Genomic DNA, 46,243 nt, shown 5'->3' with positions numbered 1-46,243 from the left:
CGACAGGCTGGCCGCATTTGCAATCGTCACCGCCGCATCGCCCAGGGTCGCGCCAGATTGCAGATCCAGCGCCACCGTGCCCGCGTCAATCGACAGGGTCGCGCCCGCGCCGCTTGTCACATTCCCCGACGCCAGCGTCAGAACACCGGAGCTTGCCGCGAGCGACAAATCGCCGTCCAGCGCCAGATCACCGGTCAGCTGTGTCGTGCCGTCGCTGCTGATCTGCGCACTCACCCCCGTCGCAACCGAGAGGTCATTACTCAGCACCGCAACATCCGCGAGGCTCAGCACAGGTGCCGCATTCGCCACGCCTGCATCCGCCACAAAGGCAATGCCGCCAGACGACAGCGTGGTCGTTTGCGTCAGCCCAAGCGTGCCATGGGCGATCTCCAACCTACCGCCAAAGCCGCTGAGGTCGCCGCTCAGGATCAAGGCGTCGCCAGAGGTTTCCGTGCGCAGCACCGACACCGCGTTGCCGGTCAGCGCGCCGGAATAGGCAAAGCCCTCACCCGCCACGCCAGAGCCGACAGCCAGCGTATGGTCCGCAAGCGCAACTGTTCCGCCGCCCGCGAGCGTCGCAATCGTCTCGTCGCCCGCAAGGGTGAAGGTCCCGTCCACATCAAGCGCCGTCGCATCCGTCAACGCCCCGCCCGCAGTCGACAGGCTGGCATTGCCACCAATTGCAATCTCCGTACTGGCCAGGCTTGCCCCCGCTTGCAGGTCAAGCACCCCGGTCCCGGTCAGGTGCGTGGCGCCGGTATAGCTCAGCTGATTGGCACCAGTCAGGCTGCCGTCTGCGATCACCAGCGCGCCATCACCTGAAATATCCCCAGTGAAGGAGGTTGTTGTCCCGGTCAGCGTCAGACTTGCATCAGACGCGTCCAGCGCGACAGTTCCGGCACCGCTCAATTGACCCGCAGACAGGCCCTGCCCGGTCAGGGACAATGTGCTGTTGGCCGCAAGGGAAACCGTTTCGGAAACCGTAGAATTGTCCGACGCGAGGGTAAGCGCTCCGGCATTTAGCGCCAGATTTGAGAGGGTTACATCCCCATTCAGCAGCTGGTCGCCCCCGGCAACGGCCAGAGTGCCTGCCGGCCCGTTGATGGTTCCGTCAAAACCGGCAAGTGGCGTGGTCGCCCCCGCAAGCAGCGTCAGTGTGGTGTCACCATCCAACACAACGGCGCCGGTCCCGCTCAGGGTGTCGAGAGAGACATCCTCGTCAAGGTGCAGCGTGCCGTTGTCGCGAATCGTCGCGCCAAAAGTCGGGTCGCTGGTTGCGGCAAATGTCGCGGTGACACTGCCAATGCCGCCGGTTTCGCCGATGTCGATGGCCCCACCAAAATCGCCCTCCACCAAGAGAGCCCCCGAGACAACCCGCAGCGCGCCCACACCGACATTGCCCAAAAGCGCGACATCGGCACCATTGATCGCCAGGGTGCCATTTGCACCTTCGATGGCGCCGCTTACGGTCTGCAGACCAAGCGCCGCAACCGTCGTTCCCTGGGCAACGGTCAGGGTTTGCCCATCCGCGATGGTGAGAAGGGTTGACGCGTCAGCCAAGGCGAGCCCCCCCACGGTCTCGCTTGCACTGACCAGAACACCGGCGCCCGTCTCGACCGCCAACTGCCCGGTATCGGACAGCGCATCCCCGCCCGTCACCTCCAACGTGCCGCTCAGGACGCTTGTGTCCGCGCTGCGACTGTCGGTCCCAGAGAGCGTCAGCGTGTTTCCTGCGCCTGCATCAATTTCCAGGTCGCCGGTGCCAGTCAGATCCGCAGTGATTTCAGATCCGTCTATCTCATTGGTGACACGAAGAGTGGAGGCAAGATCGAAGGTAAGATCGCCATCATCATTCTCACCGTCAAAATCGCTCGCGACAGACCCGGTCAGAGTCAACTCCGCAGGGAGACCGGGGTCAGTACTCTCGAAACGAAGTGTCGCCCCGCCGTTTGGCGTGGAGAACACGAAAGCGTTACTCTCACTGTTGATGCTGAGAGAGTTAACAACATAAGTGTCGCCCTCAAGCGAGGACGCAAACTGCCCAGGCGACAGCGCGTCATCGAAGATCAGATCATAAGGCGTATCGCCGGGCGCCGTATTCCCCACAGGCAACGACACGTCCAAGTCGTTGATATCAAGCCAGTTTTGGCTGCTCCAATCAGAACTTCCGACAGCACCACCCTGCCATGAGAACGTATCCGCAGTGCCGGAGTGCGGCAAAGACGCAAAGATCAGTGCCAGCGCGGTGCTTCGCAACGAAAGGCCAATGCTCGGCATGCGACGCGCCGGCTCACGCAAGAAAAATACAAGCTCGCGATAAATCAAAACAGTCTCCGGCAAAAATCAGAATAAAAGAAACACCGAAATTTCGGTCAGTCCTAAGGGCGGCATCAACACGCGGCAAAATCAGAAACACATTCCGAATTAAAGATGCATAAGCACCAATACCGCTAGCAGTCTAAATTTCGAGTGCAACCTAGAGGCGTGACGTTGGAGAGGCAAGCTTACTTTAACAAATGCTGAACGCTGCGATAGCACCGAGCGCCGCCCTCTAGCCGTCGCAGGATCGACATCAAGAAGTCAGGCCGCTCTACCACGTGGGTTCTGGCGGTAGGGTTCCAGACTTTCACACTGGCTTGGCCGATCTTACACCTCGTCACCCGACACGCATGATCCGGCGGACGCTGTGATCGCCTTCAAGCTCACCCAGCTTCCAAATGACGTGATTTTGTCTGCCGCCTGATCTTACGTGCCTTTCGGGCATCCTATCGCGATCCCGAAGCAAACATGGATGATGAGAAAAAAGGCTGTGCCATGGTGCCGATCTGTTCGCGGGCCTATGAGGCATCCATGAAGAGCGAGACAGGTGCCCCGATGGCGGGCAGACCACCGGCGCACCGAGCCATTCTGATCGGCCTTAGTGCTTGTTGCAGCGGCCACGAGGCCGCTGCAACAAGGCGAGGTCGTGAATAACGTTAAATCTCTCAGTTCGACAGACACTCCACAAAGCGTGCGCCGGTGTCCGCCAGAAGGTCTGTGTAAAAGGACGCCCCCGCTTCAATCTTTGTTCCAAGCGGGTCGATGACCACAGACGCGACCTCTGCGCCTTCGGTAACAGTGCGCACCAAACCTGGGTTGAATTGAGGCTCGGAGAAAACGCAGGAGACGTCCGCCGCAAGAATTGCATCGCGGATTTCTGCGACACGCGCAACACTGGGGTCCGAAGCATCACCAAGAGAAATCGCGCCCAGAGACTTCAGTCCAAAGCTGGTTTCAAAATACTGATATGCGTCGTGAAATACCACGAACTGCCCATCTGTTTGCTCCAGCTCCGCACCCAGGCTCTGGACCAACTCATCAATTTCGGCCTGACCCGCAAGCGCATTGCTCTGATAGATCTCGGCATTGGCCGGATCGATCTTTGCCAGCTCTTCGGCGATCAACGCAAGCCACTGCTTGCCATTCTGGGGCGAAAGCCAGGCATGCGGGTCCAGGCCTTCGTGACTGTGCCCACTATGATCATGGCCGTGATCGTGATCATCGTGGTCGTGGCCATGATCCTCGTGAGCATGTTCATCTTCGTCGTGATGCGCGTCGGCGTGATCGTGGTCATGGCCATCCTCGTGATCGTGGTCGTGATCACCCTCATGATCATGTCCGTGGTCGTGGTCGTGGTCGTGGTCGTGGTCGCTTTGAGCGAACACGACGCCCTCGCGAAAGTCCAGCCGGGTTGTGCCCGGTGCGTCGAGCAACGAAACGATCGTTGCCTCTGCCGCCAATTCGCTGAGGGAATCAGCAAGCCAGGGCTCCAGCTCATCACCAATCCAGAACACTGCATCAGACGAAGACAACGCGCGCGCATCCGACGGGCGCAGACTGTACCCATGCGGCGAGGCACCCGGCGGCACCAAAACGTCGGGTTCTCCAACACCCGCCATGACACGCGCCACCAGCCCCTGCACCGGAGCGATGTCAGTCACAACACGCGGCGCGTCGGCAAAGGTTGGCAATGCAGAAACGCCCAGCAGGACGGCGGGCAAGAGGGATCGAGTGAACATGTGAGCTCCAGAATGGGTTGTTATATCATAACGTTCATTTGGCTTGATAAACGTCATGTTGTAACATATCAATCCAAAATCACGCCAACCCCGAGGAGCTCTCATGGACAGTATTGGCTTTGCCTCTCACGACCATACCCGCTGCATTTCGGGAGGGTTGGAAACGGTTGAGACCTTCTGCAAGGCCAACCGCCTGCAGTTCACGCCGGTCCGCCGCCGGGTTCTGGAGATTTTGCTGCAGCAACATCGCGCACTCGGCGCATATGAAATCCTCGATTATCTTCGACGCGAAGGCCTTGGCTCACAGCCCCCAGTCGCCTATCGCGCATTGGATTTTCTGGTGAAACATGGGTTCGTCCACAAGATCGAGCGCCTCAATGCGTTCATTGCATGTATGCATCCCGGCGAAACCCATACCCCGGTTTTCATGATCTGTCGGGAATGCGACAGCGTCGCCGAAGCACACCGCGAACCGATGCAGGGGCAGTTGGGCGATGCAGCGCGGGCCGCCGGGTTCCTGATCGAACGCACCGTGGTCGAAGCGGAAGGGCTATGTCCCAAATGCCAAGGCTGAGCGATATGCGACTGGTCACTCTGAAGAACGCGACAATCCGACATAGCGGCACACCAGCGCTCGACAATATCGCCTTTCACATCGACAAGGGTGAGATCGTCACCATTCTGGGGCCCAATGGATCGGGCAAATCGACCTTGCTGCGCGCCATCATTGGCGCCCTTCCCCTGAGCGACGGCACCCTAGAGCGGGCCGAGGGCCTTCGAATTGGCTACGTGCCGCAAAAGTTGCATATCGACCCCACCTTGCCGTTGACGGTAAAACGCTTTCTCAACCTGCCCGTGCGGATCAGCGATAGCGCCGCAAAGGCCGCCCTCACAGACGCCGGCGTTCCGGGGCTGATCAATCGCCAGATGACCGGGCTTTCGGGAGGTCAGATGCAACGCGTTCTGCTCGCGCGCGCATTGCTATCCAAACCAGACCTGCTCATCCTGGACGAGGCAACGCAGGGGTTGGACCAACCCGGCTCCGCTGCCTTCTACCAAAAGATCGAAACCGTACGCACAGAACTCGGGTGCGCGATATTGATGGTCAGCCACGAATTGCATGTGGTCATGGCGGCCTCGGATCGGGTGATCTGTCTGAATGGGCATATCTGCTGTGAAGGGGAGCCCGCACAGGTCGCCAGCGCGCCCGAATACCAAGCGCTGTTCGGGACCGGAACCCATGGCACTTTGGCACTTTATCGACACGAGCATGACCATAGCCATGATTGCGCGCATGATCATGCTGAACCGGAACACAGGCACTGATATTCATGACTATTCTGGATGACTTCATGGTGCGTGCCGCGCTGGCCGGCATTGGTGTTGCACTTGCGGCCGCGCCTCTGGGCTGCTTCGTCGTCTGGCGGCGCATGGCCTATTTCGGCGACGCGACCGCGCATGCCTCCATTCTCGGCGTCGCCCTCGCCCTGAGCTTTGATGTCTCGATCTTCGGAGGCGTTCTGGTCACGGCCCTCCTGATGGCCGGAACGATCTCAGTTCTCAGCGGACGCGGCTATGCCATGGATACGTTGCTGGGTGTTCTCGCCCACAGCGCGCTGGCCTTTGGCCTGGTGGCCGTGTCTTTCTTGCAGGGCGTCCGCGTGGACCTGATGGGCTATCTGTTTGGAGACATCCTCGCCGTGTCGCGGGGGGATCTTGCCGTTGTGTGGTCGGGCGCCGTTTTGGTGCTGGTTTTGCTGTGGTGGCGTTGGTCATCGCTGCTGACTGCAACACTGAACCCCGAACTTGCACGCGCGTCAGGCATTTCACCGCAGCGGGAACAGCTGGTACTGACTCTTGCCCTTGCCATCGTCGTTGCCGTCGCCATCAAAGTTGTGGGCGTGCTGTTGATTGCGGCGATGTTGCTTATACCAGCGGCAACCGCGCGCGCCTTTTCGACAACCCCAGAGCGCATGGCTTTCCTCGCCACGCTGATCGGATGCGCGTCAGTGATCGCAGGTATGTATCTTTCGTTCAACATGGACACCCCAACCGGTCCGACCATCGTCAGCACGGGCACGGGTTTTTTCATTGGTGCAAGCCTCCTCGCGCTCCTCGCCAAGGTGTGGCGTAGCTGACAGGCGTAGGAGGCCTCAGGCGTTCTTCTGTTTGGGCGACGTATCAGTCGCGACCAGATCCTCGTCCGCCCATTTATGCAACGCCTCCAGCAACGCATGCTTACGGATGGGTTTGCTCAGGAAGTCATCCATACCAACCTCCAGGCAAGCCGTCTCATGGCTCTGCAGTGCATTTGCCGTCAAGGCAACAATCGGTACTCTTTTCAACTGATTATCAGCTTCGTGGCGCCGGATTTCCAGGGTCGCCTCAAGGCCATCCTTTACCGGCATCATCATGTCCATAAGAACAAGATCGGGCCCGGTTTCACGATATAGGTCTACCGCTTCTTGGCCATTCACAGCGATGATGATTTCAACATTCTCAGCTCTCAGCATCCGACTGACAACCACTTGATTGATACGGTTGTCCTCAGCCATCAGAAGCTTCAGCCTCCGCCGGAAGGCAACAGCATCATCCTTGCGCGGCGCGTGGGTGCTGTCGGCCTCCTCCGCACCGAGCGCTCCGCTTACAACGGTCCGCAACTGATCCGCGCGTACAGGTTTCAGCACCTGCCAGCATGACCCGATATCCGCCAACATGGCTTGCGACAATGCCGGGTCGACCGAGGAAATGACGATAATCGGCACCTGACTGAAGTGAGGCAGGTCCCGAATGCGCAGGGCAAGCTCATACCCATCGCTGTCGGGCATATTGAAATCGAGGAAGATAAGATCGCAGGCCTCCGCCGCATCGCGCATGTCGTCGAGACGTAGCATCGTCTCCATAGCAGAGGCCGCTTCGGTCACCCGCATCCCCCAGGACCGGAGCCGTTCCCCCAGAATTCTGCGGTTCAATTCAAGGTCATCAACAACAAGGGCCTGCAGTCCGGACACCGGCTGTTCCGATAGGAATGCAACCGGCGCGTCGTCGCTGGTTGGCAGGCGAATATCGATGGCGAACACCGAGCCCCGGCCCTCGCTCGACGTGACATGGATACGCCCCTGCATGAGTTGTAGCAGGCGCGTGGAAATCGCAAGGCCGAGACCCGTACCCTCGAAATTCCGCGTGGCGGCACCGTCAGCTTGCTCAAAGGCATGAAAAATCCGGTCAAGCTTTTCCGCAGGAATGCCAATTCCGGTGTCCACGACAGAAATACGCAGGTCCATGTCCTGCTCCCGCATCGTGCCCGTCACATCTATATGCACGGTTCCTTGGGATGTGAACTTTACAGCATTGCCAACCACATTTGTGATGATCTGACGAATGCGCCCTGCATCTCCTTCATAGAACTCAGCAAGATCGGGATCAAACCGCAGGGTAAGTTGAACCCATTTTTCCGCAGCTTTCGGCGCAAGCAACGTCACGACGTCTTCAATCACCGTTCGCAAGTTGAAGGTGGCTGTGTTCAGTTCCAGCTTGCCCGCCTCAATTTTAGAAAAATTGAGGATATCATTGATGATCGTCAGAAGCGCGTTGCCCGACTTCACGATCGTATCGGTATACATCTCCTGATCCGGCGTCAGATCCGTCTCTCGCAGGACCTCGGCCATGCCGATCACGCCATTCATCGGGGTCCGGATCTCATGGCTCATATTAGCAAGGAATTCTGACTTGGCCCGGCTGGCAATCTCGGCCTCTTCACGCGCCACTTCAAGCGCCTCTTCCCGTTCATCGCGTTCGGCAAAACTGTCTTCCAAGACCGCGACAGAGACATTCAACGCCTGAAACTCCCGGCTTGCGTACCACGGCAATAGCACATGCCCCGTCTTCGCCCCTGCAACCGCATTCGACATCCGCGCATGCACCACATGCAAAGGATTAAGCGCAAGCCGGTACACCAAATAGAGCATCAGCATGGACATCGTGACAACCGCCAGAACGGTCCAGGTAATCGTCTGGCGCACCTTGTCCAACACGATTTCCTGCCCCTCTTCGGTCGACCACTGAACAATCATGGTGCCAAATACGAAGCCCTCGAACTCCACCGGGCGCCGATACATCACGTAGTCTTCTGCGCGGTCCACGACGCCATTCGAGGCCTCTGCAATGGTCTCCCCTTCGCCATTCTCGATCCGGATCGACATGATCTTGGGGTAGCGCGTGATCGCTTCGACCAGCCCGGTTTCCAACACCGGCACATCCTCGACGATGATCGCTTCGAGCATCAAACCACTCAGCAAAGACACGGTCAGATTGGCTTGATCGCCCAATTGCTCGCTGACGCGCTGCACCTCATAGCGACGGGCCACCCCGCCCACCGCCACCACAACAAGCAGCGCGGCGAGAGCCATGGACACGACGATCTGGGACAGAATTCCGGTCCGTTGCAGAAGTTTTCGAAGGGCTGCCTTCAAAAGTCACGACTCCGCTTCATGGCGCGCCGCACAAAATCGTAGTCCGCATCGAAGCCCGCCAAAAATCCGTTCTTCGCCACACGCTTTACAATTTCCTCGTTGTCCGCCGAAAGCATGACACGCTGCATTGCCTCAAACACCCGCGGGTCCAGGTCAGACCGCGCGAGCCAAGGCTTGGTCACATTATCAAAAGACGCGAGCGCGCGAATGGGGACACCCTTGGCCACCAGCTCCTTGAAAGTGCTTTCCTTAAGAGCACCGGCACTGAACTTCCCGGCACCCACAGCTTCGCCGACCAAGTCATGACGGCCCAAATAGGCGTAGCCGTGCAGATCATTGGCCGAAATACCCGCGTCCAGCAGATAGGACTGAGACAGGTATCGACCAATCGTCGACAGCTCATCCCCGAACGCAAAAGACAGTCCAACCAAATCTTCGACGTTCTCGATTGCGCTATCCTTGTGGACCGCGATGACACCCTTGAAGCGTTTTTCGCCCTTCTTTGACTCCATTGCGATGATCGAGATGCCAGAGTTACGATCCATCGCGTGGACATAAGAGGCGGGCCCGAACCGGGCAAAGTCCACGCGGCCGCTCGCCAGATCATCAATGCTGGCCTCGTAGTCCTTCGATATCCGAAGATTGATCGTCACCTCTTCGTCGAGCAAAGCCTCCATCCGCGTTTCCAGAAACGTCAGGAAGGGGCGGTATTTCCGCACCGTCGCAGAGGGTTTGTCCGCCGCATAGGTTCCGAACACCAGCTCAATTCCCGCGCGAGCAGGCACAGTGGTCACGATCCCGGTCACCAAGGCAACCATGATGACCAGCAGCAGCTTTACCAAACCGCAACGGGCAGACGCACCGGTCGGGAACGGTCTGCCGATTGTGTCTACGGAAGGCATGCAATTCTCCTTTTTCAGCGCATTGAATCTCATCTCAAGCTCAATACGCCCGCTTCCCACCAACTCTATGACAAAGTTACGCCGAAAACTTATTGAAAATTAACCGTTAATTGCCCTCAGCGCGCAAAAATTAACCATCTGGAAAGGAATGCGACGTTTCTATGACGCATCTCAAAACCGCTAGAGGGTTCCCGTTCCGTTCAGAAGGATTACTCGTGACTACACCAAACTCGCAACCTTGTATCGCCCGGTCGCTTAAAATTTGTTTTTGTTTATCTGTAATCACGGTGATTTATATCATCAGCGCCCGTGCCGCCCACGCGATCCCCTCCCCCGAGCTTGTCTTGGGGTCCGTCTCTTCGCTGTCGCAAATTCTTGCCGTGGTTGTGGCCACAGTCTCGGGTTTCGGGGCGATCATCGCCTCTCGACTTGGTTTGAAATCGCGAAACGGCAACCGCAGATATCCCGCCAAAACGATCACGGCGCTCGTCCTGGTGGCCGCCGGGCTTGGATTTGCCAATCACTGGCAATGGCAACAGCACAAATCCGACGAGCTGCAGCGCTTGCAGGCGACACTTGTCCGCCCCGCGCAATTTGATGGCACGGAGATCAAGGACGCAACCCTCAAAGAAACCAGCTACACCGCGCAGGAAACCCATCCGCAGGGTATCACCACAACAGATGCGGCCAGGCTTCTGGGCCAAGGGCGCGTAAAATTCTACGACATCCGCGAAACGGCGGAAAATGCCATGGGCACCCTGCCCGGGGCAACGCATGTGCGCTTTCCAGATTTCCGCCAATCGCCACCAGTCACGCCCGGAGATCAGGTGGTTTTGTTTTGCCACAATGGCAACCGAAGCTCAGAGACATGCGCTGAACTCGCCAAGCTGGGCATAGATTGCCGCTTCATTTCCGGTGGCATCGAAAAGTGGATCGTCGAGGGGCGCCCCTTCTCCGACAGTCGTGTCCAAAGCCTGTCGGATCTGCGTGCAATTCCGGAATACCCGAACAAATCGCGGCTGCTCAGCACGGCTGACTTCACATCGCTCATCAACGCTGATGCGCTTCAGATCGTGGACACGCGCTATCCCGGTGACTTCGAAACGGGTCACTTGCCGGGGGCGATCAATATCCCCCTCCGCGCGCTGACAACCGAGGATCTGGAACACCGCATTGCCCAATTGCGCGACGTGCCGACGGTTGCGGCATGCTATGATCGACGCAGCTGCTTCATGAGCCAGGTTCTGGGGCTAGAGCTCACCCAGGCCGGGATCCCCTTTGAAGGTCGCTATACCGTGCCGTGGGAGTATTTCGTCGCCCCTGCCCCCAAACCCCATGTGGAAAACTGGCTGTCCGAACAGCAAACCGGCCTCTGGGATCGGGCGGTTCAGGCCCTTAGCGATGCGCTTCTGTGGGGGCATAACAGGGCGCATATCCTTGTGAGCCTTTTTGTGCTGGCACTGGTTTCGCGGGTTCTGGTCCTTCCCATCGCGCTCAAATCCGAACGGGATCAAATCACGCTTCGCGCCCATAAGCCCGCGCTAGAAGACCTCAAATCGAGGCTTGCCCATGACCCCATGCGCAAGGCACGCGCCATTCGGGCGTTTTATGCAGACCTCGGCCTGACGCCTATGCGCAATATGGCGGCCCTGCTGTTCCTGCCGGTGATGATGCTGGGGCTGCAAGCGGCGGAACATGCATCCGGTGGCATCAAAGAAGGCTTCCTCTGGATCAGCGACCTTGGTGCGCCAGACCCGACATGGATCGCACCAGTGCTGACCTGTCTTCTGGCTGGTATCTACCTGCTGCTTGCGATCGCAAAATCCCGCCGCAGCGGCATCCTGTGGGTGGGCCTTGGTGTTCCGGCGCTGTTTGTCCTGACCATGGGGCTGTCGGCGGCTGGCAACCTGTATCTCTGCATCAGCCTGCTCGGCCTCTTGGCGCAGTATCTTTATGTGTCAGGCACATGGGCGCGCAGTAAAAACACGTTAGGAGCACTGTCCCGCCTGCCCGCTGGTGTTGTCAAACTGTCCAACACGCCAAAGCTCAGCACCGCCGGGAACAAGGCCTACCGCCTTTCGCAACTGGCGCAAGCCGGGTTTCCGGTCCCCAAGGCCGCTGTGCTGACAACCACGTTCCTAACCCGTTTTCAGAACGCCAATGCGCGTGAACGCGACGGGTTGGCACGCCGCGTCTGGACGTACATCGAACCATCGCCCTGTGCCGTTCGCTCTTCGGCGAGCAATGAGGACGGCGCGGATCAGAGTTTTGCCGGGGTGTTCGACTCCGTTCTGGATGTCAGGCAGGACACACTGCGCGATGCGATCGACACGGTGCTTGCGTCCTTCACCTCCGAGCGCGCGGGCAGCTATCAGGCCACAACTGCGGGTCATGCCAATATTCTGGTGCAGGAAATGATCAACGCCACATATGCCGGTGTCCTGTTCACACAGGACCCGCAGGCCCCCGGCATGATGCTGTTGGAGTGGGTTGAAGGATGTGGTGAAGATCTGGTGTCGGGGCGCAAGACACCCGGAACGGCCCGGTTTGGCCGCATCAGCGGATATGCTGCACCGGAGGTTCAGGAGCCGTCATTTGATGTGCAGGCGCTGCTCAAGATGGGCCAATCCATCGAGGCGCTCTTTGAACAGCCACAGGACGTCGAATGGGCCTGGGCCGATGGCGAATTCTACATTCTGCAATCGCGCGACATCACAACCGTTTCCGTCGGCAGCCCGTCAGATCAAGCCGGCGCAGAAGAATGGCGGCATCTGTTTGCCACTCAACCGACTACAGATCCGGAGGCCATAATCCTGGAACAGGATGAGATGAGCGAGGTATTGCCGCGTCCCACTCCCTTGTCGTTCTCGCTGATGGGGCGGCTCTGGGCTCCCGGCGGCAGCCTTGACCTTGCGTCCCGCGCGCTTGGGCTACCGTACCAGCTTCCAGAAGGCGAAAACGCGCATCTCGTGCGGCTCTTTGGCAAGACCTATGTCGACACGCGGCTGAAGAAAAAACTGGTGATGGATCTGGGCGGAAATCGTGCAACTCGCCTGCGCAAGCAGCTTCGCCCCACCCTGGACGGGTTTGAGCGACAGGTCCTGCCGGCCTTGCGCGACCGGGTCGAAAATTGGCAGGCCATCCGCTTCGATGCGCTCTCGCAGCCAAAATTGCTCGCCGCGATTACAGAGCTGCAGACCTATTTCGTCACCGACATCTACGTCGAGGCGGAAAAGATCAACCTGCTGGCGGCCTTCGCCATGCAGGAAGCCACCGCAGCGGCCCAGGGCGACCCGGCGTTGCGCAGCCACCTGATGCAGGCAGATCTGACCTATTCACCGGCCAGCCTGCTGGCCCAATGCACCGGCACCGAAGACGAGGCGCAAGCCCGCGCCTTGGACCTGATGGGGCATCGCGCGATGTTCGACTACGAATTGTCCACCCCCCGCTATCTTGAGGCACCGGGGTTGCTGTTCTCACTACTCGACGCGTCTGCGGCGCCCCTCACGCCAGAGCAGCTGCCCGACAATGTGCCAACAGAGCTCAAGCAGACCATTGAGATGGCCATTGCCTTTCAGGATCTGAAGGAACGGGCCAAGCATGAATCGCTTCGGGTGCTCGCTGAACTGCGGCGCGCATTGCTCGCACTGGGCGCAAAGAGCAAGCTGGGGGCATTGGTCTTCCACCTCACCCTTGATGAAGTGCTGCAGGGGGACTGGGACAGCCCTGAGGCGCTGCACGACACCGCCCAAGCCCGTAAGACCCACGACAAGCTGTGTCACGATCAGGCGCCGACGGCCGTTCAGCTAAGCCTGCTGGATTGCGAACAGCTGAGCGCCGGAGCACCACAAATCCTCGAGGACGGCGCATTGGGCGGGACCTGTGTGGCGGGGTCAGGCACCGTGACCGGACAGGTGTTCCGAGTCACCGACGAGACCGCCTATGGCGACGCCGCGTTTGAAGGGTTTACACCCGGTGACATCCTGGTCTGTCACATGCTCAACCCCGCGTGGCTGCCACAGGTTCAACAAGCCGGTGCGGTGGTGAGCGTCGTCGGAGGCTGGCTCAGTCACATGGCCATCGTGGCGCGAGAGAAAAACATTCTCATGCTAGTGGGCGCGCAGGGCGTGGACGGGCTGTCACAGGGACAGACGATCACGGTCACGGATGCGGGCGTCATCTCGACCAAGGAAGATCAGGCGCGCGAACGGAGCGCCTGACCGCAGCTTCAGGCAGACCATATGTTTTGGCTTTCCCATTTTCAGAACATATGGTCTGGTTGCCCCATGACAGCGCCCATTGATCCACGGCAGGCCAACCGCTTGCTCGACACCCTCAAATCCCGCATCGAAACGCTGCCGGCAAAGCTGAAGACGGCTGCCAAATACGTCATCGACGCGCCGGGGGACTTCGGTCTTGACCCGATCCGTGTCACCGCCGCCAAGGCGGGCGTCAGCCCCAACACGTTGACGCGCCTTGCAGAAGCCTTCGGCTATTCCGGCTTTGAGAGTTTTCGCGCCCCCTTCCGCGCCGCGCTTGTAACCGCACGGGAGGCCGACCTTGGTGCGGATTGGCTCGATCAATTGGCAGCAGGGTCACAAACCGGAGTGCTGCAGGCAAAAGCCGCACGCAACGCGCTCAATATCACGGCGCGCTCACTCCGGCTCATGACGGCAGAGCGCGTGGAAGCCATCATCGCCGCCATGACATCCGCCCGGCACTGCTATGTCACGGCAAGCCGTTCCAGCCATGCGCTGGCGTATTACTTTCACTATGTCGGGCGCATGGCACTGCCATCACTGGAGCTCGTGCCCAGACACATGGGCGATGCGGCCGACGACCTGTTGGACATCGGACCAGAGGATTGCCTGTTCGTCATCACCTTCGCACCCTACTCGACCAGCACGATACGCGCCCTGCGGATGGCGCGGGACGCCGGGGCAACCATCGTCCTGCTGTCCGACAGCGACACGATCGCGCCTGGCGTACACGCCGATCATCAAGTGCTGTTCTCTACGCAGTCACCGCACAGTTTTGGCTGCCTGTCCGGCGCCATGGTGACGTTGGAGTGCCTGCTGTCGCATCTCATCGACGCGGGTGGCACCGCCGCCCAAGCCCGGATCGAACGCTATGAAGCGATGCGTCAGGACAGTGGCGCCTACTGGAGCGGTCGGCAGCTGCCACGCACCTCCAGCCGAACGTAAATAGGCCGCCCACTGAGGGGCGGCCTATCGCATGTCATACCTTCAAGAGATCAGCGACGCTTCGGCCACGCCTTGGGATCAAGGTCGAGGTCGGCAAAATCCTCGATATGCAGGATCGGACGCTCCACCCCGGCTTTCAGCTGCTTGCGGAAATCCTGCAGGACGCGAAGCGCGATCGGGAACAGCATCATCAGCGCAAGCAGGTTGACCAGCGCCAGAACACCCATCATCGGATCAGAGAAGAAGAACACTGATGTGGCATTTGGTGCCACCGCGCCGACAAATACGATCGCAACCACCACGAGTTTTAGCACAATCGTTGCAACCGGCGCCTTCGTCAGGACCGTGATGGCGTTTTCACCCAGATAATAGTTGTAGATCACCGACGAGAAGGCGAACAGCAGGATCGCCAACGTCATGAAATACTGCGTCCATTCGCCCAGGTGAGACACCATAGCCGTCTGGGTGAGCTCAATCCCGTCAATCCCCGTCGCCCCGGGCACATAGACATCGCTGAGCAGGATCACAAACGCTGTACAGCTACAGATCAGGATGGTGTCGATGAACACCGAGAACGCCTGAGTGATGCCCTGGCTGATGGGGTGATTGACTTCTGCGGTCGCCGCCACGTTGGGTGCAGACCCCAAACCCGCCTCATTCGAGAACAGCCCACGCCGCAAACCCTGTGCGATCGCGGCACCCATGCCACCGCTGACGGCCTCTTCGAAGCCGAACGCGTTGGACACGATGGTCGTCAGGACGCTGGGCACTTCACTCAAGTTGGTCAAAATCACGATCAGCGCCATCAGGATGTAGCCCACCGCCATGACAGGGACCACAACCTCAGAGGCCTTGGCAATGCGCCGAATGCCGCCAAAAACAATGAAGCCGGTCACGATCGCCAGGAAAACACCGGACCACATACGATCAATCCCGAGAGAGGCTTCGGCTGCACCGGCAACCGTGTTGCCCTGGAACGCATTAAAGCCAAGCGCGAAGGCCGCGATCAGAGAGATTGCGTAAAGTACTGCCAGCCAACGATAGTTTTCACCCAGACCGTGCAAGATGGCCCGTGCCGGTCCACCGCGATACTGACCCGTCAGAGGGTCCGCGCGCTTGAACAGCTGTGCGAGAGAGCATTCGACGAGGCTGGTGGCCATGCCGATAAGCGCAATGGCCCACATCCAGAACACGGCACCCGGCCCACCCAGAGTGATCGCAACCGCAACACCGGCGATATTGCCGCCGCCAACACGCCCGCCGACCGACACCAGAAGCGCCTCGCGGGCCGAGATTTTACCGGACTCGGTGCGACCACGGCCCAGAACGCGGAACATTCTTCCAAAAAACTGAAACTGCACAAAGCCGGTGGCGATCGTGATAAATGATCCGAATATCACCAAAATTGGGACCAGGGACCATCCCCAGGTCAGATCTCCGATCACACCGAAGACCTCTTGAAGCGCTTGCATGGCGTCTCTCTCCACTCACATTGAAAACCGCAGGTCGAATACGTGCGTGATCTTAGGGATGCAACGGCCCAATTGCTACGGCAGACATTGAATCGCCTGTGTCAGAGCGCCCACTCTCCGCAAATTCGGGTTTCCAGAAGTGTCCGACGCTCTGCCGGGTCGTCGCTCACGGCCAGAACATGGAGGAGCTTGGCGTAGGCGGCCTCGACCGTCATGTCGCGCCCATCGACCGCGCCTGTTTCCACCAGCAATGACCCTGCGGAGTAGGTGCCGAGCGATATGCCGCCTTCTGCGCATTGGCTGACCGCAATCACGGCGATCCCATTGTCTTGTGCCCTGCGCAGCGCCTCGCGCAGGCCGCGTCCTTCGGGAACCGTTCCAGACCCGTAGCATCGCAACACGATACCGTCCGCGTGATCTGCCGCAAGATCCACTAGCTCTGCATTCATACCGGGTGCGACAGCCGCGATCAGAGCCGTCGCATCGCCATAGCTTTGAACGGAGATCTCTGCCCCCGCGCGCTGTGGCGCGGCGTCCGTGTAGGAGGCGTTGAACGCATCAAACGCCACCGAATGCGACTTTCGCACCCGTGCCCCATGCAGCAACTTGCCGGCAAACTGCACCCAAACCCCGGCTGGCGTGGTCTCTGCGGCGGCAAAAGCATCCCGTAGATTTGCCCCGCCATCGCTGCCGGTCTCGCTGAGGGGCAACATCGCCCCGGTCAGGATCACGGGCTTGCGCAGCCCATGCAGGCCAAAACACAGCGCCGCCGCAGTAAAGGCCAGCGTATCCGTGCCATGGGTCACGACAAATCCGTCGCAATCCGCATGGTTTCCAGCGATTTGCGACATGATCCAGTTCCAATCCGCAGGCGCGGCGTTGGCACTGTCGATCAGCGGCGATGCGGTCACCACGCGAAAATCGGAGCGAATGTCACCGACAGCCCGCAACCGATCCAGCTCCGCCTCGACCACACCGTCTTGCGGTGCAAATCCAGTCGCCGTGGCGACCATTCCGATCGTTCCACCTGTGTGGATCACGCAAATTGTCATTCAAGCCTCTCCCGCTCCGGCGACACCGTCAGACCTGCATTTTCTGCAGGAGACGACACAGCACATGCCCCGCGCGAGACATGTCCGCACGGATCAGGAGGCTATAAGCCCCCTGCTCCGTTGCCGCAATCATTACAGGTTGCTGTGTGTCTGCCAGATCGCAGGCCGGGCGTTACTCTGCCGCAGCGGAACGTGTGCGGGCGAACTCCGAAATACGATCAACCGCTTGCGTCATTTCTGCGTCATCAATGGTCAGGGCCAGACGCACCCAGTCGCGCATACAGTCGCCGAAGGATGAACCGGGCATGACCGCAACGCCGCCCTGTTCCAACAGAGCCCAGGCAAAGGTATCGCAATCCATGCCAAGCGGGCTGACATCCACAAGCGCGAACATGCCCGCCTCCGGGCGGTGAACACGCAGGGCAGTCTCCGCTTCGAGCCTGTCTGCAAGGTAGTGCGCCCGTCTGGCAAAGCGCGCGCGCATCCCCTGTGCCACGGGCGAGCCCTGCCGCACGGCCTGTTCCGTCATATCCGCGATGAACGGTTGGTTGCCGAAGAGCATGGTCTCCGACACCGGCAGCAGCGCCTCCATGAAGGCTTTCGGCCCAATTGCCCAACCGCTGCGCATACCCGGTGCCGCATGAGATTTCGAGATCGACGACACCGCAATGCTGCGGTCCGCTATCTCTGGCAGCGACAGAGGCGACAAGAACGCGTGACCCTCAAAGACCAGATCTTCATAGACCTCATCCGAAATGATCCAGATGTCATGCTTCAGCGCCAGTTCCGCAATCGCCTTCACATCCTGTGGCTGCAGGATGGCACCGGTGGGATTATGCGGCGTGTTGAGCAGGATCGCGCGGGTCTTGTCGGTAATCCGCGCGGCAATATCCTCCGCCTGAATGCGAAATCCATGCTCGGGCCGCAGCGGTACGGGCACCATCGTCGCACCAGTGGCGCGGATGACCCCCTCGTAGGTTGCGTAAAGCGGATCACCGACGAGCACCTCGTCACCCGCTTCGGCTACTCCTTGCATCACCGCGTAGAGCGCCGTTTGAGTGCCCGGAAAACACAGGACGTGATCACCATCGAACGCACGCCCGCGTCTCGCGGTGTAGTGTTCGGCCAAGGCGCGACGCAAACCGCTTTCACCGCGACCGTCGGAATACTGCGTACGCCCGGCCTCCAGCGCGCGGGTTGCGGCCTCGGCCATCACGCCCGGCAAGGGCACATCCGGTTCTCCGATCGTCATCTCGATGATCTGTTCGCCGCGCTCCAGCCGTTCGCGGGCCGCTAGATGCAGATCCCATTTGGCGCCACCAAGGCCCGCCAGACGTTGGGTGATGGATGTGGTCCTCATGTGAACAACCTTTTCGTAATCCAGATTTCGCAGACCGGAGCACCGCTGCATGAAACCTTATTATACAACTGTGCGACAAAAGGAAAGCGGCCAGACGCCTTGCGCTCACTGCCCGGCGACCAAGAGCGCGCACAGTGAAAAGACTCAATTGCTGGCAACTCCGCGCCGATGCCTTCGACCTGCTCGCGCACCCCGGCTTGCACCGCTTGCAGCTTCGACGTAACTGCTGCGCATGACTTCAAAGATCCTTGTTCTGACCACGCGCGATGATGGCAGCGGGCGGTTTTCACTGACGCATAAGGCGGATGGCACAACGGGCATCAGCCGGATGTCGTGCGATCTGTCAGCGGCGGATATGCGGCAATTGGTGCTGTTCTGCGAAGGGTGCGATCTTCGGCGGACCTACGGCGATCCCATCGCCGTTGAACTGCAGCTCGACGGGTTGCTGCTTACCGAAAATCCAGCCAAAGGCGAAATTCACGTCCTGCGCCAAATCGGCTATAGCGAGAAAGCCGCGCAGGTCGAGCGCGTGATCTTTTGCGCCGAAATGGCCGGCGTTGTGGAAACCGCCCTCAATCACGCGGAGCAGTCCAAACACGGTCCTCTCTTGAAATCCATGCTGGCTGAAACGCAGCTCCCGGCCTCGTTGGTTCAGGGCCTGACGGATGATGAAAGCGCGCAGGTCCTGCATCGCCTGCAAGAGATGGCGCTTCTGATCCTGAGCGATCTTTCGTTGGAAAAAGGCGGCCGCTTTGCAAAGCTATTGCGCGGTAAAAAATCGCGACCAGAGGCGGAGGCCTACGCCCGTGATCTGGTGCACAGCCTCGCCGAAAGCCTCGTGGTGCCTAAGACATCCGAGCTTGGCTCTCAGACGGGCGCGCCGTGAAACCCGGCCACTTTGCCTCTCAGATGGCAGACCCGAAGCGTCGCAAAATGACAAAGGGCCCCGACATGATCGGAGCCCTCTTTCATAACTACAGGCCTGCGCCCGTCAGAGGATCTTCTTGCGCAGATACGACGACACCACCTCGCCAAAAACAACCAACGCCAGAATGGTCAGCAGAACCATCGACACTTCGGGCCAGTTGAAGGTGTCGATCGCCCCCTGCAGGATCATCCCGATACCGCCCGCACCAACAAGGCCGAGAACGGTGGATTCCCGCAGGTTGATATCCCAGCGCAGGATCGCCACGGCAAAGAACGCGGGCATCACCTGTGGCACGATCCCATAGAGCACCACCTTGAAGCGCGACGCGCCGCAGGCCTCCAGCGCCTCTACCGGCTTGCGATCAATCTCTTCGATCGCCTCGCCCAGCAGTTTGCCCAGAAACCCGATCGACCGGAACATGATCGCCACGATCCCCGCCACGATGCCGGGGCCAAAAATCGCCACGAACAATAGCGCCCAGATGATGGTGTTCACGGACCGGGATGACACCAGGATGAAACGTCCCACCCACAGTGCTGCCTTGTTTGGCGTGGTGTTCTGCGCGGCGATATAGGCCACCGGCAAGGACACCACCACGGCGATCATCGTCGCCAGCGTGGCAATATTGACGGTCTGCCAGATCGCCTCGAGGATCGACGGCAGGTTCGAGGGATCCGGCGGCATCATGCGGCCAAACAGGTCGCCCATCTGCGACGGCGCATCCCAGACCCAGGCCCAGATCACGTCGATGCTGCTGAGCGCCCAGCTGACAACCAACAGGGTCAGGGCCAACCCGCCATAGCGCATCAGGCGCTGACGCAAGGTGAAGCGAGACCAGTGGTCAAGAGTGTTTTGCAAAGGCTGAGTGCTCATCATGCGATCCGCTTCCTGACAAATCCGCTCACTGCCTCGGACACGAGGATCACGCCCACGATGACCATGGTGATGGCGAGTGCAAAGTCATAGTCATAGCGACCAAAGGCATTCGCCAATGTCGCACCAATCCCGCCCGCGCCGACAATTCCGACCACGGCAGAGGCGCGCAAGTTGCTGTCCAGCTGATAAATCCCAAGACCGACCAGACGAGGCATGATCTGCGGCATCACCGCGTAGGCCAGCGTCGGGATGAAACCGGCCCCCGCGGCACGCATCGCCTCGACCTGACCAAAATCGATCTCTTCAATGCGCTCGGCCAGAAGCTTCGCGACAAATCCGATGGAATAGACCACCAGGGTCAACGCCCCGGCAAACGGGCCAAAGCCAACGGCCTTCACAAAGATGATCGCCACGATCACCGGGTGAAAGCTGCGGGCAACGATGATGATGCCACGACCGAGAAAGTAGATCGGCTTTATCGAGATGTTGCTTGCAGCCATGAACGCCAGTGGCACCGACAGGGCAATGCCGCCAACGGTTGCCAGAATGGCGATCTTCAGGCTCTCCAGAAAGCCGTCAATCAGTAGGCCGGAGCGTTCAAAACTCGGCGGGAAGGCACCGCTGAAAATGCGCTGCGCCCGGGTCATGCCGTCGGCCACCCGGTCCCAGTCGATCGGCAGCGTGACCAACGTGAAGACGAAGTAGATCGCCACGGCAGCATAAAGCCCATACCGCAACAGCGGGCTGGCGATGAACGGCGGTTTGCGCCAGGTATCTCTGACCTCGCTCATGCCGCCGCCCCGACCTGCGCGCGATCCTCTGCCGGAACCCCGGCGTAGATCTCGTCCATCTCCGCCTTGCCCAGCTGTGCCGGCAGATCGTCAAAGATGATCCGCCCGTAGCGCATGCCTACGATACGGTCGCTGTATTCCTTGGCCTCGGTCACGTTGTGGATGTTGATGATGACCGGCAGTTTCAGTTCGCTTGCCAGATCGCGCAGCAGCGACATGATCTGTTCCGAGGTTTTCGGGTCAAGCGACGCGGTCGGCTCATCCGCCAGCAGGATTTCGGGGCGCTGCATCAAGGCGCGCACCACGCCGACCCGCTGACGCTCACCGCCCGACAGTTCATCGGCGCGTTTGTTGGCATAATGTGCGATGCCAACCCGCTCCATCAGCTCGTAGGCGTGGCGGATGTCATCACGGGGATAGCGCCGCGTCAGTGCCGCCCAGGTCGAGATGTAGCCAAGCCGCCCGGACTGCACATTCTCCATCACCGTCAGACGGTCGATCAGGTTGAAGCTCTGAAACACCATGCCGATACGACGGCGGGCGGCGCGCAGCTCGCGACGGTTCAATGTGGTGAACTCGGTGCCGTTCAGATCAACGGAGCCGGAGGTGGGTTCGACCAGGCGGTTGATACAGCGCAACAGCGTACTCTTGCCCGCACCGGATGACCCGATGACGGACGTCAGCTGATCGCCCTCGACGGTCAGGTCCAGCTCTTTCAACACCGGATCACCGGATCCGTAGCGTTTGGTCAATTTGGAGATTTTAAGCATAGCGGCCTCTCGGACAATGCGCGGCCCCGCCTCTGCCACGCGGTCCGACAGGCGAACACACGCGGGAAGCCGCGAAAAGCCCCGGTCGGCTGCTGCGCCGACCGGGACGGGATGTGTGGATCAGTTTCCGGCCAGGCCCTGCGGTGTGTATTCCACGCCGTTGGACTTCTGGATCTGACGGATGACCGCCCATTGATCCTTGTAGGTGATCGGAATGAACTTGCTGACGCCGTCGAACTCATCGCCCAGCTTGGTGCCGGCAAAGTCGAAGGAGAAGAAGGCGTCCTTGATCTTGTCAGCCAGCGCCGGATCAAGATCATGTGCCAGCGTGAAGGAGGTGGTCGGGAACGGATCGCTCTCCCAGATCTTGCGCACGTCAGCGGTGTCATAAAGACCGCGCTCTGCCATACGGTCGACCACTTCGGACGCCACCGGCGCCGCGTCATAGTCGCCCGCGACCACACCCAGCATCGACTGGTCATGCGACCCGGAATAGACCACCTCGTAGTCCTTGTCCGGCTCTACGCCCAGATCCGGGAACAGCGCGCGCGGCGCCTGGTTGCCGGAGTTCGAGGTCGGCGAGGTATGCGCAACACGACGGCCCGCCAGATCCTTCACTTCCTTGATGTCGCTGTCGGCCTGCGTGAAGACCTGCAGCTTGTAGCCGAACTGGCCATCTGCCGCGCCCATGATCGCAAAGGGCACCGCACCGGCAAGGTTCACCGCAAACGGTGTCGGCCCGGTGGAGAAGCCTGCCACATGCAAACGACCGGAGCGCATCGCCTCAACCTCGGCAGAGTTCGACTGCACAGCAAAGAACTGCACGTCCTTGCCTGTCGCCTCTTCCAGATGGGTGATGAAGGGCTCCCAGATGTCGGCATAGACTGCGGGATCTTCGACCGGCGTATAGGCAAACACCAGCGTGTCGGGGTTGCTCAGTTCTGCCGGGTCGGTGGGCGTATCGGCCACCAGGTCGCCGTTTGCATCGCAGTAGAGCACATCCAACGCGCCACGCTCAGCGCAATCTTCTGCCGCTGTTGCAGCCACGGCGCTCATCGACAGAACGCCCAGTGCCGTCGTGGCACGGGTCCAGAATTTTACCATGTTTTCCTCCCTTTAACGCCAGTGGTGGAACGGTCTCCCACCCGTCACGGCGCTGGTGAAGAAAGGATAGTGACCTCCTGCCATCCGAAGCGAGACAGGTTATGTTAATGAAACAGCCGGAACCCGGCTTTCATGTTAACAATGTTTCAAATGCCGTTGCAGGCCTTTTGAGCTGCTAGCGTTTTTTGACATCTGTGCCACAACAGCAGGCGCGCACCCCCGGTCAGAGCAGGAGGAGGAGGCAGGAATGCAGTCAGGCAAGTCAGAGCCGCTCATCGCGATCGTGGACGATGATCCGAACGTGCGCGAGACCCTGTCCGCCCTGATGCGCGACAGCGGTTTCGCTCCGGTCTGCTGTCCGGATATCGCGGCCTTTCTTGCACTTGGCGACCCGCCCCCGGTGGATCTGGCTTTGATCGACCTGCGGCTTCAGGGTGAATCCGGTCTGACTCTGGCGATCCACATCCGGGAGCGCTACGAGATTCCGATCGTCATGCTGACGGGCGTTGGTGATGAGATCGACAAGATCATCGGGCTGGAAACCGGCGCGGATGATTATCTGATCAAACCGTTCAACCCGCGTGAGCTGGTCGCCCGCATCCGTGCGGTGCTGCGGCGCTATGGTTTGGGAAGCCAGCGGGTGCCCGCCCCTGCCCCGGGTCAGGAAATCGCCTTTGGCAGCCTGCGCATCGACCTGCAATCGCGCCGGTTGCTGGATCAGTCGGGCGATGAAATACCGCTGACCAATGCGGAATACCGTCTGCTGGAGTATTTTGCACGCAACCCGGAACGCACCATTCCCCGCCCGGAGTTGCTGGAGGAGCTGGGGTCCGACATGCAGCGCTATGTGGATCGCACCATCGACGTGCTGATCCTGCGTTTGCGTCGCAAGATCGAAGCCGTGCCATCAAAGCCGGTACATCTGCTCACGCGCAGGTCACAGGGCTATGTGTTCCACCTGTCGCCAAACTGAGCCCAGCATCCGATGTCCATCCTCTCTCGTCTCAGCATTCGCTTTCGCCTGTCCGCCGCCATCGCCGTGCTGTTTGGCTTGATCCTTCTGGTCAGCCTCATCGGGATGCGCGTGCTGAACCGGACCGAACTGTGGATGAACGTCCTGCATCAGGACACGCTGACCGAGGTCTCCGACGCGCTGGAACTCTCGCGACGCTCCGCCGATCTCGCAACCTCTGCGCCCTTTCTCTACGCGCTGTTTCCGCCCTTCCAGCTGGAGCAAGAGGCACAGAGCGTCTTGCAGAACCTCCGCAGCATCGAGGAACAGGCGGCCAATGACCCCGCACTCGACCTGCCGCTGGCGCGGCTGCGGCTGGCAATTGACGATTTGACCTCAGCGCTGGTGCCGCAAACCGCACGCATCGCCGCCCTCACCGCCATAGACCGCGACATGTTGCGATTGAACCAGCGCGTACGGCGCCTATCCGGCGATACTTCCCTGCCGCTGCCGGAACGCGAGGTCTGGGCCGAACTTCAACAGCTGACCGCCAGTGCCATCGGTGCGGGTCGTGCAAACGCGCTGATCGAACTGGGGGAATTCACCCGCCGCTACACAACCACCCGAGACCGGATCGAGCCCGCCTTGATGCCGGTTCACCAGACAACTTTTGCGGAGATTCAGGCCGCCGTTCGCCGCAGCGAGGGGCTGTTTGCGCTTAAGCATCGAACGATCGCAGCCCAGCTTGATGCAGAGAACGCCCTGTTTCGCATTCGCCAGCAGGCAGGCCGCATCACCACCTATGCCGAGGAAAAAGTCGCCCAGGCCGAGGCGCGCCTGTCACAGGCCCGAACCGAGACGTCAAACAACCTCGGCATCGCAAAGAACTCCTTTCTCGCGCTGACATTGGTCAGCCTTCTGGTTGCCGTGACCTCAGCGCTTTATGTGTCGCGCTATGTCGCACGTAACCTGCGCCGCATCGCCGATGCGATGCGCACGCTGGCGGCAGGGGACCACCGCAGCGACCTGCCCCGTGCCCGCGTGTCGGATGATGAGATCGGCCAGCTCTATGCCGCGTTTCAGGTGTTTCGCGACAACGCCCGCAAACTGGACCGCCGCACCGGAGAAATCCGGCGTCAGAACGCGCTGTTTTCCCGTGTCTTTCGCAACATCAAGGACGGTGTCGCAATTTCCGCCGCCAGTGGGCAGATCGAGGCGGAAAACGACAATCTGCGCAGCCTTCTACGGCTGCCAACAGAGGACCAGCCCAACGCGCCAGCCGACATGCAGGACCTCATTGCGCGCTCCGCCTTTACCCGTCAGGCCAGCGCGGGCGAGCGGGGTGGCTTTGAAGAATACGTCGATGCCTCCGGCCATGTGCTGGAGCTGCGCCATTCCCCCCTGCCCGATGGCGGCGCGGTTTGGCTTCTGTCGGAAACCACCGAGCGCAAGCGTATTGACGAACGGCTGGAAGAGATCCGCCGGGTGGAAACGCTCGGGAAAGTCACCGGTGAGGTTGCCCATGATTTCGGCAATATCCTGTCGAGCATCTCCGGCAACATGCATCTGATGTCCGCGGCCTCGAACGAGGACGCAGTGCGCATCCGCGATCGTATTGGTGCAGCGCTGGATCTGGGCGTATCGCTGACCGAACGCCTGTTGGCATTTGCCCGCAAACAACATCTGGAGCCACAGGTGACAGATGTCGGTCTATTGGTGGAGGGCATGGCAGATCTGCTCGAAATCGCGCTGCCCGAAACCGTCGAGCTGGAGTTCGATCTGGCGGCAGAACCGGTGCTGGCGCGGGTCGACCCCGGCCAGTTGGAAAGCGCGATCCTCAACCTGTGCGTCAACGCGGGTCAGGCCATTGATGGCGCCGGGCAGATCCATGTGACCGTGACGGAAAATCCCGATGGCGGCGCATGCTTGCGCATCCGCGACGATGGCTGCGGCATGTCGCCCGAGGTGCTGCAACATGCCACCGAACCGTTTTTCACCCATCGCAGCGATGGCAGCGGCACTGGTCTCGGCCTGTCGATGGTGGATGGTTTCGTCCATCAGTCCGGTGGGCGGCTGTCCTTGTCCTCCACCGTAGATGAAGGCACCGAGGTCCACCTCAGCTTTCCGCCCCTGGAGCAGCCCGTGGACCTCTCTGCCAGCACCTTGGTCAGCGGCACGGCGGTGGTGGTGGACGATGATCCGACCTATCTCACATCGGCGGCACAGGTCCTGGAAGGTCTGGGGTTTACCGTACTGCGGGCAGAAAGCTATGCCGAGGGGGCAGCTGCAATCACCCGTCTGAACGCCGTTGATCTGGTGTTGAGCGACCTCAACCTCGACCATGGCGCCTCAGGCTGGGATCTCTTGCATCTTGCCCGCACGCAGCACCCGACCTGTCGGTTGATCGTCATGTCAACACGCAGCATCGCCGGGATGCCTGCCGCCCTGCGCACGGCAACCGGGCCCGGACGATTGGAAAAACCCGTGACGGACTCGGCCCTGCGCGATCTGTTGCGTCACGGCGCCTAAGCGTCAGCCGGGAATACCGCTCGCGGTGTCGAGCAAGGCTGGCAGCAACTCCTCCCTCACCCGCTCGATATCAAAACTGTGGCTGGAGACGGCAACTTGCAGCGCCGCATTGGCCCTTCCGTCGATGCCGACAATCGGGACCGCCAGGCTGATTTCGTTCAGCATCATCTGACCCTGCGTGATCGAATAGCCGTCCTGCGACGCGCAGGCGATACCGTCAGCAATGGCCTCGCGGTCGGTGATGGTCTTTGGTGTCGCCGCCCGGATCGGCCAGGTTTCCAACGCATGTGCCACTTCATCGTCAGACCAGGTTGCCAGTATCACCCGCCCGGACGCTGTACCAAGCGCTGGCACGCGACGCCCGACGATACTGGCCGCGAACTGGGTCCTTTGGTTGGGCAGGCGCAGCGAGTAGATGATGTGATCGCCGGAAATCTGCGCCAGGTTCACTGTTTCGCCATGAACACGGCTGAACTCCACCAGCTTCGGCAGCACCCGCGAAATGAGCGGATCCGACCAGTAGTAGGCGTAGGCCAGCTCCAGCCAGGCATGGCTGGGCCGATAGCGACGCGTGCCCGGATCACGCTCCAGCATCCCCTCTTGATGAAGCGTATGCGCCATGCGCTGTACCGCGCTTTTCTCCAGTCCGGTGAGGGTGACCAACTCGGCCAGCGACAGGGAAACATGTGATTCGTCAAACGCCCGCAGCAGACGCAGCCCTTTGGCCAAGGTGCCGACGAACAGCGGATTCTGCTTCTTTTCCAACATCTTTTTCCATTTCTGCCGGGTCTCGAAAACACGGATGTAACAAAGACTTGACGGATACCGTCAGCATCTGAGTATGATAGTTAAATAGCGATCATAAGTATCAAATAATGATACTGCAACTATTCCAACGTATAGTACAGGGAAATGAAATGACTGATCTCTCCTTTACCCGCTCCGTGCTCGTCGCGCTCACGCTGGCCTCCACCACCGCCATGCCCGCCCTTGCGGACAAGGCGTCTGGCACCCTGAACGTGGCGTTCACCAAAGAGCTGGAAAACGTCGACAGCTACTTCAACTCCTCCCGCGAAGGGGTCGTGATGCAGCGCGCCGTTTGGGACGGTCTGATCTACCGTGACCCGAAGACCAACGAATACATCGGCAACCTGGCCACCAGCTGGGAATGGATCGACGACACCACGCTGGAGCTGAAGCTGCGCGAGGGGGTCACGTTCCACAATGGCGAACCCTTCAACGCCGATGACGTGGTCTACACCGTCAACTACGTCGCCAAGGAAGAAAACGGCGTGAAGACGCAGCGCAACGTAAACTGGATGAAATCGGCAGAGAAAGTCGACGACTATACCGTGCGCATCCTGCTGAAGGACAAATTCCCGGCGGCGATCGAATTCCTCTCCGGCCCCGTGTCCATGTACCCGAATGAATACTACGCCGAGGCTGGCCCCTCCGGCATGGGTCTGAAACCCGTTGGCACCGGCCCCTACAAAGTGACCGACGTGGTGCCGGGACAGCATTTCGTGCTGGAAAAGAATGAAAACTACCACGACAGCCCCAAAGGTCAGCCGGAAATCGACAAAATCGACATCCGCACCATTCCCGACGTCAACACCCAGATGGCAGAGCTGTTCTCCGGCTCGCTGGATCTGATCTGGCAGGTGCCTGCGGATCAGGCCGAGAAGCTGGCCGAGATGGGGCAGTTCACCGTTGCCAATGAATCCACCATGCGCGTGGGCTATCTGCAAATGGACTCCGCGGGTCGCTCCGGCGAGGACAACCCTTTCACCAATGCCAAGGTGCGCGAGGCGGTCAACTACGCGATCAACCGCGAAGAACTGGTCGAAGCGCTGCTGCAAGGGTCGAGCCAAGTCATCAACACCCCCTGTTTCCCCAGCCAGTTCGGCTGCGTGCAGGATGTGACAACCTATGACTACAACCCTGAAAAGGCGAAAGAATTGCTGGCCGAAGCGGGCTATCCGGATGGGTTCAGCACGCCGTTCTATGCGTATCGCGACCGTCAGTACGCCGAGGCGATCTCGTCCTACCTCAACGCGGTCGGCATCGACACCGACTTCAAGATGCTTCAGTACTCCGCCCTGCGCGAGCTGAACATGAAAGGCGAAGTGCCGCTGTCGTTCCAGACTTGGGGCAGCTATTCGATCAACGACGCCTCCGCCATGGTCAGCCAGTTCTTCAAGCACGGCTCGCTCGACAGCACCCGTGACGATGAAGTGCTGGAGTGGCTGGACGTGGCCGACAGCTCCACCAACCCGGACGAGCGGATCGAGAATTACACCAAGGCGCTGCAGAAGATCACCAAGGAAGCCTATTGGGCGCCGATGTTCAGCTACAACACCAACTACGTCTTCACCGGCGGCGTGACCTACACGCCGACTGCCGACGAGGTGCTGCGGTTCGTGGACATGTCCTGGAACTGATCTGCCTCTGGTGAGGGGCCCCGCGCCCCTCACCCTCCTCCCGACACGCTCCTCACACGACACATCCCCAGATGCGCGGGCCTATAGTGCCTGACGCCCGAGGTACCTCATGCTTCCATTCATCCTGAAGAGACTGGGCCTGGCTTTGCTAGTGGCTTTGACCGTCAGCTTCATCAGTTTTTCCTTGCTGTTCTTGTCCGGAGATCCTGCAGCCGCCCTGGCTGGCGAAACCGCCAGCGGCGAAGATGTCGAGGCCATCCGCCGCCTCTATGGTTTTGACCGCCCCATGTTGGTGCAATACGGCGAATGGCTGTTCTCGGCCGTGCAGGGCGATTTTGGCGAGAGCTATTATTTCAAACTGCCCGTCGCCAGCCTGATCGCAGAGCGTCTGCAAGTGACCATGCTGCTGGGGGTCTGTGGTATCCTGTTTGCCCTCCTCACCGCCGTTCCTCTTGGCGTGGCTGCTGCGATCCGTCCCAACTCCCTCATCGACCGCGTCGCGCTGTTCCTGTCCGTTGCCGGTCAGGCGATGCCGTCGTTCTGGTTTGGCCTCATTCTGATCGTTGTGTTTGCCATTCAACTCGGCTGGCTGCCGCCTTCTGGCGCGGCGACTTGGCGGCATTTCATCATGCCGACCATCGTGCTTGGCTACTACGCGATGCCAGCCATCATGCGATTGACGCGGGCCGGCATGCTGGACGTGCTGAATTCGGACTTCATCCGCACCGCACGCGCAAAGGGCGCCGGCGAAGGTCGGGTGCTGTTCAAACACGCCCTGCGCAATGCGATCATCCCGGTGGTCAGCCTGGCTGCGGTCCAGATGGGCTTCATGCTGGGCGGCTCCATCGTGGTGGAATCGGTCTTTGCGCTGCATGGCGCAGGCTTCCTCGCCTGGGAGAGCATTGCCCGCAACGACCTGCCCACCGTGCAAGCGCTGATCCTCGTTTTCTCGATGTTCTACATCGTCTTCACCTTTCTCGCCGACGTTCTGAACGCCTGGCTTGACCCCAGAATGCGGAGTTCCTGACGTGACCGACTCCACTGATCCTCTCTACCAAGAAATCCAAGGCCCCTCTCCGCGCCAGATGCTCAAGCTGCGCGCATTTGGGCACAAGGGGCTGCTCTTCGGCATGGGCGTTGTCGGCCTGCTGGTGCTGATCGCCATTCTGGCACCGGTGCTCGCCCCGCATGACCCCTATGCGCAAAGCCTGATGAACCGCATGGTTCCGCCTGTCTTCATGGGCGGCACCTGGGAACATCCGCTGGGCACCGACCATCTGGGGCGGGACTACCTGTCGCGCCTGATCTACGGCGCCCGCGTGTCGCTGTTGATCGGTGCGGTGGCTGCGCTGATTTCCGGCGTGATCGGCACCGCGATGGGTGTCGCGGCCGGCTACTTCGGCGGCAAGGTCGACGCGGTTGTCACCTTCCTCATCAACGTGCGTCTCGCGATGCCGGTGGTGCTGGTGGCCCTTGCGGTGGTTGCCATCCTCGGCGGCTCGCTCACCGTGGTGGTCTGCGTGCTGGGCCTGTTGCTGTGGGACCGCTTTGCCGTGGTCATGCGCGCCTCCACCCTGCAGGTCAGCCGTCGCGACTATGTGGCCGCTGCGCAGGTGATCGGCGCTTCCACCCCGCGCATTCTGCTGACCGAGATCATGCCGAATATCTTCAACAACCTGATCGTCGTGATCACGCTGGAGATGGCCCACGCCATCCTGCTCGAAGCGGCGCTGAGCTTTCTCGGCCTTGGTGTGCAGCCCCCTACCCCCTCCTGGGGCCTGATGGTGAGCGAAGGCAAGAACATGATGCTGTTCGAGCCATGGCTCGTTCTCATTCCCGGTGCCGTGCTGTTTGTGCTGGTGCTGGCGATCAATCTGATGGGCGACGGTCTGCGTGACGTCACCGCCCCCGAAGGACGGAGCTGAACCATGACTGATACGCTTCTTTCCGTAAAGAACCTGACCCTCAACATCCCCACCGGCAGCGGCACGCTGAAAGCGGTGCGCGGCATCGACTTTGACCTCAAACGCGGCGAGACCCTGTCGATCGTCGGCGAAAGCGGGTCGGGCAAATCCCTGACCTCGCTGGCAGTGATGGGGCTTCTGGGCAAGTCCATCAAACGCCAGGCCGACGAGATGCGGTTTGACGATGTCGACCTGCAAAAGGCCAACCGCCGGGTGATGCGCGATCTGCGCGGCAACCGGATCGCGATGATCTTTCAGGAGCCGATGACCTCGCTCAACCCGGCCTATACCATCGGCGATCAGCTGACCGAGACGCTTTTGCTGCACCGCAAGGTCAGCAAGGCGGCGGCCCGCGCCCGCGCGGTGGAGCTGTTGGAAAAGGTCGGCATCACTGCCGCCGAAAGCCGCCTGTCGCAATACCCCCACCAGCTGTCCGGTGGTCTGCGTCAGCGGGTGATGATCGCGCTGGCGCTGATGTGCGAGCCGGATCTGTTGATCGCGGACGAGCCGACAACCGCCCTTGATGTGACCATTCAGGCGCAGATCCTGCGGCTCCTGGTAGATCTGACCCGCGAGATGAACATGGCGATGATCCTCATCACCCATGACCTGGGTGTGGTGGCCCGTGTCGCCGACAAGGTTGCGGTGATGTATGCGGGTGAGCTGGTCGAGACAGGCCCCGCATCAGAGGTCTTTGCCGCACCAAGCCACCCTTACACGCGCGGTCTGCTGCGCTGCATCCCGCAGCCGGGCAAAACCGAACGCGGCGCGCCCCTTGGCACCATTCCCGGCATTGTGCCGTCGCTGATCGGCGATGTCAGCGGCTGCGTGTTCCGCACCCGCTGTGCCCATGCCCGCCCCGAATGTCGCGAAGCAATCCCACTCAGAGGCGACGCCAGCCATGAGTTCAAATGCGTCCACCCCGACGGCGCGTTGTCCGAAGAAGGAGAGGTCGCATGAGTGATGTTCTGACCCTGGACGGAGTAAAGAAAACCTACAGCGTCAAGCAAGGCATGTTTGGCCCGCGCAAGCCGCTGACAGCCGTCAACGATGTCACGCTCTCGCTCGGCAAGGGCGAGGTGCTGGGGCTGGTTGGGGAATCCGGATGTGGCAAGTCCACATTGGCCAAGCTATTGCTGGGACTGGAAAAACCCACGTCTGGCGATGTGCTTGTTGAGGGGGAGTCGATGGCAACCCTTGATCGGCGCGGTCTGGCCGGACGCCTGCAGCCAATCTTTCAGGATCCCTATTCCTCGCTCAATCCACGAAAGTCGATCTACGATATTATCTCCCTGCCGCTGCGGGTGCACAAGATCGGCAATACCGCCAGCCAGACCAAGGCGGTGAAGGACATCCTCGACATCGTCGGTCTGCCGCAGCGGGTGATGAACACCTACCCCAGCCAGATGTCCGGCGGTCAGCGTCAGCGGGTCGCCATTGCGCGCGCGCTGGTGATGAAACCCGAGATCGTCATCTGCGATGAGCCGACCTCGGCGCTGGATGTGTCTGTCCAAAGCCAGATCCTCAACCTGCTGGGCGAGCTGCGCCGCGAGTTTGGCCTGACCTATCTGTTCATCAGCCACGACCTCGCTGTGGTGGAGCATCTGGCGACACGGGTGGCGGTCATGTATCTTGGCCGGATCGTTGAAGAAGCCCCTGTGGCAGAGCTCTTTGAGGCCCCCAAGCATCCCTATACTAAGGCCCTGTTGAGTTCGGTCCTGACCCCGGAGCCGGGGCTGGGCGTGCCGGAAACCGCCCTTGGCACCGCCTATCCGAACCCGATCAACCCGCCCTCGGGCTGCGCCTTTCACCCGCGCTGCCCACTGGCGACGGAGCACTGCAAAACAGTCGCCCCCCGCCCGATCCAGACCGAACATGGCCGGGTGGAATGCCACCTCCACGACCCGGAGAGCCCGATGACACGTCAGGATGCCGCATGAGCGCACTGTCGAGAACACAGCACACCCGCAAGCATGTCATCGAAACCGCGGGCGGCGTCGTCGCCTCCCAGCACCGTCAGGCTGCCGAAGCGGGTGCCGCAGTCTTGCGCGCTGGCGGGGATGCCGTTGATGCTGCCGTCGCGACCTCCTTTGTCGTCGGGGTTCTTGAACCCTGGATGAGCGGCCCAGCCGGCGGTGGCGCCGCGATCCACTGGCGCGCGGACACTGGCGAGGCGGTGGCGATCAACTTCGGCATGAGATCGCCGAAGGGATTGAATATAAACGACTATCCCCTGTCTGGTGATGGCAAGGCCGGGGATCTCTTCCCCTGGGAACGCGTGGTCGAGGATCGCAACGTCGAGGGCGCGACGGCGATCGCCGTGCCCGGCACCGTGGACGGTCTTGGTCAGGCGCACGCCCGCTGGGGCCGTATGCCATGGGCGGAGCTTCTGGCACCCGCTGTCAGTCATGCCCGCGAGGGAATGCTTGTCGACTGGTATGCAGCGCTGCTGATCGCCTCGACCGCGCGCAATCTGGCCAAGGATCCCGACGCGGCTGCGATGTTCCTTGACGATGGCACATGGCCCAAGGGCTCTGGCTGGACCGCGATCCCCGACAATCGGCTCGACCAGAGCCGCGTGGCCGCCTCGCTTGCGCATATGGCCGAGGCTGGACCGCGTAGTTTCTACGAGGGCGATCTGGCGCAGGCGATGGCGCAGGATGTTCAGGACAAGGGCGGTTGCCTCGCTGCGGAAGATCTCGCCGGATACTCCGCCTGGATGGGCGCAGCCCGCCCTGTCGATTACCGCGACGCGCGCTTTCACGTGATGCCGGGCCTGACGGCAGGCCCGACCTTCGCCCGCGTGATGGAACAGCTTGAAACCGCAGATCTTTCGACGCCTGCCGCAACCTATGTGGCCTACGCCCGCGCTCTCGACCAAGCCTATGCAGAGCGGCTCGGCAAGATGGGCGATGACGGCGAAGTGCCAGAGGCCCCCGGCTGCACCACGCATTTCTCCGTCGTGGACCGGGACGGCAACATGGTCACCCACACCCAGACGCTGCTGTCGATCTTTGGCAGCCGGGTTGTGTCGCCCTCAACCGGGTTCCTGATGAACAACGGCATCATGTGGTTTGACCCCGAACAGGGCCGCCCGAACTCCCTCGCGCCGAACAAGGCGTGCCTGATGAACGTCTGCCCGGTGTTGGGTGAACGCGGCGACACGCGCTTTGCCTTTGGCGCGTCTGGCGGGCGCAAGATCGTCTCGGCCGTGTCGCAGCTGGCGTCCTTTGTCGTCGATGGCAAAATGGATGTGGAACAGGCCTTTCACACGCCGCGCATCGATATGTCAGGCGGCGCGCAGATCATCGCGGACGAAACGCTGCCGACAGAGGTGATTTCAGCCCTATCGGACGAAAAACCAACGCAGACCACCCGGCGGACCGTCTCCCCCTATGCCTTCGCCTGCCCCGCAGGCGTGATGCGCAAGGATGGCGCCAACAGCGGCTGCACCGAAATCATGTCACCCTGGGGTGACGCAATATCCGAGGACGACCTATGACCCGCGACGCCGCCATTTCCCGCGTGACTGACTATTACGAGGCCGGAACATTCCAATCTGACCTTGCGGATCTCGTGACCTATCGCAGCGAGAGCCAGAATGATGCGCCCGACGCGCGCAGCGAATGCCTGCGCTACCTGAAGGAAGCAATGCTGCCGCGCCTGATCGCCTTGGGCTTTGCCTGCGAGATCATCGACAATCCCGATCCGCGCGGCGGGCCGCTCCTGATCGGGGAGCGGGTCGAAGGGGATGACCTTCCGACCGTGCTCACCTATGGCCATGGCGACGCTGTATTGGGCCAGGAGGGCATGTGGCGCGAGGGGCTTTCGCCTTGGGAAATCGTCGAAGAAGGCGACCGGCTCTATGGACGCGGAACGGCGGACAACAAGGGCCAGCATCTGATCAATATCGCAGCTCTTGAGGCGGTGGTCGCAGAGCGGGGTCACCTCGGTTTCAACACGCGTATCGTGTTGGAAATGAGCGAAGAAGTTGGCTCTGTTGGCCTGCCGGAGGTGTTCAAGACCTACAAGGACCGGCTGACGGCGGACGTGTTGATCGCCTCAGACGGCCCCCGCCTGCAACCCGAGGTCCCCACCATGTTCATGGGCTCGCGCGGGGGGACGACGTTCGATCTGGTGGTGGAAACCCACGAGGGCGCGCATCACTCCGGCAACTGGGGCGGCCTGCTGTCCGACCCGGCGATGATCCTTGCCCATGCGCTGGCTTCGATCACCGATGTGCGTGGCCAGATCAAGGTTCCAGAATGGCGCCCCGACAGCCTGACAGACAGCGTGCGCGCCGCGTTGAAGGATCTGCCCGTTTCAGGGGGACAAGGCCCGGATGTGAACCCCGACTGGGGCGAAGAAGACCTGACCCCGGCGGAACGTGTGTTCGGCTGGAACAGCTTTACCGTGCTGGCGATGGTCTCTGGCGTGCCGGACGCCCCGGTCAACGCAATTTCCGGCTGGGCGCGCGCGACCTGTCAGCTGCGCTATGTGGTCGGCACTGAGCCTGAGGACGTGGTCCCTGCCCTCCGCCGTCATCTGGACGCGCATGGGTTCCAGAACGTGGAAATCCGCTGCCATGATCGCGGGTTCTTTGCCGCCACACGGCTCGACCCCGAGCATCCTTGGGCACAGTTCGTGGGCGATTCGATCCGCGAAACCTCGGGCGATCTGCATGTGCTGCCGAACCTTGCCGGGTCATTGCCCAACGACAGTTTCACCGACATTCTTGAGGTTCCGACCATCTGGGTGCCGCACTCCTATCGCGGCTGCTCACAGCATGCACCGAACGAGCATGTTCTGAAGCCGGTCTGCCGCGATGCGCTGCGGGTCATGGCGGGCGTGTTCTGGGATGTTGGCGAAAAGGGCGGACCCTCCGCCTAAGCAGAGCCGCAAATCGCTGCTGACAAATAAAGGCCGCCCTTGTTTCAAAGGGCGGCCTTCTTGCATTGAGGTGCGATGATCTTAGCGCGACCGAGGCCCCTACCCCACAATCAACTGTTTCAGCTGAAGCGCCTCGTACTCCAGCGCAGTCAGACGGAAGTTCACGACGTCGCCGATGGTGATCATGCCGACCAGCTGCTCCTGCTCCAGCACCGGCATGTGGCGGAACCGGCCATCTGTCATGAGGCGCAGCACCTCAACCACCGATTGATCCGGTGTCGCCGTGATCACATCAGTGGACATCAGCTCCTCTACCGTCTGTGGCAGCGTCTTGCCCGGAGTATCCGCCAGACGACGCACAATATCCCGTTCTGACAGGATCCCGACCAGATCCCCTTGCGGGTTCTTGACCAGTAGCGCACCGATTCCCTTGTCGCGCAGAACCTCCACGGCCTTGGCCACGGTATCCTGCGGGTTGATCCAGAACAGATCACCACGTTTGTTGGCGAGGACATCGCCAACCGTTGCCCGTGCGGCAGACATGTTGGTGTCCAGCGTCTGGCTGCTGGTCTTCTTGTCCAGCGTTTCGTCGCCCCGTGTTTTCGGAGTATATGAAGCAGGCATGGCGTTCCCTCTCTTTATCACCTTATACGGTATTACAAATCTCGCCCGAGTAAATGTGTTCCGACAAGGGAGACCAAATTGTCTGATCTTACGCTGACGCCAGCCGGCGCAACCGTGTTGTTCGTGATCGCCTGTCTGGCCGGATATCGCTACCGCACGGTCTGGAAGATGGAAGGCCCGCGCAGCCATCTTTGGCTTTTCGGCCTTGTCGCTGCGGGCTGTCTTCTGGTGCTGGGTTTTGTGCCGCTGCGGACCGGCTGATCGCGTCCCGACTGGCGCGGGCGGCCTCAGACCGCCCTGCCCGGTTGCCACTCTTTCCGCTTAGGTATCGGACTGCAAATGCATCTCGATCAGCTGCAGCAAGGCATCCACGCTCTGCGTATCCAGTGAACGCCCTTTGAGGTCGATGCGGACCGCCGAGGGCGACACCTCTGCCGACAGATCGCCACCGCCCGCCAGAGTGCGGGCCTTCAGCCGGGTCACCTGTCGCGGACGTCCACCGCGCGCCTTGTCCTTGGGCGTTGCGTCCAGATCTGCCAAGGCCGCCTCGACCACCCGCCATTCGGCCCGGTCGCTGTCGGGCTGCGCGCTGCCAAGCGCCTTACGCAGGGCGCCCTGTCCGCCAGCCCGCAACGCAGCGGCCAGTTTCAGCCCCGCCTTTTCCGACATGGCATTTGGGAACCGCAACAGATCCCCCAGCCCTTCGTGAACTGCGGCGAAACTGCGCACCTTTGAACGCTTGGCCTTCGAGGCGGCAGCAAAGAGCGTGTCCACGGCCTCCTCGACCGAGGCGAAGACCCCCTGCCCCGTCACCAGAACTGCAATCCGGCCCCGCTCATAGGGCGTCAGATTGGCGCGCAGCTCATTTTCCTCGATCATCGAGACATAGGCGTCGGCGCTGTCAGTACCCTGACGCAGGAAGGCCGGGATCGCATCGAACCCGTCTTCGCTACGGTTCAGTCGCGCAAAAGCCTCCAGTCGCCGGAAGCCGGACACAAGACCATAGCGCCCCTCGTCAAGAGCCACCACTTCGACCGGGCTGCGCAGTCCGTTGGTGCGGATGGAGGCGATCAGCTCTTGCAGCTCGTCCTCATCCACCTGCATCCGATCTCGCCGCAGGTAGTCGCGGTCGATGTCCTCCAGCTGGATCTGATGCACGGCCTGCCCGGCCCCTTCGGCGTCACGCCATTTGTTGGCGTCGGCCTTGTCGCGGGCCATTTCAACCCGATCCGTAACAGCCGCCATCCCCCGCAGCTTTGCGGTTTCTGCCGAGACCTTGGCAATGGGTGGCGCGTTATTCTGGCTGTTGTCGAACGGATTCACGCTCGGTTTCGCGGCGAAACCCTCGTCCAGCGCTTCGATTTCGGCAGCATCCGGTGCGGTCAGTCGTCTGCGTTTGGCCATCTTACTCTGCCCCTTCCATCTGGGCGTCGCGCCACCAGCTGCCGATGAGAAGCTCCTTGAACTCGGCATAGGTCCGGTCAAAGGTTTCCCGCCCACGTACATAGGTATCGCGGTTGAAGTCGCGATAATCCGCTTCATAGATCCCATTCACTTGCTCTCCCGCCTGGCCCACGAGGGCCGTGACATCCTGACGGTAGGCATTCATGAAATCGCCGAAGTAAGCTTGGATCACGTTTGCCATGTCCGTCTGCTGACTGGCGTCAAAGCGCGTGATCAGCGCCCTTACTACATCCCATTCGAACTTAATTTCAGGCAAACCGGCCGCACGCTGCGCAACGTTCTCTCCCTCCTCGATCGAGGCAAAGGTGGAATAGAGCATGTCAAAGAACCGACCCGTGCTGTCAAACTCCAGAAAGGACGCACCAAGAGGCACCAGCAGAATATCCGCCGCGGCAAGCGCGTTGATGGTCAGATACCCAAGGGCCGGAGGCGTGTCGAGGAAGACGATATCGTAGTCGTCCAGAATGCCTTCGTCCTGCAAGAAGTTGTTCAGCGCATCCCACAGCGGCCAACTGCGCAACCCCATGCGCCAGACGGGGATTTGAAACTCCGCCCAGTAGAGGTTCAGTTGCGCACCGATCAGATCGATGTTTGGCCAATGGGTTTTTTGGATGACGTTTCGCGGCGAAACCGTCAGCGCTTCATTCAGCGTTTCATCCAATGGCAGTTCAGGCTCACCTGCCGCGGCACGCACGGCGTTTTCCTCCACCATGGATTTCGCATAATCCTTGGCGATGAGCGGGAAGACAGTCGACCACTCATCCTCAATCTTGCCGCCGAGGATGGACGTCATGGAGCCTTGGCTGTCCAGGTCGATCACCAGAACCTTGTAGCCATCGAGCGCGGCGGACATTGCCAGATGCGCCGCAGTCGAGGTTTTGCCCACGCCCCCTTTGAAGTTGGCAACAGCTGTCACTTTCGCCGGCAAACCTTTGGGTCGGTAGGGCAGGTATTCCTTCGTGGAAATTCCCTCGCTGGCGAAGTACTGACGAAGGGCAAGCACTTCTTCCAGCGTAAACCATTTTGAGCCACCTTCGCCTTCGCCTTGCGGCAGGTCCGGATGCGCTTTCAAGACACGTCGCAGATGCTGCGGTGCCACCGGTATCAGATAGCGGGTGATTTCCCAGACCGAGAACTTGCGCAGCCGCTTCTCCCCGTCGGGCGCATATCCACGACGGGCCAGGTCCTCTCGGCCTTTGCCACAGAGTGCGGCGGCCTTGGCAAATCGGGCGGTCTGGATCGGGTCAGGGAGCTTGCCTGCGGCTTTCTCCGGGTCCAAATTGAAATACGGCGGCAAAGATGGGGTACTCATGAGGTTGCTCGATCTCGATGAATGTATGTTGATTATGGTTATATGCCCAAGAATAGAGAACATCTTTGGCGGTGCATAGGCCTGAAGGGGCGTGCCGGCGGGTTTTTCTGGGTGCCTTTTACTGGTTTCGTGACGAAACGTTGCTGTTTTCTCTTGGAAACCATAAAAATACGGCCAACAAAGCGTTTAATTATTTAGAGTCTTTAGATTCTTTACTGCTGAATAACGCAATGAATTCAGACTACTAAATCATCTTGGGTACCTGCTTTCAGGTCGAGTGGTACCTATGTACAGGATCAAAGGTACCCGTATACGGGCGGAAAGGGACCTCAAAGCAGGTCTAAGGGTTCCGATTCTCAGGGGCGGGACGCTGCCGCACAGCCGCTCTCGATGCGCGCCTCCGTCGCGCTTACGTGTGGCAGAGCGTTGATTTCGACACTGAACTCCCAAATTAGAGCCTAGCACAGAACGTGCGCTGCGGCGCCATACGGGCCATGGGGCAGGCGGGACCGATTCGCTCTCTGACGGGATGCGCGGGTTCTGCTCCTGTGCATGGGTACCTTTAAAGTGCCGCGGGCTGACTGCAGCGAGACCACCAAAGGAACCCGTGCCGGATTGTCTGACAGGTTCCTTATGTGGCAGTCTGCGAAAAAACAAGAGGCAGATGATTCCATGGCAGAGCGGAGCTTTGACGACGACCGATTGACCGGCGCCCTGACGCGAGAAACGGTCAAGAAAAACGTCGCCGCGATTCACATCAGCGGCAAGCTGACGCTGCTGCAGCGCAAACTGTCAAATGTCTTGCTGCTGAACGCGTATGACACATTGACCACGGCGCGCAGTCACACGATCGACGCGCGGACGCTTGCGATGATGGTGGGGTATAACTCCAACGACGTCGACAGTCTGCGGGCCAGTCTGCGGGCCCTGGCCGAAACTGTTGCGGAATGGGATATGCTCGATGAGCAGGGACATCAGGAGTGGGGCGTCTCTGCACTGTTGAGTTTCGCCAAGTTGAAGAACGGCGTCTGCGAATACGCCTACTCGCCAGCCTTGGCGCAAAAACTGCATGACCCAAAGATCTATGCACTGATCAACGTGAAGATCCAACGCAACTTCAGTTCGGGCCACGGGCTGGCGCTGTATGAGAACTGCTATCGGTTCGTACGCACCGGCTCGACTGGATGGTGGAGCCTCGAGATCTTTCGAAAGCTGATGGGCGTGGACGGTTCCGCCTATTATGAGAGCTTCAAGCATCTCAACGCAAAGATCATCAAACCCGCAGTGGCTGAGGTCAACAAGAGCTCTGACATCATCATTGAACCGCAAACCCGCAAGAAGGGCAGGGCGGTCAGCGAGATCCGGTTCCTGATCCGTGAGAACCCGCAGATGGCAATGTTCCAGATTGATGATAGCGACGGTTTGCGCAATTTGCCCGTCTACAAAGCACTGCGGGGGCAGGGGGTTTCTGATCGGCTTGCGCGTCAATGGATCACGGAGCACGGCCCGGACTACGTGCAGGAAAAGCTCAACTATGTGGCGGGGCAGGGGGATGTGAAATCCAGCGTGGGCTATCTGCGTGCGGCAATCATGGGCGACTACAGCCCGTCTGAGAGCGGAGGCGGTGGCGCGCGCCAGGCTCCTGTCGATCCAGAAACCCAAGCACGTCTGGAGGAGAAACGTGCGGAGCAGGCCGCCGCACAAGCCGCCGAGGACGCGGCGTTTCAGGCCCGCGCAGCAGCGCGGCGTGACCGGGCCCGTCATCTTGATATCGTCGAAACACTGGTTTCGCGGCGAAACCCCACGCAGCGAGATGCGGACAAGCGCTTGTTTCAGTCCCGCCTCGAGAGCGAACTCGACCGGGAACACTTTCGCCAGCATGGATGGAGATCGGCGCTGAATGCAGCGAGCATCATCGCCTTCTGGCAAGAGCTGGAGCCAGATGCATTCACTGAGGATGAGGGGTGATTTGCGTGTCACAGGGCGCAGATGGCCGGTGATCCGTAGGCAAGGTTTGCTCTCCCGATGACCGCTGCGGAATGGTCATCGGAAGAGCGTGCAGCTGTGGCTGCCAAGGGTCTTTGTGTTGAGGGTTAGCGCCGCTGGAACAGTATCATGGCCAGCGCCAGCAGGGATGATCCCAGCATCAACAGCAGCGACACGGCATTGAGGAGAGGGGTCGAACCTTCCTTGAGCCTGTCGAACATGGCGATCGTGAGCGGCGCATCAGAGCCGACCAACATCAGCGTGGTGTTGAAGTTCTCAAAGCTCATCAGAAACGCCACGACCACCGCTCCGATGATTGCGGGCATCAGAAATGGAATGGTGATGGTGCGCACTGCCGTGAGGCGGGTTGCACCGAGGTTGAGGGCGGCCTCTTCCAGCGTGCGGTCGAATTTTTGCAACCGGGCGCTGATGACCAGCGTTGCAATGGTGGTGATGAACGAGAACTGCCCCAGAACCACCAGTAGCAACCCAGGGCGCAGCGCCTGAATGTCCATTTGCGCCACGTCCCAGATGCCGTTGGCGAGCGTCGAGGAAAACACCAGGATGGAAATGCCCAGCACGATCCCCGGGATCACCAGTGGCAGCAACATCAGCACGTAAAGCACTGTCTTGCCACGGAAATCATAGCGGTTGAACAAGAAGGCATTGGTCGTTCCGACGCTGACCGACAGCACCGCGACACAGGCCGCAACAAAGACCGAGGTGCCGACCGCGCGGAGGATGCCACGCTCATGAAAGACGCCGATCTGAGGCGCCTCGTCGCCAAAGAACCAGTTCCAGGTGAACCCCTCCCAGGGCAGGGACGGGAATTGGCTGTCGTTGAAGGCAAAGACCGCAACCACCGTAAGCGGGAGCGCGAGGTAGAGAAAGAACATCAGCACATAGCCGCCATAGATCAGGCGAAAGCTGCGGGATTGGGGAATGGTGGGAATCATGGTTTACCCCATTGTTTCTTGCAAGGTACGTCCCGTCAGGCGCAGCATGCCCCAGACGATCACCGAAGACAGGAGCAGCAGCATGAAGCCGAATGTGGCGCCAAGCTCCCAGTTCGAGCGCACGATGAACTGGTTATAGATCATCTCGGTGAACCACAGGCTGTCCTTGCCACCCAGCATCGTCGGGGTCAGGTAGTTGCCGAGGCTCAGCATGAAGACCACGATCGAGCCGGACACAATGCCCGGCATGGCGTGGGGGATGATGATCTCGCGCAGGACCGACAGACCGTTGCCGCCCAGATCATACCCCGCCTCGATCACGCTGTCGTCGAGGCTTTCAAGCGTGGTGACGAGTGGCACCACCATGAACAACATCGACGTATAGACCAGCCCGACCATCATGGCCGAGTCATTGTAAAGCATTTCGACAGGCTGATCCGCCAGACCCACCCATTGCAGGAGGTTCGAAATCAGGCCGGTTTCCCGCAACAGGATCATCCAGCCGAATGTGCGCACCAGCTCTGACACGTAGAACGGGATGAGGCAGAGCAGGAACAGCACCTGTTGCAGCCGCCCCTTGGCCATTTTGGCGATGTAATAGGCGACCGGAAAGGCGATCAGCAGTGTGATGCCGGTGGCGAGGATCGACATGATGGCGGTGCGCCAGAAGGTGCGCAGGTAAAGCGGTTCGGTCAGCGCCTTCTCATACTGCGCCAGGCTGGTGTCATAGACGCCAAAGCTGATGCGTTCACGCAGCGAAATCAGCAGCATGTCGATATGCGGGATGATAATCAGCAGGCCGAGCCACAGAACAAGTGGCGTCAGCAGAAGGACAAATCCGATACGGGCATGGTTGCGCATCAGACACTCTCCCTGAAACAGGTGGCCTGTGCGGCACCCCAGCCGATATGGACCGTGTCGCCGCGTTTGAGCGCGGCGAATTCGCCGGATTGGGGCAGGGTGACCTCTAGCGTTTCGCCGACATTATCCTGGACCAGCACGCGCGAGGCCGCACCGTTGAACAGAATGCTGGTGACGGTGCAGCGCAGCTGGTTGTCAAACGTGGCCAGTGCCGCGGGGTCGGCGGCCAGGCGGATGGTTTCAGGGCGCACAAAGATCTCGGCCGTGTCGCCTGTGGACAGCTCATTCACGGCGGTGGCGCGCATGGCCAGTCCACTGTCGGTACGCAGCTGAAGCGCATCGCCCTCGACCCGCTCGATCCGGCCTTTCCAGCGATTGGCCTCGCCAATGAACCCAGCGACAAAGGGGGTGTCGGGTCTGTAGTAGAGATCCTGCGCCGTGCCGACCTGTTCAAACCGCCCCTGGTTCATGACGGCGATCTGGTCTGACATCACCAGCGCCTCGGACTGGTCGTGGGTGATGTAGACAAACGTGGTGTCAAATGCGGCCTGAAGCGCCTTCAGCTCAACCTTCATATGTTCGCGCAGTTTGAGATCGAGCGCGCCCAACGGTTCATCCAGCAGCAGCACATCCGGTTCCAGCACCATGCAACGGGCGATCGCGACACGCTGTTTTTGTCCCCCGGACAGCTCATCGACCTTGCGATGTCCAATGCCGGGCAGGCCGATGCGCTCCAAGGCCTCGTCGACTTTGTGGGCGATCTGATCCTTTGGCACCTTGTTGCGGCGCAGGCCGTAGCCGATGTTCTCGGCGATCGTCATCATCGGAAACAGCGCCAGATGCTGGAACACCATGTTCACCGGGCGTTTGTTCGGAGGGGTGTTCAGAACGGAGCCGCCCTTGATCCGGATGTCGCCTGAGGTGGGCTCGAGAAAACCGGCAATCATCCGCATGATTGTGGTTTTGCCGCAGCCGGAAGGGCCGAGGATTGAGAAGAAGCTGCCTGGCGGCACCGAAAATGACACATTATCGACAGCGGTGGTGGTGCCGAAGCGTTTCGCAAGCTCAGCGCATTCAAGATCAGGGGTCATGCAGGGGTCCGTTGTAGACGGTTCGGGTCAACACTTGAAAAAGGAAAGATCGCGGCATGCGGCCCCCCCCCGACAGGGAGAGCGCATACCGCGTTTCAGGTCTTTTCCAAAACGAGTGGGGCGGCATCTGTAGATCCGATGCCGCCCATGTCAGAAGAAATCAGTTGGCTGCCTGAACGCGGTCCAGAACATCACCTTCGATGGCTTCCAGACCGGCCGGAACTGGCGGGTACCACTTGATGTTGTCGATCGCCTCTTGCGGGAAGCTGGCCTGATACTTGGCCTTCAGGCTGTCTTCGGCAAATTGATCGGCACCTGCGGAGGCGGTGAAGTTCCCTGCAGACGCCGTGATCTTGGCGGCGACTTCCGGCTGCATCACAAAGTTGATCCAGTCATATGCCGCATCATCCGCCTGACCCTTCGCGGGCAGAACAAAGGTGTCGATCCAGCCCAAGGCGCCCGACGCAGGCGCAACAAAGGTGATATCGGCGTTGTCGTCGTTCAGCTTCCAGCCGCCGGTGTCCCATGCCATGGAGGCCGTGACCTCGCCGGAGCGCAGCAGGTTCATCAGCTCGTCGCCGCCGCCCCAGTAGGTTTTGACGTTGGATTTGCACTCGGTCAGTTTGGTTTCGACCTTCTGCATGATCTCGGCATATTTCTCTTCGTCGCCATAGGCCGCAAACGGATCTTCACCCAACGCAAAGGCAAAGCCGATCAGGGTGGGGCGCTTGAGCCGGTAGGAGACGTTGCCCGCCACTTCCGGTGCGCAGAGGTCGGTGTAGTCCTTGACCACGTCTCCGGCTTCGGCAGTGTTGATCACCAGGCCCGAGGTGCCCCAGACATGCGGCACGCCATAGACGTCACCGCCGACGGTGGTGTTGCCCATGGTGGCCTTCAGCATCGAGGGAATGAACAGCGACTCGTCCAGTTTCGACACGTCGATGGGCTTGTAGATGCCAAATTCCATCTGCGGGCCCATGATCCGGTCCTGCGAGGGCTGTGCCAGGTCAAAACCGCCACCGCCGGTGGCGCGCAGCTTGGCGATCATTTCCTCGTTGTTGGATTTTGTCACCTCAACGGTATGGCCGGTTTCTTCCTCGAACATTTCGATAACCTCGTCGGGCGCATATCCACCCCAGGTCAGCAGGCGCAGCGTGTCCGCCGAAGCTGTCTGGCTCAGGGCCAGCACGGTCAGGCAGGTTGTGGTCAGCAGTGTCTTGGTCATGGTCTTCCCCTCTAGGTGTCGGATCGAGTTCGGGCACAGGATGCGCGGGGTTGACCGAACGGTCAAACTTTTTAATGGGTTGGCGCCGCTTAGGAGGCAAATTTTGCCGCATAATCATTATTTTCGCGACTTTTGCGATTGGATGAGAGGCTGAGTGGTGCCGCAGTAACGCAAGCGCACGGCGGACACACACAGCAGGCGGCTGCTCTTTACAGAGGCCTTTCACAAGGAGCCTTCACCGGTGATCAAGCGGCAAACATGTCCTTATACGCCTCGCGCAGAATGTTCTTCTGCACCTTGCCCATGGTGTTGCGCGGCAGCTCGTCGATGAGGATCAGCTGCCGGGGATGTTTGAACCGCGCCAGCTGGGACTGCACGGCCTCCATCATCGCTTCGGTGTCGGGTGTTTCGCCCGGAGCGGCAACGAGAATGCCCAACACCGTTTCGCCGAAGTCCGGGTGCGGCACGCCGATGACCGCGCTTTCCAGCACGCCGGGCTGGTCATCAAGCACCAGTTCGATCTCCTTGGGGTAGATGTTGTAGCCGCCCGAAATGATCAGATCCTTGTTGCGGCCAACGATGTGGACATATCCGTCCGCATCCACCTTGCCGAGGTCGCCGGTGATAAAGAACCCGTCTTCACGCAGTTCGGCGGCGGTTTTCTCGGGCATTTGCCAATAGCCTTTGAACACGTTGGCACCGCGCACTTCGATCTGGCCGACCTCGCCCTGGGGCAGGCTGACACCGCTGGCGGGATCGGTCACTTTCAGGTCCACGCCGGGCAGGGGAAAGCCGACGGTGCCGGCGCGGCGCTCACCCTCATAGGGGTTGGAGGTGTTCATGTTGGTCTCGGTCATGCCGTAACGTTCCAGGATCCGATGCCCGGTGCGGGTCTCGAATTGCACATGTGTCTCTGCCAACAGCGGAGCGGAGCCGGAGATGAACAACCGCATGTGAGA

37 protein-coding genes (1 of these 37 only partly in view) are annotated in these 46,243 nt (G+C 60.4%); 17 read left to right on the top strand and 20 right to left on the bottom strand.

Annotated features, from left to right (window positions below; translation table 11 throughout):
• Both R0J92_RS16605 and R0J92_RS16600 read right to left on the bottom strand, forming a co-directional pair.
• The coding region (locus R0J92_RS16605; protein ID WP_411052438.1) for a beta strand repeat-containing protein at nucleotides 1-2,277 on the bottom strand (2,277 nt) is incomplete at its 3' end.
• A 707-nt stretch (nucleotides 2,278-2,984) separates the two neighbouring features.
• Complete coding sequence (locus R0J92_RS16600; RefSeq protein WP_411052437.1) at nucleotides 2,985-4,058, bottom strand: zinc ABC transporter substrate-binding protein; 1,074 nt, start codon at nucleotides 4,056-4,058, stop codon at nucleotides 2,985-2,987.
• Nucleotides 4,059-4,161: 103 nt separating this feature from the next.
• On the opposite strand from R0J92_RS16600, the gene R0J92_RS16595 reads away from it, so the two are divergent.
• From R0J92_RS16595 to R0J92_RS16585, 3 genes are read left to right on the top strand one after another with little or no spacing between them, the layout of a single operon-like run.
• The gene (locus R0J92_RS16595; RefSeq protein WP_106164652.1) at nucleotides 4,162-4,632 is read left to right on the top strand and encodes a transcriptional repressor; all 471 of its coding nucleotides are present in this window, start codon (nucleotides 4,162-4,164) and stop codon (nucleotides 4,630-4,632) included.
• 5 nt (nucleotides 4,633-4,637) lie between these two features.
• A complete protein-coding gene (locus R0J92_RS16590) occupies nucleotides 4,638-5,384 on the top strand; it encodes a metal ABC transporter ATP-binding protein (RefSeq protein ID WP_106164734.1) in 747 nt (248 codons plus the stop codon).
• A gap of 5 nt (nucleotides 5,385-5,389) precedes the next feature.
• Nucleotides 5,390-6,196 carry a metal ABC transporter permease gene (locus tag R0J92_RS16585; RefSeq protein WP_106164653.1) on the top strand — a complete coding sequence of 269 codons (807 nt, stop codon included), beginning with the start codon at nucleotides 5,390-5,392 and terminating at the stop codon, nucleotides 6,194-6,196.
• A gap of 15 nt (nucleotides 6,197-6,211) precedes the next feature.
• On the opposite strand, the gene R0J92_RS16580 is transcribed toward R0J92_RS16585, so the two are convergent.
• A complete protein-coding gene (locus R0J92_RS16580) occupies nucleotides 6,212-8,530 on the bottom strand; it encodes a response regulator (RefSeq protein WP_317384062.1) in 2,319 nt (772 codons plus the stop codon).
• A complete protein-coding gene (locus R0J92_RS16575) occupies nucleotides 8,527-9,348 on the bottom strand; it encodes a PhnD/SsuA/transferrin family substrate-binding protein (protein WP_411052439.1) in 822 nt (273 codons plus the stop codon). The genes R0J92_RS16580 and R0J92_RS16575 overlap by 4 nt, the downstream gene beginning before the upstream one ends.
• Nucleotides 9,349-9,593: 245 nt before the next feature.
• Between R0J92_RS16575 and R0J92_RS16570 the strand changes: the two genes are divergently transcribed.
• Both R0J92_RS16570 and R0J92_RS16565 read left to right on the top strand, forming a co-directional pair.
• Nucleotides 9,594-13,652 carry a PEP/pyruvate-binding domain-containing protein gene (locus R0J92_RS16570; protein WP_411052436.1) on the top strand — a complete coding sequence of 1,353 codons (4,059 nt, stop codon included), beginning with the start codon at nucleotides 9,594-9,596 and terminating at the stop codon, nucleotides 13,650-13,652.
• Between the two features lie 66 nt (nucleotides 13,653-13,718).
• Nucleotides 13,719-14,636, top strand: a complete 918-nt coding sequence (locus tag R0J92_RS16565; RefSeq protein WP_317384064.1) for a MurR/RpiR family transcriptional regulator — start codon at nucleotides 13,719-13,721, stop codon at nucleotides 14,634-14,636.
• 50 nt (nucleotides 14,637-14,686) lie between these two features.
• On the opposite strand, the gene R0J92_RS16560 is transcribed toward R0J92_RS16565, so the two are convergent.
• The 3 genes from R0J92_RS16560 to R0J92_RS16550 form a co-directional block, all read right to left on the bottom strand.
• Nucleotides 14,687-16,108 (bottom strand): alanine/glycine:cation symporter family protein, encoded by a 1,422-nt coding sequence (locus R0J92_RS16560; protein ID WP_106164656.1) that lies wholly within the window; start codon nucleotides 16,106-16,108, stop codon nucleotides 14,687-14,689.
• A gap of 101 nt (nucleotides 16,109-16,209) precedes the next feature.
• Nucleotides 16,210-17,160 (bottom strand): asparaginase, encoded by a 951-nt coding sequence (locus R0J92_RS16555; RefSeq protein ID WP_411052435.1) that lies wholly within the window; start codon nucleotides 17,158-17,160, stop codon nucleotides 16,210-16,212.
• A gap of 172 nt (nucleotides 17,161-17,332) precedes the next feature.
• On the bottom strand, nucleotides 17,333-18,520 hold the full coding sequence (locus R0J92_RS16550) for a pyridoxal phosphate-dependent aminotransferase (protein WP_411052434.1): 1,188 nt from the start codon (nucleotides 18,518-18,520) through the stop codon (nucleotides 17,333-17,335).
• Between the two features lie 232 nt (nucleotides 18,521-18,752).
• Between R0J92_RS16550 and R0J92_RS16545 the strand changes: the two genes are divergently transcribed.
• The gene (locus R0J92_RS16545; protein ID WP_411052433.1) at nucleotides 18,753-19,406 is read left to right on the top strand and encodes a hypothetical protein; all 654 of its coding nucleotides are present in this window, start codon (nucleotides 18,753-18,755) and stop codon (nucleotides 19,404-19,406) included.
• 105 nt (nucleotides 19,407-19,511) lie between these two features.
• On the opposite strand, the gene phnE (R0J92_RS16540) is transcribed toward R0J92_RS16545, so the two are convergent.
• The 4 genes from phnE (R0J92_RS16540) to phnD form a co-directional block, all read right to left on the bottom strand.
• On the bottom strand, nucleotides 19,512-20,324 hold the full coding sequence (gene phnE / locus R0J92_RS16540) for a phosphonate ABC transporter, permease protein PhnE (RefSeq protein WP_106164659.1): 813 nt from the start codon (nucleotides 20,322-20,324) through the stop codon (nucleotides 19,512-19,514).
• Entirely contained in the window at nucleotides 20,321-21,115 is a 795-nt protein-coding gene (gene phnE, locus R0J92_RS16535; RefSeq protein ID WP_106164660.1) for a phosphonate ABC transporter, permease protein PhnE, read from the bottom strand. The genes phnE (R0J92_RS16540) and phnE (R0J92_RS16535) overlap by 4 nt, the downstream gene beginning before the upstream one ends.
• A complete protein-coding gene (phnC, locus tag R0J92_RS16530) occupies nucleotides 21,112-21,885 on the bottom strand; it encodes a phosphonate ABC transporter ATP-binding protein (RefSeq protein ID WP_106164661.1) in 774 nt (257 codons plus the stop codon). Before phnC ends, phnE (R0J92_RS16535) begins: the two co-directional genes overlap by 4 nt.
• 120 nt (nucleotides 21,886-22,005) lie before the next feature.
• The gene (gene phnD, locus R0J92_RS16525; protein ID WP_317384068.1) at nucleotides 22,006-22,989 is read right to left on the bottom strand and encodes a phosphate/phosphite/phosphonate ABC transporter substrate-binding protein; all 984 of its coding nucleotides are present in this window, start codon (nucleotides 22,987-22,989) and stop codon (nucleotides 22,006-22,008) included.
• A 247-nt stretch (nucleotides 22,990-23,236) separates the two neighbouring features.
• Between phnD and R0J92_RS16520 the strand changes: the two genes are divergently transcribed.
• A complete protein-coding gene (locus R0J92_RS16520; RefSeq protein ID WP_106164663.1) occupies nucleotides 23,237-23,962 on the top strand; it encodes a response regulator transcription factor in 726 nt (241 codons plus the stop codon).
• Between the two features lie 12 nt (nucleotides 23,963-23,974).
• Nucleotides 23,975-26,470, top strand: a complete 2,496-nt coding sequence (locus R0J92_RS16515; protein ID WP_411052432.1) for an ATP-binding protein — start codon at nucleotides 23,975-23,977, stop codon at nucleotides 26,468-26,470.
• A gap of 3 nt (nucleotides 26,471-26,473) precedes the next feature.
• Here the strand turns inward: R0J92_RS16515 and R0J92_RS16510 are convergent, their stop codons facing one another.
• Nucleotides 26,474-27,238 carry an IclR family transcriptional regulator gene (locus tag R0J92_RS16510; protein ID WP_411052431.1) on the bottom strand — a complete coding sequence of 255 codons (765 nt, stop codon included), beginning with the start codon at nucleotides 27,236-27,238 and terminating at the stop codon, nucleotides 26,474-26,476.
• Nucleotides 27,239-27,387: 149 nt separating this feature from the next.
• Here R0J92_RS16510 and R0J92_RS16505 point away from each other — a divergent pair, with 149 nt between their 5' ends.
• The 7 genes from R0J92_RS16505 (at nucleotide 27,388) to R0J92_RS16475 (ending at nucleotide 35,765) form a co-directional block, all read left to right on the top strand.
• Nucleotides 27,388-28,911, top strand: coding sequence for an ABC transporter substrate-binding protein (locus R0J92_RS16505; protein ID WP_411052430.1), 1,524 nt, complete (start codon nucleotides 27,388-27,390; stop codon nucleotides 28,909-28,911).
• 109 nt (nucleotides 28,912-29,020) lie between these two features.
• Nucleotides 29,021-29,938, top strand: a complete 918-nt coding sequence (locus R0J92_RS16500) for an ABC transporter permease (RefSeq protein ID WP_106164666.1) — start codon at nucleotides 29,021-29,023, stop codon at nucleotides 29,936-29,938.
• Nucleotide 29,939: 1 nt separating this feature from the next.
• A complete protein-coding gene (locus R0J92_RS16495) occupies nucleotides 29,940-30,836 on the top strand; it encodes an ABC transporter permease (protein ID WP_106164667.1) in 897 nt (298 codons plus the stop codon).
• A gap of 3 nt (nucleotides 30,837-30,839) precedes the next feature.
• Complete coding sequence (locus R0J92_RS16490; RefSeq protein WP_317384071.1) at nucleotides 30,840-31,835, top strand: ABC transporter ATP-binding protein; 996 nt, start codon at nucleotides 30,840-30,842, stop codon at nucleotides 31,833-31,835.
• Nucleotides 31,832-32,815, top strand: a complete 984-nt coding sequence (locus R0J92_RS16485; RefSeq protein ID WP_106164669.1) for an ABC transporter ATP-binding protein — start codon at nucleotides 31,832-31,834, stop codon at nucleotides 32,813-32,815. The genes R0J92_RS16490 and R0J92_RS16485 overlap by 4 nt, the downstream gene beginning before the upstream one ends.
• The gene (locus R0J92_RS16480) at nucleotides 32,812-34,377 is read left to right on the top strand and encodes a gamma-glutamyltransferase (RefSeq protein WP_411052429.1); all 1,566 of its coding nucleotides are present in this window, start codon (nucleotides 32,812-32,814) and stop codon (nucleotides 34,375-34,377) included. Before R0J92_RS16485 ends, R0J92_RS16480 begins: the two co-directional genes overlap by 4 nt.
• Nucleotides 34,374-35,765: a M20 family metallopeptidase gene (locus tag R0J92_RS16475; protein WP_411052428.1), complete on the top strand. Its 1,392-nt coding sequence runs from the start codon at nucleotides 34,374-34,376 to the stop codon at nucleotides 35,763-35,765. Before R0J92_RS16480 ends, R0J92_RS16475 begins: the two co-directional genes overlap by 4 nt.
• A gap of 99 nt (nucleotides 35,766-35,864) precedes the next feature.
• Here the strand turns inward: R0J92_RS16475 and R0J92_RS16470 are convergent, their stop codons facing one another.
• The gene (locus tag R0J92_RS16470; protein ID WP_106164672.1) at nucleotides 35,865-36,389 is read right to left on the bottom strand and encodes a CBS domain-containing protein; all 525 of its coding nucleotides are present in this window, start codon (nucleotides 36,387-36,389) and stop codon (nucleotides 35,865-35,867) included.
• 78 nt (nucleotides 36,390-36,467) lie between these two features.
• Between R0J92_RS16470 and R0J92_RS16465 the strand changes: the two genes are divergently transcribed.
• Nucleotides 36,468-36,650 (top strand): hypothetical protein, encoded by a 183-nt coding sequence (locus tag R0J92_RS16465; RefSeq protein WP_411052427.1) that lies wholly within the window; start codon nucleotides 36,468-36,470, stop codon nucleotides 36,648-36,650.
• A gap of 60 nt (nucleotides 36,651-36,710) precedes the next feature.
• On the opposite strand, the gene R0J92_RS16460 is transcribed toward R0J92_RS16465, so the two are convergent.
• Nucleotides 36,711-37,793: a ParB/RepB/Spo0J family partition protein gene (locus R0J92_RS16460; RefSeq protein WP_411052426.1), complete on the bottom strand. Its 1,083-nt coding sequence runs from the start codon at nucleotides 37,791-37,793 to the stop codon at nucleotides 36,711-36,713.
• 1 nt (nucleotide 37,794) lies between these two features.
• The gene (locus tag R0J92_RS16455) at nucleotides 37,795-39,165 is read right to left on the bottom strand and encodes an AAA family ATPase (RefSeq protein WP_106164675.1); all 1,371 of its coding nucleotides are present in this window, start codon (nucleotides 39,163-39,165) and stop codon (nucleotides 37,795-37,797) included.
• A 672-nt stretch (nucleotides 39,166-39,837) separates the two neighbouring features.
• Between R0J92_RS16455 and R0J92_RS16450 the strand changes: the two genes are divergently transcribed.
• Nucleotides 39,838-41,133, top strand: coding sequence for a replication initiation protein (locus R0J92_RS16450; RefSeq protein WP_411052425.1), 1,296 nt, complete (start codon nucleotides 39,838-39,840; stop codon nucleotides 41,131-41,133).
• Between the two features lie 125 nt (nucleotides 41,134-41,258).
• Here the strand turns inward: R0J92_RS16450 and R0J92_RS16445 are convergent, their stop codons facing one another.
• The 5 genes from R0J92_RS16445 to R0J92_RS16425 all read right to left on the bottom strand — a co-directional run.
• Nucleotides 41,259-42,107 carry an ABC transporter permease gene (locus tag R0J92_RS16445; protein ID WP_411052424.1) on the bottom strand — a complete coding sequence of 283 codons (849 nt, stop codon included), beginning with the start codon at nucleotides 42,105-42,107 and terminating at the stop codon, nucleotides 41,259-41,261.
• 3 nt (nucleotides 42,108-42,110) lie between these two features.
• On the bottom strand, nucleotides 42,111-42,968 hold the full coding sequence (locus R0J92_RS16440) for an ABC transporter permease (protein ID WP_317383991.1): 858 nt from the start codon (nucleotides 42,966-42,968) through the stop codon (nucleotides 42,111-42,113).
• Nucleotides 42,968-44,059 (bottom strand): ABC transporter ATP-binding protein, encoded by a 1,092-nt coding sequence (locus R0J92_RS16435; protein WP_411052423.1) that lies wholly within the window; start codon nucleotides 44,057-44,059, stop codon nucleotides 42,968-42,970. Before R0J92_RS16435 ends, R0J92_RS16440 begins: the two co-directional genes overlap by 1 nt.
• Nucleotides 44,060-44,219: 160 nt before the next feature.
• Nucleotides 44,220-45,284 carry an extracellular solute-binding protein gene (locus R0J92_RS16430; RefSeq protein WP_411052422.1) on the bottom strand — a complete coding sequence of 355 codons (1,065 nt, stop codon included), beginning with the start codon at nucleotides 45,282-45,284 and terminating at the stop codon, nucleotides 44,220-44,222.
• Nucleotides 45,285-45,529: 245 nt separating this feature from the next.
• Nucleotides 45,530-46,243, bottom strand: the 3' portion of a protein-coding gene (locus tag R0J92_RS16425; RefSeq protein WP_411052421.1) for a malonate--CoA ligase. It continues 801 nt past the right edge of the window; only the last 714 of its 1,515 coding nucleotides appear in the window; its start codon lies beyond the right edge, outside the window — the gene reads right to left on this strand; its stop codon occupies nucleotides 45,530-45,532.

Source organism: Tritonibacter sp. SIMBA_163, from assembly GCF_046535935.1.
Classification (GTDB): domain Bacteria; phylum Pseudomonadota; class Alphaproteobacteria; order Rhodobacterales; family Rhodobacteraceae; genus Epibacterium; species Epibacterium scottomollicae.
Note: the sequence above shows the minus strand (reverse complement) of the source record. Positions and strands in the feature narration are given on the sequence as shown.

What these genes read in the sequence shown, in the direction of transcription:
- R0J92_RS16600 (WP_411052437.1), bottom strand. Translation starts at nt 4,058, where the DNA reads ATGTTCACTCGATCCCTCTTGCCCGCCGTCCTGCTGGGCGTTTCTGCA.
- R0J92_RS16595 (WP_106164652.1), top strand. Translation starts at nt 4,162, where the DNA reads ATGGACAGTATTGGCTTTGCCTCTCACGACCATACCCGCTGCATTTCG.
- R0J92_RS16590 (WP_106164734.1), top strand. Translation starts at nt 4,638, where the DNA reads ATGCGACTGGTCACTCTGAAGAACGCGACAATCCGACATAGCGGCACA.
- R0J92_RS16585 (WP_106164653.1), top strand. Translation starts at nt 5,390, where the DNA reads ATGACTATTCTGGATGACTTCATGGTGCGTGCCGCGCTGGCCGGCATT.
- R0J92_RS16575 (WP_411052439.1), bottom strand. Translation starts at nt 9,348, where the DNA reads ATGGTTGCCTTGGTGACCGGGATCGTGACCACTGTGCCTGCTCGCGCG.
- R0J92_RS16570 (WP_411052436.1), top strand. Translation starts at nt 9,594, where the DNA reads ATGACGCATCTCAAAACCGCTAGAGGGTTCCCGTTCCGTTCAGAAGGA.
- R0J92_RS16565 (WP_317384064.1), top strand. Translation starts at nt 13,719, where the DNA reads ATGACAGCGCCCATTGATCCACGGCAGGCCAACCGCTTGCTCGACACC.
- R0J92_RS16560 (WP_106164656.1), bottom strand. Translation starts at nt 16,108, where the DNA reads ATGCAAGCGCTTCAAGAGGTCTTCGGTGTGATCGGAGATCTGACCTGG.
- R0J92_RS16555 (WP_411052435.1), bottom strand. Translation starts at nt 17,160, where the DNA reads ATGACAATTTGCGTGATCCACACAGGTGGAACGATCGGAATGGTCGCC.
- R0J92_RS16550 (WP_411052434.1), bottom strand. Translation starts at nt 18,520, where the DNA reads ATGAGGACCACATCCATCACCCAACGTCTGGCGGGCCTTGGTGGCGCC.
- R0J92_RS16545 (WP_411052433.1), top strand. Translation starts at nt 18,753, where the DNA reads ATGACTTCAAAGATCCTTGTTCTGACCACGCGCGATGATGGCAGCGGG.
- phnE (WP_106164659.1), bottom strand. Translation starts at nt 20,324, where the DNA reads ATGATGAGCACTCAGCCTTTGCAAAACACTCTTGACCACTGGTCTCGC.
- phnE (WP_106164660.1), bottom strand. Translation starts at nt 21,115, where the DNA reads ATGAGCGAGGTCAGAGATACCTGGCGCAAACCGCCGTTCATCGCCAGC.
- phnC (WP_106164661.1), bottom strand. Translation starts at nt 21,885, where the DNA reads ATGCTTAAAATCTCCAAATTGACCAAACGCTACGGATCCGGTGATCCG.
- phnD (WP_317384068.1), bottom strand. Translation starts at nt 22,989, where the DNA reads ATGGTAAAATTCTGGACCCGTGCCACGACGGCACTGGGCGTTCTGTCG.
- R0J92_RS16520 (WP_106164663.1), top strand. Translation starts at nt 23,237, where the DNA reads ATGCAGTCAGGCAAGTCAGAGCCGCTCATCGCGATCGTGGACGATGAT.
- R0J92_RS16515 (WP_411052432.1), top strand. Translation starts at nt 23,975, where the DNA reads ATGTCCATCCTCTCTCGTCTCAGCATTCGCTTTCGCCTGTCCGCCGCC.
- R0J92_RS16510 (WP_411052431.1), bottom strand. Translation starts at nt 27,238, where the DNA reads ATGTTGGAAAAGAAGCAGAATCCGCTGTTCGTCGGCACCTTGGCCAAA.
- R0J92_RS16505 (WP_411052430.1), top strand. Translation starts at nt 27,388, where the DNA reads ATGACTGATCTCTCCTTTACCCGCTCCGTGCTCGTCGCGCTCACGCTG.
- R0J92_RS16500 (WP_106164666.1), top strand. Translation starts at nt 29,021, where the DNA reads ATGCTTCCATTCATCCTGAAGAGACTGGGCCTGGCTTTGCTAGTGGCT.
- R0J92_RS16490 (WP_317384071.1), top strand. Translation starts at nt 30,840, where the DNA reads ATGACTGATACGCTTCTTTCCGTAAAGAACCTGACCCTCAACATCCCC.
- R0J92_RS16485 (WP_106164669.1), top strand. Translation starts at nt 31,832, where the DNA reads ATGAGTGATGTTCTGACCCTGGACGGAGTAAAGAAAACCTACAGCGTC.
- R0J92_RS16480 (WP_411052429.1), top strand. Translation starts at nt 32,812, where the DNA reads ATGAGCGCACTGTCGAGAACACAGCACACCCGCAAGCATGTCATCGAA.
- R0J92_RS16475 (WP_411052428.1), top strand. Translation starts at nt 34,374, where the DNA reads ATGACCCGCGACGCCGCCATTTCCCGCGTGACTGACTATTACGAGGCC.
- R0J92_RS16470 (WP_106164672.1), bottom strand. Translation starts at nt 36,389, where the DNA reads ATGCCTGCTTCATATACTCCGAAAACACGGGGCGACGAAACGCTGGAC.
- R0J92_RS16460 (WP_411052426.1), bottom strand. Translation starts at nt 37,793, where the DNA reads ATGGCCAAACGCAGACGACTGACCGCACCGGATGCTGCCGAAATCGAA.
- R0J92_RS16455 (WP_106164675.1), bottom strand. Translation starts at nt 39,165, where the DNA reads ATGAGTACCCCATCTTTGCCGCCGTATTTCAATTTGGACCCGGAGAAA.
- R0J92_RS16450 (WP_411052425.1), top strand. Translation starts at nt 39,838, where the DNA reads ATGGCAGAGCGGAGCTTTGACGACGACCGATTGACCGGCGCCCTGACG.
- R0J92_RS16445 (WP_411052424.1), bottom strand. Translation starts at nt 42,107, where the DNA reads ATGATTCCCACCATTCCCCAATCCCGCAGCTTTCGCCTGATCTATGGC.
- R0J92_RS16440 (WP_317383991.1), bottom strand. Translation starts at nt 42,968, where the DNA reads ATGCGCAACCATGCCCGTATCGGATTTGTCCTTCTGCTGACGCCACTT.
- R0J92_RS16435 (WP_411052423.1), bottom strand. Translation starts at nt 44,059, where the DNA reads ATGACCCCTGATCTTGAATGCGCTGAGCTTGCGAAACGCTTCGGCACC.
- R0J92_RS16430 (WP_411052422.1), bottom strand. Translation starts at nt 45,284, where the DNA reads ATGACCAAGACACTGCTGACCACAACCTGCCTGACCGTGCTGGCCCTG.